This window comes from Hydrotalea sp. AMD (assembly GCF_004100315.1).
Classification (GTDB): domain Bacteria; phylum Bacteroidota; class Bacteroidia; order Chitinophagales; family Chitinophagaceae; genus Hydrotalea; species Hydrotalea flava.
On the sequence record NZ_SCKY01000010.1, the window covers coordinates 1 to 57,671 of the forward strand.

The following is a 57,671-nucleotide window of genomic DNA, read 5'->3' on the forward strand; positions in this document are numbered from 1 at the left end:
CATAGGAATAAATATCAGCCGTATCAAAAAAGTTAATGCCTAAATCCAATGCTTTTTTTATAAAAGGCTTACTGTCGGCTTCATTTAAAGCCCAAGGCCAGCGTTCGTTTGGATGGCCATACGTCATAGTGCCTAAACAAAGTTTTGAAACCTTCATACCGGTGTTGCCAAATCGTACATATTCCATAAATAATGATTTAATGTTTCAATAATAATGGTTGCTTCTATTCATGTACTGCACTTCGTTTTGCAAATATAGATGAGTGGACTTTGTAATGATCTGTGTTTAATTTACACGGAGGAAAAACTGAGGGTAATGTTTAGCAGGGTAATGGCCACAGCAATGTTATTGTTGTATTGCTTCCTTACTGTAAATTATGAAATAAGAACAATCGATACACTAATCTCATCGCTGTTACAACGAACCACCTGATATTAACGTGCAAGGTAAACTAAGCTCGGCGGTATTGGTATCGCCCGACAGGCAGGTCATCATTTTAGAAAAAGCCAGTTTCCCTAAGCGGTAACCGCTGGTTTCTACATAAGTAATGGTTGGATGATAGAGATAAGGGAAGAACCCATTGCTAATAGCAATCACTTTTATTTGTTGCGGAATTTTTAATGCGCTGTTTTGAAGGGCGTTCATAGTGCCCGTTAAAATTTCATCGCTCATACAGAAAACCGCATCGGGTCGGTGCTGTTTAGTTAAATGTTGTGCAGTAAGTTTGGTGGCTTCGTTTCTGTCAAGGGCATGCACAACAGTTACGTCCGTTTGTGGTTGCAGTGCACCGTTAAAAGCATTCAGTCGTTTTTTGGTGATAGACATGGCCGGGTTGCCAAAAATAGCCAATACTTTTTTTGCGGCAGCATTGTTTAGTGCATTGGCTGCCAGTGCAGCAGCGGCAGTATCGGCTACACAAACCCTGTTACAGTTGGCATAATCGGGTACTTTGTCGAAAAAAACCACCGGAATACCCATATCGTACATTTTTTGAAAGGGTTGCATATCTTTTGTATAGGGGGTAATACAGGCAAACACACCGGAAACCCGGTTCTGACGGCAGATTTTAAGATTGGTGGCTTCAACGGAAGGGTCATCGCCCGATTGCAGAATAATGAGTGAATAGCCCTGCTGGCGGCTGTCTTCCTCAATGGCAGCAATAAAAGAATCGTAAAAATAATTAGAGATGGTAGGTACTAATAAGCCAAATAAGTTACTGTTATTGGTACGGAGGTGAATGGCATTGGCATTGGGTTCATAATCTAATGTTTGCGCCAGTTCAACCACTTTGGCTTTGGTTTTTTCAGAAATATCTGGATGATTTTTTAAGGCTCTTGAAACAGTAGAAATACTAACGCCCAATACTTCGGAAATTTTTTTCAGGGTGGTATTTGTCATTTTTTGCCGCTTATATACAGGTTAAAAAATCAGGAAGTTTTCCCCTGCAAACATTTTCGCAAACGTTTGCAAACGGTTTAAGTATAAATTTATTGTTAACGTATGCATCATTTCAGATAATTTAGATGTCACATTTACACATTGTTCTGCAAGGAAATTAACAAAAAGTTTTCTTAAAGACATAAAAGGTGTAAATTTAACACAATAATCTAACTAAACGCTTGCTTTATGAACTTAAAAACGCTTGCCAAAGGTATGTTATACCTATTCTTGGCTTTGTTCTCCACCGCAGCTTTTGCCCAAACCAAAGTAATTACCGGTAAGGTAACCGATTCGAAAGATGGTTCACCTGTTGCCGGTGCTACTGTTGTGGTAAAAGGCACCCAGTACGGAACCCAAACCGGACCGGATGGTACCTTTAAATTAAATGCCCCTGCCGATTCAAAAACATTGGTAATTAGTTCATTGAACTTTGTTACCCAGGAAATTGCTATTACCGGTTCAACCATTAATGTTTCATTAGCGCCTTCTGCCGATCAGTTGGGCGATGTGGTAGTAATTGGTTATGGTACTGCTCGTAAAAATGACCTTACCGGAGCTTTAGCCTCAGTAAAAGCTAAAGACTTTAACCAAGGATTAATAAATTCCCCTGATCAATTATTACAAAACAAGGTTGCCGGTTTGGAGGTGACGCAAAATGGTGGTCAACCTGGTACAGCAACTACAATAAAAATAAGAGGTAATAATTCAATTCGTGCAGGAGGAAATCCCTTATATGTGATAGATGGAGTACCTTTAGATGGACGCTCAGCTAGACCTTCTGTAAATTTAAGTGCCGGAGGCTTTGGAACAACTCCTGATGATAACCCTTTGCTTTTTATAAACCAGAATGATATAGCTCAAATTGACGTATTAAAAGATGCTTCTGCTACGGCCATTTATGGTTCTCGTGGTGCTAATGGTGTAATTATTATTACAACAAAAAAAGCTTCTGCAGGTCCCATGAAAGTAGAAGCAGGTGTTTCTTTTGGAACGAATGCGGGCTACATGAAAAAATATGGTGTTCTAAGTGCAAGTCAATTTAGGCAAGCTTTAACAAAATACAACTTACCAAGTTCACTTGATGGAGGTGCTAATGTAGATGCGCTTAAAGAAATTACTCAAAATACATTAACTTCAAACTATAATGTAGCTTTAAGTGGTGGCAATGATTTAGGAAGGTTCAGAGCTTCTTTCCTGGCTTCAAATGTAAACGGGTTCCTCAAAAATTCAAATTTGCAACGCTATTTGGCAACATTTTCAGGACAATATAAATTTTTAGATAAACGTTTAACTATTGATTTTAATTTAATAACCGGACACGTTACAAACGAAATTCCTTTAATTTCAAATACTGCTGGATCACAAGGTAATATCATTAGCTCTGCTTTGCAATGGAATCCGACAGTTCCATTTACAAGCCCCAATACACCAGGTTTGTATAATAATACTGGCTTAGGTGGTTCAAATGCTAATGGAGGTGGTAATCCTTTAGGACTTTTGAAAGCATACAGTGATGTTTCAAACATTAATACAGTTTTAGGAAATATCTCAGCAAATTATAAAATTGTAAAAAATTTACAGTATAAGTTCATGTATGCTATCAATAATTCTACCGGTAGCAGGTTGAATAATTTTTATGGATTTTTAGCCGGTTACTCAGGACTTTCAGGCATAGGTTTTGGAGCAATTTCAAATGCTCAGTTGACCTCGCAAACATTTACACACACTCTGAGCTATGATGCTAATATAACAAAAAAATTGAAACTGAATGCCGTTGCAGGATATGAATATTGGACAACTAACTATTCCAACAATTCTATTAGCGCAACAGGTTTTAATACAAATTTAGACATCAATAATTTCATAAACATTCCTTATACATCAATTTTGCAGAATGGAAATACACAAAATGTTCCGTCTGTATATGTAGACCCCACTACTGACTTACAATCTTATTTTGTTAGAGCCAGTTTAAATTATGATGATAAATATTTCTTGAACGGAACTTTTCGTGCTGACGGTTCCAGCAAATTCGGTTCTAATAACAAGTATGGCTATTTCCCATCATTTGGAGCCAGATGGTTAGTTAGTAATGAAAAATTTCTGCAAAACAGTAAGTTGATTTCTAATTTAGCATTAAGGGCTTCTTGGGGTATTACCGGTAATCAGGAGTTTCCTGCAGGTGCATCCGGTGAACAATTTAATTTCCGAAGTTATAATGCAGGAGGTTTAGTAAATGTTGCTAATTCGAATTTAAAATGGGAACAAACCAGTCAATATGACTTTGGTTTAGACTATTCCTTATTTAATGGGCGCTTATTTGGTTCTTTTGACTATTATAACAAAAATACCACTAATATATTGTTTCAAAATAATGTAATTCAACCTGGACCTGCGGCTATTTATTACATTAACTTACCAGGTCATAACATGAATACCGGTGTTGAATTTAGTTTAGGTGCTGTTGTATTAGATAAGAAAGATTTTGGCTGGAATATAAACTTTAATATTGCATATAATAAAAACGTAGTTAAAGACTTTTTAGACCCCAACACAAAATTGCCAATTCAAATTTTGACAGGTCAAATTAATGGTCAGGGCGTTTCGGGAACTTTTGGACAAATTATCACCAATAATCAGCCTATTGATGCGTTTTACTTAAAACCCTTTGGTGGATTTGATGCTAATGGCAATCAAATTATAGGAACAAATCCAATCATCGCAGGTGATCCCAATCCACACACCATCTATGGTATCAATACTGATTTAAGGTATAAAAAATTTACTTTAACCATAAATACCGGTGGTGCCGGCGGTTATTTAATCTATAATAATACTGCCACAAGTGTAACGAATATTGCAGGTATTGCTCAGGGTAGAAACATTGATAAAACTGCTTATAATTCTGCTGAAATGACTTCAAGTGGAGTAGGCGCTTCGACTCGCTTCTTAGAAAGTGGTAATTATTTCAAACTTAGAAATGCAACTGTAAATTATCAAATTGGTAATGTAGGGAAATACATTAAAAATGTGAGTGCATTTGTAAGTGGAACCAATCTATTTGTTATTACCAAGTTCACTGGATTTGATCCTGAAGTAAATATTGATAAAAGTTACAATGGTTATCCTTCAAGGTCTATTGAGTATATACCTTATCCAACCCCACGTGTTATTACTTTAGGTTTAAATTTCTCTTTATAAGTAAATTTTAAAATTATAACTATGCTATCTTATAAAAAAATATCAGTGATAGTTCTCCCACTCGTCATCATGATGGTAGGATGTACTAAATTGAATGAAACATTAAACAGCAGTTTATCTCAGTCACAGGCTGCTAATTCTTTAAATGCTCAACTACTTTTAAATGCTGCATATGTTGATTTAATAACTCCTTTTAACGGTCAAGATCAGGTTTTTTCCTTAGAAGAAAATGCTTCAGATGAATCATTAGTTCCTACTCGCGGAGGCGACTGGGATGATAATGGTGTTTGGAGGGTTATTCACAATCACACATGGAATGCAGACCATCAACAGGTTTTAAATGTTTTCAATAGTTTGAATAAACTCAATTTCGACGCGACTAATGTGCTTACGTTCACTACTACAAAACAACAAGCTGCAGAGGCTCGTTTCTTGAGAGCATATTCTTTATATTATTTATTGGATTTATATGGTCAGTATCCTTTTAGAAATCCTGGAGATAATTTATTAAATCCTCCTGTAGTGTTGAGTGGAACCGCAGGTTTAAATTTTATTATTAGTGAATTGAAAACTGTATTACCAGATCTAGCGCCTACTACTAATAATAAAAAAATTGCTACGCAAGATGCTGCAAGAACATTGTTAATGCACTGCTACTTACAAAGAGGAGCAATTGCAAACAGGGCAGCGCCAACATTTGCTGCAACTGATATGGATTCTGTAATTTATTATGGAAACCAAATAATGAGCAATAATATTTATAGTTATGCTGCTGATTATTTTGATAATTTTAAAGCAAATAATGGTAATTCTCCTGAAATTATCTTTGCGTATCCTAATTCTTCCGGTAATGTAGTGAACAGTTCAGGTATTCAGGCACGTTGGATGATGACTTTGCACTATAATTCTTATTCTGCTCAGGCACCCAATGCAGGCTGGAATGGATTTTCTACCATGAGTGATTTTTATAATACTTTTGGTGTGAATGCTTTAGGACCTGTTCCAACAACTTATTCTATGGCTGATTCTTCTTTGGATTCTCGTATTGGATTAAGATACAATTCTAATATTACACCTTATTCAGGAATCAGACCAGGTATGTTGGTAGGTCAGCAATATGATGCAGCAGGTAATCCTGAAAAAGACAGAAAGAATCAACCGTTAGCATTTACGCCAACTATCGCATCGAACATGATTGAAACAGGAAGTAATCTGGAAGTAGCCGGCATTCGTGTAATAAAATATGTGCCTGATTTTACTGATGCAGGCGGTAAATATTACTCTTCTAACTCAGGTAACTGGTTGATATTGATGCGTTACCCCGATGTTGTGTTAATGGTGGCTGAAGCACAAATGCGCAAAGGCAATAATGCACAGGCATTATTGTTGGTAAATCAATTACGTGCTGCCAGAAACGCACCGGCTTTAACTTCAATGAGTTTGGTAAATCCTGCAAATGTGGATGATCCTACTACTTTACTGGCTGAAAGAGGCCGTGAATTGTATTGGGAAAGTTACAGAAGAACCGATTTAATTCGGTTTGGTGTATTCCTGAAAATATGGCAGTATAAACCCAATGATGATCCTAAAAACTTAGTATATCCTGTTCCTACACAAGCATTGGCATCTAACCCTAATTTAAAACAAAACCCCGGTTATTAAACCAGCATTTTTATACAACAATCTAGCAAAAGACCGGTATTACCGGTCTTTTGCTTTTTAATAAGTTTATGATACAATAAATAGATGATTCCTTTAGTATTCCTTTAAAATTCTGTTATATATTGTAGTGTGGTAGATTATCCTTTCATACCCTTTACAGCATTCCATTTTAGTACTTACATTTACGGCAATTGTAAGCACGTTATTGCTTTATGCTTAGCCCTGTGCTTTCGCATCAACTCAATTGAATTATAAACGACAAGAAAACACTTTATGAAATATTTGCTGACATGTTTATCTGTGATTGTTTTAGCCTCCTGTCATCAAAAAAATACACCAACTCTTTTTACACTAATGCCCAATACCGGCATTCATTTTAGAAATGATGTAACCGATGGCCGTTTGGAAAATAGTTTTCTCTTTAGAAATTTTTATAACGGGGGTGGCGTTGCTATTGGTGATATTAATAATGATGGCTTGCCCGATGTTTTTTTCACTTCTAACATGGGTGAAAATAAATTGTATTTGAATGAAGGCAACTTTAAGTTTAAAGATATTACGGCTACTGCAGGCTTCAAACAGGATAGTATGTGGAGTACCGGTGTAGTATTTGTTGATATTAATAACGATGGATGGTTAGATATTTATGTTTGTAACTCCGGCCACATGTCGAATGGAAATCGCCGCAATAAATTGTACATCAATAACCATAACAATACATTTACGGAAGCTGCACACCAATATGGGTTAGACCATAAAGGCTATACTACCCAGGTTTCGTTTTTTGATTATGACATGGATGGCGATTTAGATTGTTTTATTATTGATAACAGCCCCATACCCGTTAACCAACTGGCTTTTAATAATAATCGCGATTTGCCTGATAGCGCCTGGAAAGTAGCTGATTTTTTAAAGGGCGGCGGTAACCATTTATTGCGCAACGATAATGGCCATTTTGTAGATGTTACCCAACAGGCAGGTTTACATAGCAGCTTAATTAGTTTTGGATTGGGCATTTCGATAGGTGATGTAAATGGTGATGGCTATCCCGACATTTATGTATCTAACGATTCTTATGAGCGTGATTACCTCTACATTAATCAACGCAATGGTACTTTTAAAGACGAGTTTGAAGACCGAATTCGCCATACCAGTTTTTCCTCAATGGGCAGCGATTTTGCAGATATTAACAACGATGGGTGTATTGATATTTTTAATACTGATATGCTGCCCGATGATGATTACCGGCTAAAAACAACCGGTGCCTTCGATAATATTGATTTGTTTAGAAGTAAACTGCGTGCCGGCTTTTATTACCAGTATGTAAAAAACTGTTTACAACTGAACGATAAAAATGGAAAATTTTCTGAAATAGCCAATTATGCAGGGGTTCCGGCCTCCGACTGGAGCTGGGGTGCCCTGATGTTTGATATGGACAATGATGGCTATAACGATATTTATGTATGCAACGGTGTAAACAGGGATGTTACCGATCTTGATTTTATTGACTTCTTTGCCAACGACGTGATTCAAAAAATGGTTTTAACCGGCAAAAAAGATAATGTGGATCAGGTGTTACTTAAAATACCACAAACCCCTTTGCCCAACAAAGCCTTTCAAAACCAGCACGATTTGCGATTTTTGGATAAAGCCAATCAATGGGGCTTAGTACAATCCTCTTTTTCTAACGGTGCCGCCTATGGCGATTTGGATAATGACGGCGATTTGGATTTGGTAGTCAACAATGAAAACATGGAGGCCTTTGTGTACAAAAACAATAGCCGCGAAATAAATAAAAACCATTATGTTGGATTTTTATTGAAAGGCACAGCTCAAAACACATTTGCCATTGGCAGTAAAATTGAAGTGTATGCCAACGGCCAAATTATGAGTCGCGATGTATTTCCCAGCCGCGGCTTTCAATCTTCCATGGATTATAAACAAATTATTGGGTTGGGGCAGTTAACGCATATTGATTCTATCCGCATCATCTGGCCAAACCTTGGCATTACTACCTATCCCCATCCTGCAATTGATACGGTTTACCACTATCAACAACCTTCCACCATTACTACTTTCTTCAAAAAAGAAAATATAGCGGTAACCCCTTTGCTCGATTCAGTAAAAAGTGTTTTTGAAAAGCATGTTGAAGATGATAATATTGATTTTAACTATGAAAGAAATATTCCTAAAATGCTTTCCCGCGAAGGGCCTAAAGCTGCAGTGGCCGATGTAGATGGGGATGGTTTGGCCGATGTGTACATAGGGGGTACCGTTGGTCATCCCGGTCAAATTTATTTACAACAACCCAATCGTAGTTTTGTACAAAAGCCTGAACCTGCATTTACACCGTTCAGCGATTTTGAAGACGGCGCCGTTGCGTTTTTAGATTACGACCATGATGGTGATATGGACCTGCTGGTTTGCCCTACCGGAAATACACATCCATCCAATACCCGCCAAATGCAGTTACGTTTGTTTACCAATGATGGAAAAGGAAACTTTACCATTAAAACAGATGCGTTTCCCAATACAGGCATGAACGTATCTGCAGTTGCCGTACATGATTTTAATGGCGATGGTTTTCCCGATATTTTTATTGGAGGAAGAAATGAGCCTCGTAATTATGGAGTTGACCCTCAAAGCTATTTGTTTGTAAATGATGGCAAAGGTCATTTTACAGATATTGCCACCACAAAAAATCCAACTATTGCACATATTGGTATGGTTACGGGCGCACAATGGGCCGATGTATTAGGAACCGGCAAACAACAATTAATTATTGTTGGTGAATGGATGACACCACATATTTTTTCAGTGGAGGGGGATAAGTTTACAGAAGTAAAAACCAACTTGAATAATAAGTATGGTTGGTGGGAAAGCATGGCTGTGGCTGATGTAAATGGCGATGGATTGAATGATTTAATTATTGGAAATATTGGCGAGAATTTTTATTTGCATCCCGACTCTACCAATCCTGTAAAATTATGGGTCAATGATTTTAACCAGAATGGTGTGCAGGATAAAGTGCTCACCAGCACCATCAACGGTAAGGACTTGCCTGTGTTCTTAAAGCGTGATATGGAAGATGAAATTCCTTCATTAAAGAAAAACAATTTAAGGCACCATGAATATGCCTCAAAATCAGTGCAGGAATTGTTTCCGGCATCGATCATTAATTCCTGTATTGTAAAGCAATTCAATTATACGCCATCTGTAATAGCCATCAATAAAGGCAATGGTATTTTTGAACTTCAAAAGCTACCACCGGTGGTGCAATTCTCTTCTGTAAATGCCATTCTTTGTACCGATTTTAATGGCGATGGTAAAACAGACCTTTTGCTGGGAGGGAATGAATTTGGTTTTTTACCTCAATTTGAACGATTAGATGCCAGTTATGGAACCGTGCTGATGAATAGAGGAAATGCCGTATTTAAAATATTGAGCACACAACAATCAGGTGTTGAACTGGAAGGCATGATACGTGATATTGTTGAAATTCCAACCAAAAACCAACCCTATTTTCTGTTTCTTCAAAATGATGCCTATCCGGTGCTGTTTCAATTAAACAATAATTTAAAAGCCGCAAAACCTAAGAAATAAGCAGTATGAAATTTTCATTTATCTACGGCTATTTCATAATTTTAAATTGTAATGCATGTTTAAAAATATTTCATTTCTTTTTTTTCTAGCGGTTATCATCATTGCCTGTCATTTCAATGTAGAAAAGCAACCTTCTACACCACCCATGTTTCGGGTATTAACCGATACACAAACCGGCTTGCATTTTCAGAACCATTTAAAGCCATCACCTAATTTCAATATGTTTAAGTACATGTATTTTTATAACGGTGCTGGCGTTGGTGCAGGCGATTTTAATAATGATGGAAAAATTGATTTGTTTTTTACTGCCAATCAGGGCGATAATAAATTGTATTTAAACAAAGGCGGATTAAAATTTGAAGATGTAACCCAACAAGCCGGTATACCGGAAGATGGAGAATGGTCAACCGGCGTATCGGTGGTTGATATTAACAATGATGGATTGCTGGATATTTATATTTGCCGTGTAGGCCATTATGAAGTGTTAAACGGGCACAATCAACTGCTCATTTGTACCGGCATTGATTCTGCCGGAATTCCACATTATAAAGATGAAGCCAAAGCTTATGGACTGGATTTTTCTGGTTTCAGTACCCAGGCCGTTTTTTTCGATTATGACATGGATGGCGATTTAGATATGTTTCTGCTCAACCACTCTGTGCATCAAAACGGATTATTTGCTCCCCGCAAAAATTTCTTAGGCACTTACGATTCACTTTCCGGTGATAGGATTTACCGCAACAATGGAAATCATACGTTTACTGATGTAACTCGCCAAACAGGTATAAACAGTTCTGCAATTAGTTATGGATTAGGCGTTGTTGTAGCCGATATTAATTTAGATGGATATCCCGATTTGTATGTGGGCAACGATTTCCATGAAAATGATTATTTATACATCAATCAAAAAAATGGGGCTTTTAAAGAAGAAAATAATCAACGCCTCATGCACACCAGCCAGTTTTCAATGGGTGTTGATGTGGCTGATGTAAACAATGATGGATATCCAGAAATCATTTCAATGGATATGTTACCTTTTGATCCCTACATCTTAAAACGTTCGTTGGGTGAAGATGAATACGATATTTTTTATCATAAAATAGAAGTTGGATACAATTACCAATACACCAGAAACAACCTGCAACTCAATCGGCGTAATGGAATGTTTAGTGAAATTGGTTTGTATTCGGGCGTATATGCTACCGACTGGAGCTGGGCTCCTTTGTGGATGGATTTTGATAATGACGGTAAAAAAGATTTATTTATATCTAATGGCATTCCCAAAAGAATGAATGATATGGATTATGTAAACTTTGTTTCGAACGAAGAAATACAAAAAAAGATTAACAGCAATACCATTGCCGATCAGGATATGGCTTTGGTAAATAAATTTCCCGAAATAAAAATTCCCAATAAATTTTATCGCAACAGCGGGCAAATGGTGTTTGTTGATGAACAAAATAACATTCAAAACAACCAGCCTACTTATTCCAACGGTGCTGTGTATGCCGATTTAGACAATGATGGCGATTTAGATGTGGTAGTAAACAATATTGATGAACCCGTGATGGTATATGAAAATACCACCAACAATGGCGCAATAAAAAAATCGTACCTGGAATTGAATTTAAAAGGTCCGGGAAAAAATATACATGCACTGGGTAGTAAAGTTATTGTTTATGCAAATGGCGGCATACGTACATATGAAAAATATCCTACCCGCGGCTTCCAGTCGAGCATGGAAATACCTTTACATATTGGATTAGACAGTACCAAAATAGATTCGGCCTTTTTGATATGGCCCGATAATACGTACCAACGGTTAGGCTTTGCTGAAAAAAATACAACCATTACCCTGCAATATAAAAAAGGATTACCAAAGTTTAACTATGCAAACATTACTGCATTTCATCCAAACACTTCGCGGCCAATGGAAGATATTACCGAAAAAATACATTTGAATTATCTGCACAAAGAAAATCATTTTGTTGAATTTGATCGGGAACCCTTAATTCCGCACATGGTATCAACAGAAGGCCCTGCATTAGCAGTAGCCGATATTAACCATGATGGTTTGCAGGATGTGTTTATTGGTGCATCCAAAACATATAAGCCGGTTGTTTTTTTACAAAAAACCAATGGTACATTCCAACGGTTAAATGAACCGGCATTAAATGCCGACAGTACTTATGAAGATGTGGATGCCACCTGGGTAGATGTGAACAATGACGGTAATGTTGATTTGGTAATTGCATCCGGCGGCAATGAATACTATGGCACAGATGAACGTATGCAGCCCCGTGTATATTTAAATGATGGCAAAGGTAATTTAGCCAGGCTGCCCGATGCTTTTAAAAATATTTATATGACGGCATCGTCAGTTTCACCTTTTGATTTTAACGGTGATGGCTTTGTGGATGTATTTATTGGCGGTAGGGCAGTGCCTTGGAATTATGGACAAACGCCAATTTCCTATTTATTATTGAATGATGGGAAAGGCCATTTTACTGATGTAACCGAAAAATATGCAAAAGGATTAAGCAATATTGGTTTGGTAACCCAAGGTATTTGGTTTGATTTGAATAAAGACGGAAAGAAAGATTTAATTGTAACAACCGAATGGAATGGTATTTATGCTTTTATGAACCAAAACGGGCAGTTTGTAAAAACTACGCTTACTAATAAAAAAGGTTGGTGGAATTTTGTTTTACCGGTTGATATTAATAATGATGGGCAAATAGATTTAATTGCAGGAAACTTAGGCCTGAATAGCCGCTTAAAAGCCACTGAAAAAGAACCCGTTCGCTTGTATGTGAACGACTTTGATGATAATGGGCAGAAAGAACAGGTACTTACCTATTATTTAGAAGGGAAAGAAATTCCGTTTGCGAATAAAGATGAATTACAAAAACAAATACCCATTTTAAAGAAACGATTTTTATATGCAGAAAATTTTGCAAAAGCTACTTTGCCCGAATTATTCACACAAGAAAAATTGAGCAGCGCTACGGTGTTAGAAGCTAATTATTTTTCCAATGCGGTTTTACTTAACAATGGCAATATGCACTTTACGGTACAGGCTTTACCCTGGCAGGCACAATTATCACCTTATAAAACCGGAGTTGTGTTAGATACCGGCACTAATGGGTTACCCAATATTTTTCTGGGTGGCAATTTTTATGATAATAATATTCAGATGGGCAGGTATGATGCCGATTTTGGAACTATTTTAACCAACAATGGACACCAACAATTTACTGCAAGCACTATGAATGGGCTCATCATTAAAGGTCAAATACGACATATATTACCCATTACGATTGGTGGTAGAAATTGCTTTATTCTGGCACGCAATAATGATAGTACAATGGTGATTGGGTTTGAAAAATAGGTGGGTCACAAAGATTTAATGTTAGCCACGAATAACACTAATGTGCACGAATCAGGGGTAACAAAACATTCGTGCATTCGTGGCAACAAAATACTTCAGCTCATTTGTTGCTTTTATCTAAAATACCGGCTGATAAATTTGTGTAACCCATTGTAGGGTATCGGTCTTTGTAGGTGCCTCATTCATGAGTCGGAAAAAAGGAATAGCCATGGCCGTGCGATGATAATCTGTAAAATACTGCATTAATGTTTGATAGGTATGCTGAATATTCCAAGGCCCACCATTTACCTCCGTTACAATAAAGTTTCCTTTTACCATTTGTTTGTATTCAAACTTCCCCTCACTTTCAATGGGTTGGCTAATAGGAATGGCTGCCATTAATTGTATACTGTCTTTATTCCAATGGGTAATATTGTAAATAGGGTGTCCGTTAGGTACTAATACCGATTTGCTCTTTGCAAAATCTGTTAACCGATTAATAATTCCATAAATGTCCTTGGGTGTAGGTTGTTTTTCTAAAATTATTTTTGTTGCAATTAGATAGGTATCATCGTAACCCTGTTGGTGTAATTGAATGCCATATACATTTTCCTTGTTTTCTGCAAAGGCAGTAAAGCGTGCCAGCATTTGTTGCATAGCGGGTTTTAATTGCAGTGCGGTGCGATAACGAATGATTTTTAAAAACGGATTATTGCCTGTGGGTATTTTTACCTGCCAAAGAATATAACTGGAATCTATACCGGAAGGGATAATACTAATTTGCGAATTGTACACCTTTTCGCCAGATGTTAATAAAAGTTTTAAACCTTTATATAATTTCTCGGTTACTGAAAGATGAATATTATCTATTACAAACCCATCTTCCCAATTAGTATCTGCATGGCCGTTATTAGTGTTGCCGTAGTTCCACCATTTTCGCCAATGGCTCGTATCTTGTAATAAACGGGTAACGCCATTTTCATTGGCGTTTATTTTTAAGGTAACACACATGGTGGCTTGCCGTGGAATCAAAATATATACCGTAACCGAAAAAATGATTAAAAGTGTAACAATAATCAGAATCCATTTTTTCATGCAACAACTTATTTAAACGGTTTAATTATAACGCTTGCAAAATAAGCCTAATCAATCATAAAAACCTATTGAATCTATTCAATAACCTTTAAAATAATCTTAACTTTTCTTTTCAGGGCAGTCAATAAAATACATTTCATTGTATTTGCACTGCTGCCTAAATTATGTTAATTTTCACCCGTCGCTTTTTAAAACAGAAAATATGTTCATGAATTGTGCAGTTCAACGTATCGGCATACTGGCTGTCACCATTGTACTGGTTGCCGGCTGTCATCACACTACTACTGCATTGCAACAGCAACCGCTGTTTATGCAACTTTCACCCGATGAAACCGGTATTCGTTTCATCAATCAGGTAAAAGATACCCGTGAAATGAATATTTTCAACTACCATAATTTTTATAATGGTGGCGGTGTAGCAATTGGCGATATTAATAACGATGGAAAGCCCGATATTTTTTTTACCTCAAACCAGGGTGAAAATAAATTGTATTTGAATGAAGGTAATTTTCATTTTAAAGATATTACACAACAATCCGGTATTTCAAGTGTACACAAATGGCATACCGGTGTTACTATGGTAGATATTAATGGTGATGGCTGGTTAGATATTTATGTATGCAATGCCGGCATTATGCCGGGCGATGACAGGGCCAATGAATTATACATTAATCAAAAAGATGACACATTTAAAGAAGAAGCAGCGAAGTATCATTTAAACGATACTGGTGCCTCTACACAGGCTATTTTTTTTGATTATGATCATGATGGCGATTTAGACTGTTTTGTACTCAACAATAATCCTAAATCAATTGAAAGCTTTGGGTATAAAAAAAATGTTCGAAATGTACGGGATACCACTGACGGCGACAGACTATACAGGAACGATAATGGCGCTTTTACCGATGTGAGTGCACAGGCAGGAATTTATGGCAGCGCCATTGGTTATGGTCTGGGCATTGCTGTAGGTGATGTAAATAATGATGGATGGGAAGATATTTATGTATCTAACGATTTTTTTGAAAAAGATTATCTCTACATCAATCAAAAAAATGGAACTTTTAAAGAAGTGAGTAATGCAGCATTGGGCCACATGAGCAATGGCTCCATGGGTTCTGATATGGCCGATATCAATAATGACGGCTATCTCGATATTTTTACCGCCGAAATGTTGCCTGAATCTGATTATCGTTTAAAAACTACCGTTAAGTTTGATGATTACGATGTGCAGAATGCCAAGAATGTATTAGATTTTCATCACCAGTTTACCGGCAATTGTTTACAGCTCAATAATCAGGATGGTACTTTTAGCGAAATTGCACAACTATCAGGAGTTGATGCTACCGGTTGGAGCTGGGGCGCATTGTTATTTGATTTTAATAATGATGGGAAAAAAGATTTATTTGTATCTAACGGTTTGAAACGCGATTTAACCGATCAGGATTTTCTGGCTTATTTTAATAACAATGAAACCATGCGCAAAGTAGCGGAAGGTGCATTTGGTTTGCAGGATATTTTAAACAAAATGCCCTCAGTGCCTATTTCTAATTACGGATTTATGAATAAAGGCCAATTGATGTTCAATAACCAATCACAGGCCTTGGGTTTGGCAACACCTTCGTTTAGTAGTGGGGCTGCTTATGCCGATTTAGATGGGGATGGCGATTTAGATTTAGTAGTGAATAATTTAGATCAACCTGCTTTTATTTATCAAAATACAACTACAGAAAAAAAACATGCTAGGTTTTTAAAAATTCAATGCAAAGGAAATGCACCCAATACCTTTGGCATAGGTGCAAGGGTTACCGTATTTGCAGGGCATCATATACAAATGCAGGAACAAATGCCTACCCGTGGTTTTCAAAGTAGCGTAGAGCCAGTATTGTTATTTGGCTTAGATTCATTACAGCAAGCCGATAGCGTTATTATTGACTGGCCCAATGGTAAACAGGAAACACGTTATACAGTTGCCACTAATCAAACCCTTGTGGTGAAAGAAACGGATGCAACCATAAAAAGGCAATTCCCGCTTCCTGTAAAACCCTGGTACACCAATGTGGCAACAGCTCGTATTCAGGGCGCTATTACACACCGGGAAAATGAATTTGTTGATTTTGATGTGGAACGACTCATGCCCAAAATGCTTTCAACTGAGGGGCCTAAATTAGCTTTGGGTGATATTAATGGCGATGGCTTAACCGATTTTTATATGGGCAGCGCCAGCGGCGATACGGCTAAAATATTCCTGCAACTGCCCAACGGCCATTTTAAACAAATACCCCAACCTGCTTTTATTGCCGATAAATACTTTGAAAATATTGGCGCTGCATTTTTGGATGCAGATGGCGATGGCGATCTGGATTTAGTAGTAGCATCCGGCGGCAATATGGCGCCGGTTGGATCACCTTATCTGTCACCAAGGTTATACTTGAATGATGGCAAAGGTAATTTTACAAAAACTACGAACGGATGGCCATCCCTCTCACTCAATGCATCCTGTGTGGAGGTAAACGATTATAATGGCGATGGTAAACCCGATATTTTTATAGGTGGCAGAAATATTCCCGGAAATTATGGATCACCGGCTTCCAGTGTTTTATTATTGAATAAAGGGAATGGCATATTTGAAGATGTAACAGCTTCAGTTGCACCGGCATTTCGTCAATTGGGTATGGTTACTGATGCAAAATGGACAGATGTGGATGGCGATGGACAAAAAGAATTAATTGTGGTGGGCGATTGGATGCCGGTTACTATTTTTAAATGGAGTAATGGCAAACTAAATAAATGGGAAGAATTACCCCATTCATCCGGCTGGTGGAATTGTATTACTGTAGTCGATATCAACCACGATGGGCATCCTGATTTTATAGCTGGCAACTTTGGCTTAAATTCAAATATCAAGGCCGATGAGCAACATCCTGCACAATTGTATGTGGCCGATTTTGATGGCAATGGGCAACAGGAATGTATGCCCGTTTTTTATAAAACCGACGGTAAGGCCTACCCGTATTATTTAAAAGGGGAGGTAGAATCGCAGATACCTTCCATCAAAAAAAACTTTTTAGCTTATAGTGCTTATGCCGGAAAAACCATGCAGGAATTATTCCCGGCCGAAATTTTACAAAAAGCATTGGTATTAAAAGTAGAACAGGCACAAACCTGTATTTTTTTAAATGATGGCAACGGCAATTTTACCATGCAGCCATTGCCTGTTCGGGCACAATTTTCACCTACATTTGCCATTGTAGTCGATGATTTTAATAAAGATGGTATCACCGACCTATATATTGCCGGTAACTTCTTTGGCTTAAAGCCACAAACCGGCCGCCTCGATGCCAATGAAGGAACCTTGTTTTTAGGCCAACCCAATGGTAGTTTTCAATTTATACATCCGGCACAAACGGGCTTAATTTACCGCGGCGAAGCCAGAGATGCTGCAATACTTCCGCTTGGAAACCATAAAAAAGCCTTATTGGTAACCATTAATAGTGCACCATTGTTGATGTTTGAACGTTAATTCAATTGTCTGTGTATTTTACTGAAAATCATTTTGTATTTTGTATTTTTTTATTTTCTTTACAATTGTTTGGTAATTTAATGAATATTTAATTTTTCATCAAAGATCATACCTACATCTTTTTATAAAACCTGCCATGAGAAGAATGCTGTTGAAACGTGTGCCGGTACGCTATGTATTAATTATTGCATATGGTATTTTATTACTGGGTTTAATGTATGTACAAATAGCCCAATACCGCCAATACCGGCGTTTATCTACTCAGTACAATCAAATTACGGGCAATAGTGTAGAAAAACTATCGCTGCTCATTAACCTGCGCCGGGGTAGTGATTATGTGCAAACCAATGTACTGCATTTGCTGTTAACCAAAGATGCTGAAGAGTTGGCAGCCACTCGAAAAATCATTCAGCAGGAGGTAGAACGCAACGATACCAAGATGCGTGAGTTTGAACAATTGGTTACAGCGCCAGAAGAAAAGCGATGGTTTGATAGTCTGTTGCAATACCGCCGTCAAAATAACGCAGTGCATGTACGATTTATCAACAAAGTCATGGACGATAATTTTAATACTGCAAGGCAGTTTTATTTAGACAGCCTGCACCTTAGTTTCGAAAACATGCAAAGGACCAATTCTCAATTAGCTGCTTTTGTAAAAGATTCGGCCAATCACCAAAAACAAATGCTCAATAATACCATTGCTGCAGACAATACAACAATGCTGGAAGTAGGTGGATTGATTGTGCTGTTGTTGCTGGCTATGGGTATTGCCGTAATAAGAACCCTGCAAAAAATGAAAGAAAGCTATTTTCAATTGGCTGAAAGTGAGGCAAAATATCGCTTTTTGGCCCAGCATACCAATGAAATCATTAATTGTTGTGATGCCTCAGGTAAAATATTATTTGCTAATCAGGCATTTAAAGAAAAGCTGGGTTACGATGATGCTGACATTGCCCGTTTAACCATTCCTGAAATTTTAGATGAGAACAGTTTGCATACTTTTAATCCAGACCTGCGGCCTGAGGTAGATGGTACCATCATCAAAAACATACAGAAAACCTATAAAACCAAATCTGGCCAAAAATTGTATGTAGAAGGCAGTATCATTATTGATTATAAAAATCGTAAATGTGTAGTTGCTGAAGCTTTTTTTAATGATGTAACAGCCAAAAAATTATTGGAACAACAGCTCATTGCTTCAGAAGCCAAATACCGCAGCATTTTTGAATTAAGTCCGCTGCCTATGCTGGCTTATGATGCCAATTCCCATCAAATTTTACAAGTAAACCGGGCAGCCATATTGCATTACGGGTTTACTGAAACGGAATGGTGCGTAAAAAAAATTACAGACATTATTCAGGAAGAATATTTGCCGGATGCATTACAGATTTTAAAGCACATGCAACAATATGCAGCGCCTTATGGAGGATTCATGAAACACATAACCAAAAATGGGCAGGTAATTGAAGTAGAAATACGAGGTGTGCCTTTTGAGTATGAAGGAATACCGGCCAGGCTGGTTACCATGTTAGATGTTACCGAACGCAACCAAATGGAAAACCGTTTATCGAAAGCCATATTGGATACGCAGGAACAGGAACGTTTTCAGATTAGTGCGGAATTGCACGACAATGTAAACCAGATACTAACGGGGGCAGTATTTTCATTGGGGCTGTTGAATAAAACAGAGATGGATAGTAACCGGAAAGAAGCCGTTGAATCAGCACACAAATATATTAGCATGGCTATAGAAGCCATTCGTAAAATATCGCACCGGCTGGCACCACCTTCCTTTAATCTGGTTGATTTTAGTGACAGTATGCAAATGCTGTTGAACAGCATCAATATAGACCGGAAGTACCAGATAGAATTTGCGTACAATATTCCCCTGGAAACAAAAATGAAGGAAGATGTGATGTTAAACATTTACCGCATTTTGCAGGAGCAACTGAACAATATCCATAAATACGCAGCCGCCACCCGCATTGAAGTAAGCCTTAATATAGAAGCAGGCTGGGCAGAATTGTATATTGCTGATAATGGACAGGGTTTTGATATGCATGCCCCCCGCACCGGCATTGGACTGCGGAATATAGAACGTCGTGCCGCCTTATTTTCCGGCTATTGCCACATACAATCATCGCCCGGAAACGGTTGCAGTGTAAAAGTTTTACTGCCGGTTTAAATTATTTAGAAGATTGGTTGTTAGCATAAATCCTTTCTTCCATTTGCCGGTTGGCTAACTTTAATGCATCTATCTGCCCTTTCAGTGCTTCTATTACATGGTCTTTTGTTAATATGATTTCGTCTTTTAAAATGCAGAAGGGGCATTGGTGCAAATGGGTTAAAGATGGGATATTGTTGTGTTGGTGAAATGATTGAATGGGGGTGTTGGTTGGTTTTGATAAATCGGTATTCAATAAATCATATTCAGTAACGCCAAAATAATTGGCAATTTTGTGAAATAATTTTAAATTTGGAAAAGATTTTCCTCTCTCATAGTTGCTCCATGTTGTACGCTCTATGCTCAATTTTTCCTGTATTCCTTCTTGTTTTAGTCCACTTGCCTTTCTAAGATATTCCAGATTAGAGGAAAAATATTTCATTTTTTTTGTGATTTAATTTGGATTTTTAAATACATTTGACTTATATTTGTTTTACATTGTTTTTTTTTAAAATTCATGGCAATTTTAAAAGGATAATCTATTTCCCTTAAAAAACCATCATGCAAAATGCTAAAAAAGCCCCCTCTTTTTTATGGCTTTTAATTGCTGCATACGCAATAGTGTTAGGTGCGCTAATTTTGGTTCAATTGAACCAATATAAGCAAATTGCGAACCTGACAAAGCAATTTAATATAACAGCAGAAAATTCCATAGGTAAGTTATCACTTCTAGTTGATTTACGCAAAGAGACTGACTCCCTACAGGCAAACATGGTGCATTTATTGTTATTAAAAAATGAAATCAATCATAATAGTTTACAACCATTTAAACAAAAGGTTGAAGAATCGTCTCTAATATATCATCTTTTTTTAAAACAATTTAATGGTTCTGGTACAAAGAAAGAACATTACCAATGGTTGGATAGCCTGCAATATGCCTGGGAACAAAATTTTTCATTAATAGAAAAAATAATGTATCGGTTCCAGTATGCGAACCTGTCAGCTGCTATTTCATTGTATACCCAAAAGCAGCATTTTGCTTATGAAAAAATGCAGGATATTATTGCCCGGTTATCTGATGAAGTAAAAACAAAAACAACAGTTCAAAAAGCCGCACTTTCAAATTTGGTGGAAAGAAGAGAGCAAGCGTTTGAATGGGATGGTTTAAAAATTTTGATTTTATTGGCAGTATTAGGATGTATGGTATGGGTTTCTTTTATAAAGAGTAAAAAAATCTATTTTTTATTGGCAGAAAGCCGAAAAAAGTATAAGAAACTGTTGGAGTTTTCGAATGAAATAATCTATAAAATAGATGAAAAGGGCAATATTACTTATGCAAATAAATGCTTTTTGCAGACACTGGGCTATATGAAAGAAGAAATAAATGAACTGCCCTTCAAATCAATTTCCTCAGAAGGATATGCTATTATAGAAGCGCAAAAAAATAATTCAGGTAATGTATCACAAATCATTCTGCCTTTTAACAATGTAAAATTAAAAACCAAAGATGGCCATCCGGTATTTGTAGAAGGAAATATTACTTTATTTTATCAATCGAAACGGCTAATGGGTGGCGAAGCATACTTAAACAATGTAACTGAAAAAGTATTACTAACTGAAAGATTAAAGGTTTCGGAGGAAAAATACCGTAATGTTTTCGAATTAAGCCCACTACCCATGTGGATTTATGATGCAGCAACCCTTTTCTTTATACAGGTAAATGAAGCTGCTGTTCAACATTATGGTTATGCAAAAACAGAATGGCTGCAAATGAAAATATCCGATATTATTTATGCAAGAGATTTACCCGGCATTCAAAAAGTTTTACAAATTATTGAAAAAAAAAATGACGCACTCAACTACACATTGCAAAACCTAAAAAAAAATGGTACTATTACAGATGTTGAGTTAAGGGGCATTGAATTTAATTACGAAGGTAAACCCGCCCGTTTAGTAACGGTATTAGATGTTACGGAACGCAACCAAATGGGAAACCGTTTATCGAAAGCCGTATTAGATACCCAGGAACAAGAACGTTTTCAAATTAGTGCTGAATTGCACGACAATGTAAACCAGATACTAACGGGGGCGGTATTTACATTGGGATTGTTGAGCAAATCGGAATTAGATAGCGGGCAGAAAAAGGCTGTAGAAACAGCGCACAAATATATTAGTATGGCCAATGAAGCCATCCGTAAAATATCGCATCGGCTGGCGCCACCCTCTTTTAATCTGGTTGATTTTAGTGATAGCATACAAATGTTACTGAATAGCATGAATATTGACCGCAAATACCGGATAGAATTTGCTTATAACATAGAGCCAGGTATTAAGATGAAGGAAGATGCCATGCTGAACATATATCGCATATTGCAGGAACAACTGAATAATATTCACAAATATGCTGAGGCTACACTAATAGAGGTTAGTTTAAATGTAGCAAATGATCGTGCAGCATTATATATAGCCGATAATGGTAAAGGGTTTGATATAAAAGCCCCCCGTACCGGCATTGGCCTGCGCAATATAGAACGCCGGGCTGCCTTATTTTCCGGCTATTGCCGCATACAATCATCGCCCGGAAACGGTTGCAGTGTAAAAGTTTTATTGCCGGTTTAGCATCCTCTGGTGTTTGCATTTCAATTAATTGATAACTTGCAGTCTGATGATATCGTACAGCATAAAATATTGGTATGCTGTATCCTCATCCACTATTTTGTTTGCAATTGTCATTGTATGAAATGATTCTTTACAAAATTAAATGCTAAACGTAATAATGAAGGATGCATTTCATGTGCTAAAATCAATAAATGTAAACGCATGAAAAAAATAATTGTATTGCTGCCGGTATATCTATTGTGTGTAACAATCTTTGCACAAACCAATGTTGATTCCTGGAAAATTACAGCCGACTCTATTAACCCTTCTAATTATTACGGCGTTACGGTAGCCAATGGAATGATCGGCATTGTATCTGCAGCCGAACCGTTTAAAGTGAAAGATGTGGTACTGGCCGGTGCTTATGATACTTATGGCCGTGGCATGGTGAGTAATTTTTTACGCAGCTTTAATTTGCTGAATATGCAAATGAGTATTGACGGGCAACAGGTTGATAAAAATAATATCAGCAATATGCACCAGGTATTGGATATGCAGCATGCTAATTTTACCACCAACTTTCAATACGGGGCAAAAGCAGATGTTAGTTATACTTATTATTCTTTAAGACAGTTGCCTTTTACGGTTTTAATGACAGTAACCATTACTGCCAAAGAACCTATTACCATTGGTGCAGCCAGTGTAATGGAGGCGCCGGATGCTTTGAGAGATGTGGAAAATTATTACAATCAAATCGATCGGCCGCATGTGCTCATCAGTTTATTGACTTCTTCTGCCAAAAGTCCTACCGGTAAATTATTGTTGTGTGCATCCAATAGTTTTATGTTCGATGAGCCGCATGGGAAGGAACCATCAATCATTCATGAAATGTGGGATAATAATATGCACCTAATGAAGTTTTCCAAAACATTAAAAGCAGGTGAAACTTATACCTTTAGTATTGTAGGTTCTTCTATTACATCCGCTCATGATGCCGACCCATTGAATGAAGCCCAACGATTAACCATTTTCGCTAAGCTGCAGGGTCGTAAAAGATTAATTGCTTTTCATGATAAAGCCTGGGATGATTTATGGAAAAGCGATATTACTATTACTGGCAATCCGCAGGATCAGCAGGATGTACACAGTATGTTGTATCATCTCTATTCTTTTGTTCGTGAAGGCACCGATTTAAGTCCTTCGCCTATGGGTTTATCCGGTTTAGGTTACAATGGCCATGTGTTTTGGGATGCCGATTTATGGATGTTCCCGGCTATTTTGGTATTACACCCTGAAATGGCTAAAAGCATGATTGAATACCGGTTTCAACGTTTGGCTGCTGCCAAACAAAATGCATTTGAGCATGGTTACAAAGGCGCCATGTTCCCTTGGGAAAGCGCAGCTACCGGTGTAGAAGAAACACCGGTATGGGCTTTGAGTGGTCCTTTTGAACACCATATTACCGCTTGTGTGGGAATTGCCGCCTGGCAATATTATGAAGTAACACAGGATAAGGTTTGGCTGAAAGAAAGGGGGTGGCCGTTATTGAAGGCGGTGGCTGAATTTTGGAGTAGCAGGGTAGAGCGCAATGGCCCCGGCCATTTTGATATTAAAGATGTAGTAGCAGCAGATGAATGGGCCGAGAATGTAGACAATGATGCTTTTACCAATGCTGCCGCCAAAGCGGTATTACAATATGCTACCACAGCAGCAGGTATTGTGGGTGAAAAGGCAGATGATGACTGGGCTTTTGTAGCAAAAAATATTCCAATACTGCATTTTGAAGATGGGGTAACCAAAGAACATGCTACCTATAACGGAGAAGGCATTAAACAGGCTGATGTAAACTTATTGGCCTATCCCTTAAAAGAAATTACAGAACCTGCACAAATCAAAAAAGATTTGGAATATTATTCGGCACGTGTACCCGACGCCGGAACACCAGCCATGACGCAGGGTATATTTGCCTTGCTGTATGCCCGTTTGGGCGATGGTGCAAAAGCCTATCACTGGTTTAAAGATGCGTATATTCCCAATTTAAATCCACCATTTCGGGTAATTGCAGAAACCAAGGGCGGCACCAATCCTTATTTTGCAACCGGTGCCGGTGGCATTATACAAAGTGTGCTCATGGGTTTTGGCGGATTGAATATAACAGAAAAAGGTATCACACAAATTCCTTCCGTATTGCCCAAGCAATGGAAGAAGCTAACTATTACGGGTGTAGGGCCGGAGAAAAAAACTTTTACGGTTCAATAAAAATATCCTATTTTCATCCCTCATTTTTGAATTGAAAAAGATTGCTTCCATAGTATTATTGGGCATGTTGCTGTTTAACTGGGTGGGTTACCGCTTTGTGATGGACTATTTGGAAAACCGCGCCGATATTGCTTTTCAATCACAATTAGACGATAACCAATACAACGAAAAAGACCTAATCAGCATCAAGGTACCGGCCGCTTTGCCTTATGGTGCCAGTTCCCAAAAATTTGATCGGGTAAATGGAGAAATTACGGTAAATGGCATTACTTATGCTTACGTAAAACGCCGTTTTTATCAGGATAGTTTAGAGGTATTGTGTATTCCTAATTTTGCTAAAACCGGCATTAAAAATGCCAGAGATGCTTTTGCAAAGTTGGCAAATGATTTTGTGAACAGCAGTTCTTCTAAAAAAGATGCCGGACACCAAGCCCATACAGTTAAACCTGTAGTACAGGATTATAACCGTCCTTCCTGTTACACCTGTCAACATCCTACTTCTTACACGCTATCTGTTTTTTCTGCCTATCGGCATCAACTCTATCAGTTTATATTGATTAAACAATTAGACAAACCTCCGGAATTATCTGCTGCTACACTTGCATAGTGTGTGCTATTTCTTCTCTTTCATTTTTTTAAAAAGGTGTTTACAAGTTTATTGCATTCAATTGCAACAAATACGCATTGATTGGGATTCAAATTCCCTTTACTGCTGCATTATTTGCAATGGAAAACATATCGTACTGTAAACATGAATAACAACCACACCATTGGTAATAGAAATAACCGGGTGTGTGTAAATATAACTGTCAATAAATTATTGAATGAAAATTGTTGGGTTGTCTGGCACTCAATGCCAAGCAGTCTGCAATACTGTAAAATATGGAATGCATGTCTGTAAGATTATTTGCTTTGGGTTTTTCATTTCTATTGCTAATGGCTTGTTCTAATAACAATGCGTATAAAAAAATCGTACAAAATCCGGAATTGTTTACCCATACTGTTCATGAATTAAATACGGTGGTAATGGGTAATAATTTTGGCCCTGTGGTAGCTTCCAGAAATTATGCCTATGCAGCTATTGCTGCATATGAAGTAATTACTGCCGGTTATCCCAATCAGTATCAGTCGCTTAAAGGGCAGTTGAATGGATTGAATGCGATAGCACAGCCCGATACCACACAGCCTATTGATTATGATTTTGCAGCAGTATTGGCTTATTGCAAAGTGGGTGAAGCGGTTACATTTCCGGAAGGTAGTTTGAAAAGCTATGTGGATAGTTTGGTGCAGTTGGTAAAAAAGAATGGTATGAGTAATGCCGTATATACCGCTACAAAAAATTATGCAGATGCAGTAGCACAATCTATTATAGCATGGAGCAAAAAAGATAATTATGCTGAAACCCGCAGCATGCCTAAGTTTTCGGTGATTGACAGCCCCGGCAGATGGGTACCCACTCCACCCGCTTATGCCCAGGCCATGGAGCCACACTGGAATTTAATAAGACCCATGGTAATGGACAGTGCCGGACAGTTCAGAGCAGAAAAACCTTTGCCCTTTAATGTTACAGACAAAAAAAGCCCCTATTACTTACAGGTAAAAATGATGTTGGACAGTTGTACTACACTTACGCCTGAACAAAAACATATTGCTAATTTTTGGGATGATAATCCGGGCAAGTTGAATGTAAACGGACATGCCATGTTTGTATTTAAAAAGTTTTCGCCTCCGGGCCATTGGATGAGTATTACCGGCATTGCTGCAAAAAAAGCAGGAGCAAATTTTCCTGAAACAGTATATGCTACTGCCAAAACTGCCATCGCTTTGTTTGATGCATTTATACAATGCTGGAATGAAAAATACACTTACAATACCATACGTCCGGAAACAGTCATCAATAAATATTTCGATCCTAACTGGCGCCCCGAATTACAAACGCCGCCGTTCCCGGAATATACCTGTGGGCATTGCACCATTTCTGCATCAGCTGCTGAAGCTTTAACCAGTGTATTTGGCGATAATTTTCCTTATACTGATTCTACTGAATTAGAATTTGGTATTCCCAGCAGAAGTTTTACTTCGTTTCGGCAGGCAGCACAGGAAAATGAAAAAGCCCGTTTTTATGGTGGCTTACATTACTGGTATTCCTGTGGACAGGGGCATAACAGCGGTATTAAAGTTGGCAATCTGGTTGTGGAAAAATTGAAGATGAAAAAATAGCGACGCATCTTTTGTGAAGGTCATCTATTTATGCAAATGGATAACACAAAAAGCCTGATTTGATAGTTGCAACAGGTTGCAAACATCAAATCAATTTAGCAACCACAAACTAACTGAACAAATATGAAAATAACATATAAAAAATTATTTTTTTTCTCGATACTCATGCCATTATTACAAAACATACAGGCACAAACAGAACAAGATGGCATTATGATGGCCAAACAAAACTGGTGTACCGGTTTTGTGTACAATTACAATAGCTGGAACCATTACTGGGAAGGTAGTTTCAAAAGAGACAATGCCAATTTAGGTACTGTTTCTACCCAATCGGTAGCTTTTATGGGCGCTTATGGAATTACTGGTAAGTTAAATGTATTATACAGCTTGCCTTATGTGCGTACACATGCCTCTGCAGGCACTTTGCATGATATGGAAGGATTGCAGGATGCCGGTATCTGGATAAAATGGCAGGCCTGGCAAAAGAAAGTACAACAACAAAAATATACTGTGTTTTTAACCGGCGGCTATTCATTTCCTACCACCAATTATCAGGCAGATTTTTTGCCACTTGCTATTGGTGTAAGAAGTAAAACTGCTTCTCTGCGTTTAATCCTCGATTATCAGAAAAAGAATTTTTTTGTAACCAGTACAGCAGCCTATGCTTACAGAGATAATATATACATCGACAGGACAGCTTATTACACCACTGAAATGCATTACACCAATGAAGTGGCTATGCCTAATATAATGTATGCAGGCATTCGCTTTGGTTATAGAAAAAAAGAAGATTATGCCGAATTTATATTAGTCAATGCAACTACGTTAGGTGGTTTTGATATTAGGAAAAACGATATGCCTTTCCCTAGTAATAAAATGAATACTACCATAGTCGGTATCAATGGGAAATATGCCTTTCCACATTTCCATCGTATTGCACTTACCAGCAGTGTGAGTTACACAGTTACCGGAAGAAATGTAGGACAGGCAACCAATATGGCAGTTGGTATTTTTAAAGTATTTGATTTTGCTTCTGCCAAACAAAAACAAATTAATCACAACCAATCAACCAACTAATTGTATGAAAAAAATTATATTTATATCAATCGTTGCAGTTACAGCCATTGTATTTGCTTGCAACAAAAATGCGCCGGATATTACGGCCAACCTTTCACCCCTACAGCCACAAAATGTAGACCTCAATGCAGGGAGTTGGAAAACTATTTTATTGCCCCGCCCCGATACTTTTGCTGTTGCGGCTCCTAATCCGGTAAGTTCAGCCGATTATAAAGCAGAGTTGAATGAAATTAAGGGATATCAAAAAAATCTCACCTCATCGCAAATGGCTACCATTCAATATTGGGCCGCCGGCGGTGTATTAAGGTGGAATGAATTAATGCGGGGCCTGGTAACCAAATACAATTTGCCCGCCTATCAAAACCCCGATGGCAGCTATCCTATTCCCAATGCCAATAACCCATTTGCCTATCCGCTGTTTCCGTTTGCCAATCCGCCTTATGCAGCACGTGCTTATGCTTATATCAGCGCAGCACAATATGATGCGTTGGTAGCATGCTGGTATTATAAAAAATTATACAATCGTGCAGCACCTTATACCAATGATAGTACTATACAGGCAAAAGTAACTACTTCAACCTTGCCATCCTATCCATCTGAAGCTGCAGTTATGGCCGGGGTAACGGCTGAAATGATGAAGTTGTTATTCCCTACAGAGATTGCCAATATTGAACAAAAAGCAAAGGAACAGGAATTGTCCATGATGATGGCCGGTGCTGCAACACGCAGTGATATTGCTGCCGGTGAAGCATTGGGAAGACAGGTAGCAGAAGTTTTTATTGCACGGGCTAAAGCCGATAATGCCGGCAAAGCCGTAGGCACCTCCACCGACTGGAAAAATTTTGAAACGGTTGCAATGGTTAAAGGTGAGATACCCTGGTATAGCTTAGAATCTCCCAAACGACCACCCATGTTGCCATTGTTTGGAAATGTAATACCATTTTTGTTTCCTGCTGCAACAGTACCCTCTTTTCGTCCGGCTCCTCCACCCGCTACACATGGTCAGGCTGTACAACAGGCTGCTGCAGAAGTGTATGAAAAAATAAAATCACCCACACGTGAAAATATACAGCATGTTCAATTTTGGGCTGACGGGGTTGGTACATTTACACCTCCAGGCCACTGGGATGCCATTGCTGCGCAAGATTTTATTACAAAAAACTTCAGTGAAGTACGTTGGGCTAGAAATTATGCTTTATTAAATATGGCATTAATGGATGCTGCCATTGTATGTTGGGATGTAAAATATTATTATTTTAATCCAAGGCCCACACAAATGAATCCTGCCATTAAAACATTAACAGGCATACCTAATTTTCCATCTTATATCTCCGGCCATTCTACCTTTAGCGGTGCTGCTGCCACTATTTTGGCACATATTGTACCTGAACAGGCCGGCAAATATTGGGCAATGGCCAATCAGGCTTCCATGTCAAGATTAGAAGGAGGTATTCATTATAAAGTGGATTGTGATACCGGATTAGTAGTGGGTAGTAAAGTAGGCAATTATGCTGTTTTGCGTGCAAAACAGGATGGCGCCGAATAAAAATATGTAATGTTTTCGATTAAGTTCATCTAGCGTACCCCTTTGTTTCTACAAGGGGGGATTTTTTAAAAATCAAATTCAATATAAAGCATTTTTTTGAATGTAACACTATTTTTTAAATGTATTCTGATATGAAATTATTACGCGTTGCATTTTTTTGTACACTGTTTTTTCTTTTCAATAATCAACTCTTTGCTCAAGAAAATTTAATGAACAATGATACAATACCCGTAAATGATTTGCAGGAAGTGATTGTAAGCTCAACCCTTCGCGATTCGGTACAATTTCTGCCCGATCTAAAAGGTGTTGCAGTATTTGCAGGTAAAAAAACCAATCTCATCAGACCTAATACAACACAAGCCAATCTGGCTCAAAATATGGTAAGGCAGGTTTTTGCAAAAGTACCCGGATTAACCAGTTGGGATATGGATGGTGCCGGAACACAATTAAACATTGGTGCAAGGGGAACCGATTCGCACCGAAGTATTGAAATGAATATGCGTCAAAATGGGTACGTTACCAATAGCGATATTTTTGGTTATCCTGAAAATCATTATACACTACCCTTAGAAGCCGTGCAGGAAATTCAGTTTGTCCGCGGCTCTGCAGCCTTACAGTATGGCAGTCAGTATGGCGGCATGATGAATTTTATTATCAGGCAAGGCGATAGTACCAAACCCATATCGGTTGAGAGTAATCAAACTGCCGGCAGTAACGGATTTTACAATTCGTACAATGCAGTGGGTGGCACAACCGGTAAAATAAATTATTATGCTTATTATGATAACCGGCATGGCAATGGCTGGCGCCCTTCGCAGGCATTTGATTATCATGCCTACTATGCCAATTTAGAATATCGTTTTAACGATAAAGGCAGTATTGCTTTTCAGTTTTCGCGAATGCGCTATGTACAACAAATTGCAGGCGGTTTAACCGATGCACAGTTTGCACAAAATCCCAGACAATCCTTGCGCAATCGTAATTTTTTTAATCCGGAAATTAATATTCCTGCCATTATTTTTAAATACCGCTTTTCACCCAATACCAAATTGCAGGTTACAGCTAATGTCTTGTTCGGCCAACGCAATAGTGTTCAGTTCATCAACACACCTAATATTGCCGATACCGTGAATAAACAATTGGGTTCATATAATCCCAGACAGGTAGATCGGGATTATTACAGCAGTTTCTCAATAGAAGCCAGATTGTTGCATTCATATAAAATTGGAAACGTAACAAGTACGCTGGCAACCGGTTTCCGTTTGTCTTCAGAAGTTACCAGACGAGATCAGTTAGGTGTGGGCACTACCGGCAGTAATTTTGATTTGTCGTTAATAGCACCTTATGGTAACATGTTGCGGTTTCATACCAATAATGCGGCAGCATTTGCAGAAAATATTTTTCAAATTACACCGCGGTTTTCTGTTATACCCGGTTTTCGGTATGAATTGATTCAATCTGATTATACGGGTGTTATCAATCATGCCGCAACAGCTGTGTCATACAATGGCAATCGTTCTTTTCCGTTGTTTGGAACCGGTTTGCAATTTCAAAGTACAAAATCCACGCAGGTCTACGCTAATATATCGCAGGAATACCGGCCATACCTCTATTCGCAAATAACACCGGCCGACAGGGTAGATGTGATTGATCCTAATTTAAAAGATAGTAAAGGCTATGATATCAGTATAGGCTACAGAGGAACAATTAAAAATATATTGCATTTTGATGTGGATGTATTTCGGGTATATTATGGCAACAGAGTGGGACTAATTACAAAAAATGATGCGAACCATAATCCCTTTTTGTATACTACCAATATTGGTAATGCGGTTGCTAAAGGCATAGAAGCCTATGGTGAAATATCCTTAGCCGCTTTGTGGAAGAGAAATAATAAACAAAAAGATATTCGTTTATTTAATTCATTAGCCTATACCCATGCCCGTTATATCAGTGGTGAATCAAATGCCAACGGCAATAATGTGAATTTAACAGGCAATACGGTAGAGCATGTGCCACAATGGGTAAATAAAACCGGCCTGTCGTTATTGTTACATCAGTTCACTACTACAATGCAATATAGTTATACAGATAAATCGTACAACGATGCTTTAAATACGGTTAACAGTGCCAATGGTGTTACAGGTGTAATTCCTTCCTTCGGTTTGTGGGATTGGACAATAGGGTATGCATTTTTGAAACATTACCAGATAACCGGTGGAATTAATAATCTGTTGAATTTGAATTATTTCAGTCAGCGTATCACTTTTTATCCGGGCCCCGGCATATTACCGGCTGATGGAAGAACTTTTTTTATTTCTTTTTCTGTTAAAATGTAAAATTTTTTTATGCAACAACAAACTGTATCTTCTGCTACTTATTCTAATGTAAAAATTCCGGCTGTTAAGATTTTTAATACAATTATCTGGTTTAACCGACTGGCTTTATCCATTGTATTTATTTGGTTTGGTTATTTAAAAATTATACAGGTATCGCCGGCGGAAGCGTTGGTGCAACATTTACACAGCATTACAGTAGTAAGATTTATTCCAATTAATATTTTTTTAATACTATTGGGTAGTGTGGAAGTGGCAGTAGGTATTTTATGGTTGTTTCCTAAATTAACCAAACTGGCATTTGTATGTTTTGGTTTACACATGTTTACTACTTTTCTGCCATTGATTTATTTGCCTGCGGATACCTGGCAACATGCCTTTGTGTTAACACTTACCGGGCAATACATTGTTAAAAATATTGTATTGATAGCCAGTGCCATTACCATTTGGTATGCAAGAATCAGCCGCTAAAACCTTTTGTGGCTGAGACTATAATTGAAAGCAGCTATTATTTTTCTTCATAAGGTTCTAATAAAAACATACCATATGGGGGTAGTATTAAATATTCATAATCTGCACCAACGGTGTACACTTGCTGATTGAGATGATTGAATAATTGTTTTGGAATATGGCCATGTTCTTTAAATGTATACCAAGTTAAGTAGGACGCTTTGTTACTGTAATTAAACAATGCGTAAACACGTTGATTACCATAAGCCCGCATAAAACCGGCAACATGAATATTGTGTGGGGTTAACCAGATGATGTTACTATAATCACTTAAAATGGGCAACTGTTTTCGTAACTGCAGCAACTGTTGTGTTTGTGTAAAGATGCTGTTTTCAATGGTGCCGGTTGTATTTCTTTTTTTGTTTTTATCCCAGTCAATCAATGGCCGGTGCATCCATCTGTTGTCATAACTTTTGCCCGGATCATGCAGATAGCTGTAATCATTGGTATAGCCCACTTCATCTCCATAAAACAACATGGGCAATCCACCCAGAAAAAAAGTTTGTGCCTGCATCATCAAAATTTTGGCAATTGATTCTTCAATAGCTGCTGCATTCTGATTGGCCTGTGCAGCTTCTAAACCGCACAACGATGCCAATGAACCGCTGATTCGTGCATCCTGTGTTTTAGGATTCACTGAAAATAAAGCACCACGTGCCGGTGATCCTTCTATATTACCTGAATAATAATTTTTTAAATATCGGCGGTGTTCGTATGGATTAAAACCTGCTTTACGAATACTGTTGTCTTCATACCCCAGTCCAATATCATCGTGGCAACGAGTATACGTTATCCACGATGTGCCAAATGGTTTTTTTACCAAATCTTCCTGTGCTGCCAGCATTACCCGAACATCCTGTGTGGCCAATGCATCCCATTGCAAAGCCATTTGCGTGGCATTGTAGGCAAAATCACATTCATGTGCAATGAATAATCCTGTTCCAAAATATTGCATAATTTTTTTAGGTGCAACAATGGCTTCTCCCAGTAATGCCATGCCAGGGGTGGCTACTTCCACACAACATTTTATCAGTTGCAGCAAGGCATGTGCCTGTGGTAAATTTTGACAGGTAGTGCCAATTTCTTTCCAGATGAATGCAGGCGCATCAATGCGTAAAATATCTACACCCAAATTGGCATAAAAAAATATATTGTCTAACATCACCATAAACACTTCGGGGTTTCTATAATTCAAATCCCATTGGTATTGATGGAAAACAGTCATTACCCATTTGTTGCATTCAGGCACATAAGTAAAATTTCCGGGTGCTGATTCGGGAAAAATTTCCGGCATAGATGCATCATACTGATCGGGTATATGCCGATCGTTGAACATGTAATAAAAATGCTGATATTTTTCATCTCCTTGTTTTGCCTTTTCTGCCCATTCGTGTTTGTGAGAAGTATGATTCAAAACAATATCGAGCATTACATACATTTCCTGTTTCTGCATTTTTTGCTGTAACTGTTGCAAATCTTTCAAAGTACCAAAACGTTCATCTACCTTTCTGAAATTAGATACGGCATATCCGCCATCACTTTCATGCAGCGGACTTTCGAACAATGGCATCAGGTGCAGCACATTCACGCCTAATTCAGTAAAATAATCTAATTTGTTTTGCAAGTTTTGCAAGTTGCCGCAAAATCGGTCCACATATAAACTCATTCCTGCCAATTGATTACTTAAAAACCAATGCTCCTGTTGTAATTTTTTGGTATCTCTTTCCAGAAAGGGTTGGGGGCGTTGTTGATAAGTGGTGATGATTAACTGCATCAACTGCTGCCAAATGATATCGCATTGTGGATGTTGTGCATATAACTGCAGATACAATGATTCTATAGCCGTTGCATTGGCAATAAAACGTGCAAAAAATGCACTGTCTTTTTTCGAAATATCTAATGATTGTTGCTGCAGTAGTTCAACAATCTTATTGTGTAAATTTTTTTGATACACTGCCGGTTTAATTTATAGGATGTAAAAATTTAAGCTTTAAAAATATCACTATTCAAATGTTTAAATGCCTCCATCGCGCCCATGTAGGCACAGGTTCTGGCACCTGCCTTATTGGCGTTGATAACAATTTCCTGCCAGTTGTTGATGTTTAGTTGCATCATCTTGTTTTTTTCTACACAACTTAACTGGTATAATACAGCGCCAACAAATGCATCGCCTGCACCGGTGGTATCCACCACTTCAACGGGTATGCTGGGTATGGTAATTTGTTGTTTTTGATAGCACAATAACGTACCCTCTTTGCCTAAAGTAATACAGAATACTGCATTTGAAAAATTAGCCAGCCAATTTGCCGCATCGGCAACAGAACTGCAGCCCGATAATAACATGGCTTCTTCATCGCTCACCTTAAAAAAATCGCTTTCTTGTAAAAAGTACAACGATTGATGAATAAAATTTTGTTGTTGGTGCGCAAAAAGCAAATGCCGGTAATTGGGGTCAAAACTTACAAAACAATTTTTTGCTTTGGCTTCTTTTAAAAGGGTGCGGTAAGTTTCTTGTAAGGGGCCCGGTAAAAATGCAGTGGCAGATCCAAAGTGCACAATGCCGGTATCGTTAGTAAGCATTCCATGGGTTTCCTGTTGCATCAAATAGCCATCCGCACCGCGGTTAAAAACAAAGTCACGCTCACCATCTTCTTTTAATGAAACAAATGCAAAAGTGGTAAAATGCTCGTTGCTGGTTTGCATCCATTGGGTATCTACACCAAAATCCTGCATCGTATGTATCAATTGATGCCCAAAGGGATCATTACCTACTTTGGCCGCTAATTGTATCCTGCCGCCAAGCGCTGCAATGGCTGCTGCCACATTGGTAGGTGCGCCGCCTGTTTTTTTCAGAAAATGTTCACTGGTTTCCAATGATTTTCCTTTATCGGTACAAATCATGTCTATCAACGCTTCGCCTATACAAATAATGGTATGCATAATTTTATTTTTATGTGTTCAGCTTTTGTTTTTCATGGCATCGCCTCTTGTGTCACTCACTGCATCGTTCTGAACAATGATGCGCTGTTTAATGTCCTCCACCCGATGCAGCGGGTATCAGTTTGTCGTTATCCATCTTTTCTCTTTTTATCAATGTAGTGGCTACAGCAGCCAGCAATAATAATATTCCCGCAAAGGCTATAGCGTTAGTGGGTTTATCAGACAGTAACCAGTGGTACACAAATCCAAATGTGGTAGTTTGTAAAATCATGGGTATTACAATCATCATATTAATAATGCCCATGTACACCCCATAACGTTCTTTCGGTATACTGCCCACTACCATAATGTAAGGTACCCCCATCATACTGGCCCAGGCAATACCAAAGCCAATCATGGGTACAAACAATAATTCTTTTTGTACAATATGTGGAAATATAAGCAGACCAATTCCTGCCATGAGTAAGCAAAGAATATGCACATACTTAGCACTTATTTTTTTGGCAAGCCACACCAGGCCAAATGCAGAAACAAAAGTAACAATATTGTAAAAGCCGTTTACTTTTCCGGCCCAAACAACGGCTTGTTCATATAATTCGGCATTACCATCGGGCGTAGTGTGAAAAACCGATTGGGCAATGCTTAACGATACAAATTGCCAATAGCAAAACATGGCATACCATTGAAATAAATAGACTAATGCCAGTAACCACATAATGCGGGGCATATCACCAATAGCCAAAAATATTTCTTTCATGGAAGCAAAAAATCCTGATTTTTTTGCCCGCAGTTCAGCCAATTCTTCTGCTGTGGGCGGAATTTCAGGGGTGGTACTGACCGACCATACCACGCTTACAATTGAGCAAATAGCACCCACAAAAAAAGAGCCAAATACCCAGTAAGGAATACCTGAACGTCCATCGCTGGTGGTGCTTTCACCGGTAATGATGTTTTTAAAAAATCCAAGGGAGAGATTGGCTAAGGTAATACCCAGACCTGTAAAGAAACTTTGGGTTAAAAATCCCATAGCTCTTTGTTTTTCGGTTAGTTTATCGGCTATAAAAGCACGGTAAGGCTCCATAGCCGTATTATTCGCAGCATCTAAAATCCACAATAAACCGGCGGCCATCCACAAACTGCGGCTAAAGGGAAAAGCAAACAGGGTTAAACTGCAAAAAATAGCACCAATTAAAAAAAATGGTTTGCGCCTTCCCCAGCGCGGATGCCAGGTTCTGTCGCTAATTGCACCAATTAATGGTTGAATCAGTAATCCGGTCATGGGACCGGCTAAATTTAATAGCGGTAATTCTTCAGGCCGGGCATGTAAAAACGTGTACAACGGATTTATGGCAGTCTGCTGTAAGCCAAAGCTGTACTGGATTCCAAAGAATCCTACATTCATATTAATGATTTGCCAGAAACTGAGTTTTGGTTTCGTAAAGGCCATGTATTTGGTTTAATCGTTAGCAGTTGTTACCTGTAATACTTTTTACCAAAAGCTTACAAAAAACAAATGGTATTAAAGATAAGAAACACCAAGTTCCAAGTATGATTTATGTAAAGGCGCAATCGTTTGCTGTTTACATTTTGTAAAAGGCCAATTTTTACTGCTTATCCTCAATTATTTCAACTTTATCGGAAAAAATAGTTAAAAAAATTTTTCTATTGTGTAAAAAGTACACAAATTTGTATGGCATTGTGTATAAATAACACATTGCTGCAAACGTTTGCAGTACAACTTGAACCATATGAAACGATTTCTACTTGCTATTTTGTTGATTTTAACAGGTATAACAGTCGATGCGCAATTATTAAGATGGTCGCCTGCTTTTATTCAGGATACCAGTGCTTCTATTACCATTACCTGCGATGCAACCAAAGGAAACAAGGGATTATTGAATTACACACCTGCTACAGATGTATATGTACATATTGGTGTAATTACTTCTGCAAGCACATCATCATCAGACTGGAAATATGTACCCTTTACCTGGGGCACCACCAACCCTGCTGCCAATGCGCCAGCTGCCGGTACCAATTTGTGGCGGTATACCATTGCCGGTGGTTTACGATCATTTTTTAATATCACCAATCCTTCCGAAAAGATTCTAAAAATTGCCATTCTTTTTCGAAATGGCAATGGCAGTATTAAACAAACCAATGCCGATGGTTCGGATATGTATATCCCGGTGTATGATAATGGATTGTATGCAAGAATTGATACACCCTTAAAACAACCTACTTATATACCCATCATTGAGCCGGTTACAAAAAATATGGGTGATGTGTTGAATATCAATGCAAAAGCCAGCCAGCCCTCACGCCTTACCATTTATTATAACGGTACTGCCATTGCGTACGATAGTGCCGTTACACAACTATCTGCAGCACCCACTATTGCAGCAGCAGGCACACAAACCATGATTGCAGAAGCATATAGCGGAAGTGCATTTTCGAGAGATACAGTAAGTTTTTTAGTTTCCGGCGGAACCAATTTTGCTCCATTGCCGGCCGGTGTTACCGATGGTATTAACTATGAACCCGGCGATACTTCTGCTACTTTGGTGTTATATGCGCCTAAGAAAACTAAAATTATTGTACTGGGTGATTTTAATAACTGGGCTCCCTCTTTAAATTACCAGATGAATGAAACCCCCGACAGCCTGCGCTTTTGGATTCGGTTAACCGGTTTAACGCCCGGTGTAGAATATGCTTATCAGTATCAGATAGATGGTAGCTTAACTGTGGCCGATTACAATGCAGAAAAAATATTGGATAAAAATGTAGATCCACAAATACCCTCAACTACTTACCCTAATTTAAAACCATTCCCTGCCAATGCAGTGGGTTCAATTGTAAGTGTATTGCAAACAGCAAAGCCTGCCTACAACTGGCAAGTTACCAATTTCTTCCGCCCTGATAAGCGCAACTTGCTGATATATGAATTGCTGATTCGCGATTTCACAGCTACACAAAATTGGAAAGGATTACAGGATACGTTAAGCTATTTAAAACGCCTCGGTGTGAATGCCATTGAAGTAATGCCCTTCAATAACTTTGAAGGATACAGCAGTTGGGGCTACAACCCTAATTTTTACTTTGCGCCCGATAAAGTGTATGGCACTGAAACAGCAGTGAAACAATTTATAGATGCCTGTCATCAGCAAGGCATTGCCGTTATAATGGATATGGTAATGAATCATTCATTCGGTTCTTCACCAATGGTGCAAATGTATTGGGACCCGGTAAAAAATATTCCTGCTGCCAATAATCCATGGTTCAATCAGTATCCTACCCATGCATATAATGTTGGGTATCAGTTCAATCACCAAAGTCAGGCTACCATTGATTTTAGAAACCGCGTCATAACCTACTGGCTTACTAAATATAAAATTGACGGGTTTAGATGGGATTTGGCTAAAGGCTTTACCCAAAAAAATACCTGCGATGCTTTTGGCAACAATTGTAATGTAGCTGCATGGGGCAATTATGATACAGCCAGGGTAGCCACTTGGAAAAATATTTATGATAAAATTCAATCTGTTTCACAAGGGGCTTATTGCATATTAGAAATGTTTGCAGATAATTCGGAAGAGCAGGTAGAAGCCAATTATGGCATGATGATTTGGGGAAATTTAAACAGCAATTTTAATCAGGCTACCATGGGTTACAGCAACCCTTCCTGGGATGTAAGTTATGGTGTGTACACCAATCGGGGTTACAACCAACCCAACCTTATTACTTATATGGAAAGCCATGACGAAGAAAGGCTGATGTATAAAAATGAACAATATGGTAATAGCAATGGTAGTTATGCCATAAAAGATACTGCTACCGGTTTAAAACGCAATGCCATGGCTACTGCTTTATGGGCCATGATTCCCGGTCCTAAAATGTTGTGGCAATTTGGTGAGTTGGGTTATGACTATAGTATTAACACTTGTCCTAATGGAACTGTAGATGCTACCGGTGGATGCCGTACTGATCCTAAACCGCTGCGTTGGGATTATTACAGCAACCCCAATCGGTTGGCATTGTATAATGTATATGCCCAACTGCTTAAACTAAGAACCAATCCGGTTTACAGTTCAACATTTACAGCGCCAAAAAATATCAGTTATAATTTAGGTAATGCTTTTAAACAGTTAATCGTTACCGGCGATTCATTAAGCGTTGTATTTGTGGGTAATTTTGATGTAAATCAGCAATCCACCTCCGTTACCTTCCCTTCTGCGGGTACTTGGTACAGTTATTTATCTTCAAAAACCATTACCGCATCGGGCGGTGCCGATAACATTACATTGCAACCGGGTGAATATTATGTATACACCAATAAGAATGTAAACAATACTGTAGTAACGGCCGTAACACCGGTGAATAATCCGTTAGAAAACATGCAATTGCAGATATCACCTAATCCTGCTAATGCAGCAGCTATGGTGAAGTTTCAGGTACCGGCAAGCGGTGTGGTACGATTAGATGTGTATAATATAGACGGGCAATATATGGCCAATATATGGAATGGGTTTAAACCCAAAGGCATGCAAACAATTTCTTTGTATGCCAATGGGTTTAGCAGTGCAGGTTTGCCAAATGGAGTTTATTTTTTAGTGATGGAACAAAACGGACAAAGAAAAGTGCAACAATTTTTATTAGCGAAATAAATCAACTTTTTTACTTCTTAAAAAACAGAAAACATACAACTATGAATTTAAAACGACTGCTTGTTGCTGTTACGCTGGCCCTGTTTGCTTTTAGTGTGCCTGCGTTAGCCCAAAACAAGGAGGTTACCGGGAAAGTAACCGATGTAAAAGATGGTAGTCCGTTAGCCGGTGTAACTGTTGCCATAAAAGGCACGCAGATTGCTACCGCAACCGATGCCAATGGTTTATTTAAATTAAAAGTACCAGCTGATGCCAAAACGCTTACCATTTCAAGCATTGGTTTTGCAACACGTGAGGTACCTGTTGAAGCAGGTGAAATGAGCATTGGTTTATCGGCCATTAGCACTTCATTAAATGAGGTAGTAGTAATTGGTTATGGTACCAGCCGTAAAAAAGATTTAACCGGTTCGGTCATCAATCTTACGGCAAAGGATTTTAACAAAGGTAGCATTACCACTCCTGAACAATTAATTATGGGTAAAGCAGCCGGTGTACAAATTACTTCGAATGGTGGTGCGCCCGGTGCAGGTAGTACCATACGTATACGCGGTGGGGCTTCATTAAATGCCAGTAACGATCCTTTAATTGTGATTGACGGTGTGCCCTTGTCGAATAACCAAATTTCTGGACAAGCTAATCCGCTTTCTTTAATTAATCCCGATGATATTGCCAGTTTTACTGTGCTGAAAGATGCCTCTGCTACCGCTATTTATGGGGCCCGTGGTTCAAATGGTGTTATCATTATTACTACCAAAACCGGCTCAACAGGTAAACCTAAATTCAGCTTTACATCACAACTATCGGTATATACGCCCACTAAAGAAGTGCCGGTATTAACTCCTACACAGTTTCGTGCATACGTAAATGCCAATGGTAATGCTACACAAAAAGCATTAATGGGTAATGCCAATACCGATTGGCAAAAAGAAATATACCATACTGCTTTGGGCCAAAATAATGAGCTAAGTATGTCGGGCTCTTTGAAAAATATGCCCTACAGAATTTCAGCGGGCTTTTTAAATCAGGATGGTATTTTGAAAACCGATAACTTAAAAAGAACATCTTTAAGTATAAACTTAAATCCGCATTTGTTTGATAATCATTTAAATATTCAATTAAGTGTATTAGGTACTTACAGCCAAAGCCGTTTTGCGAACCAGGGTGCTATTGGTGCTGCTGTTAATTTCGATCCAACACAACCGGTATACTCCGGCAGCAATCGTTTTGGCGGATATTGGGAGTGGTTAGATCCTACTTCCATCAGCGGATTAAAAGGCCTTGCGCCTCGTAACCCATTGGGCTTGTTAATGATGCGGGAAGATAAAAGCACCGTGCAAAGAAGTATTGGTAGTGCCCAGTTCGATTATAAAGTACACTTCCTGCCCGACTTACATGCTAAATTGAATTTGAGTTATGATATTTCTCAGGGTGAAGGAACCATTTATGTACCCGATAGTGCTGCCGCCAGCTACAAACGCTTTGTAGATGGCAATGGTAATTACCATAGTGGTGTGAATGACCACTACAAACAAACCAATTCCAATACCTTTTTACAGTTTTATTTGAATTATGTAAAAGATTTAAAATCAATACGTAGCCGCATTGACGTAATGGGTGGTTATGAATACAACGATTATTTAACTACCAATTATTATTATGCCGATTATTCTGCTAACGGCGTAAAAGCACCTAATTCAGATCCTACTTATCCCTTCGATAAACCCGAGAATACCATCCTTTCCTATTTCGGCCGTTTGAATTATACTTATGCCGATAAATATTTATTAACAGCTACTTTCCGTCGCGATGGTTCTTCTCGCTTTAGTCCCAATAACCGTTGGGGTAATTTCCCATCTGTAGCCGTTGCGTGGAAAATTAATCAGGAAAATTTTCTGAAAAATGTAAATGCATTGTCTGATTTAAAATTACGAGCCAGCTATGGTATCACAGGCCAGCAGGATGGTATTGGTAACTACGATTATATTTCTTATTATGGTTTAAGTAATGCAACCGCGCAATACGATTTTGGGGGAACGTATTACCAAATGTTCCGCCCCGGTGGTTATTATGCCAATCGTAAATGGGAGCAAACCGCCACCAGTAATATTGCTTTAGATTATGGCTTTCTCAACAATCGTATTACTGGTAGCATTGAGTATTATTATAGAAAAACAACCAACTTGTTAAACCTGATTAACCAACCTGCAGGTACCAATTTCTCTAACCAAATTGTGGCTAATGTGGGCGATATGGAAAATAAAGGTTTGGAATTTACCATTAATGCCACACCGGTTCGTACCAAAGATTTAGAGTGGAATGTAGGTTTTAATATTACTTACAATACCAATAAAATTACCAAATTAACCATTTCTAATGATCCCAATTATCCGGGTAACTTATACGGTGGTATTTCAGGCGGAACCGGAAATACCATCTTAATTAACTCAGTTGGTTATCCGCGTGGTTCATTTTATGTGTATAAACAGATTTATGATAAATCAGGCAAACCCATTGAAAATTTATTTGCCGATTTAAACAGAGATGGTATTATTACCGCCAGCGATTTATACCGTTATAAATATGCCGATCCTCGTGTATTCTTAGGGTTTAATACTAATTTAAATTACAAAAAATGGAATGGGGGTTTTTCTATGCGTGCCAACCTGGGTAACTACTTATACAACAACGTAGCATCCAGCACCGGTACCATGAAGAATATTTTGAATCCTTTAGGTTATTTGAGTAATGGTTCATCTGATGTATTAAATACCAACTTTACTGGCAATGGCACCAACTATTACTTGTCTGATTATTATGTACAGAATGCCTCTTTCTTAAGAATGGATAATATTTTCATAGGCTACAATTTCGGGAAAGTGTTTAAAAATACAGTGGGCTTGCGTTTAGGCGCCAGTGTTCAGAATGTGTTTGTGATTACAGATTACAAAGGTGCTGACCCTGAAATAAATTATCAAGGTACCTATCCTCAAACTTATAGCGGTATTGATAATAGCCTTTATATCAGGCCCAGAACATTTGTATTGAACCTGAATTTAGATTTTTAATCAATATTCCATTTGCTACAATTATAAAAAATAAGATATGAAAAATAATTTGCTTAAAATAACAATGGTGGCTACACTGGCAGCAGGATTCATGATTTCCTGTACCAAGAAGTTAGACCTAACCCCCACCAATGGTATTACCGCCAATCAGGTGTTTAGTACCAAACAGGGGTATATAGAAGCTGCTGCAAAAGTATATGGCAGTTTTGCATTAACCGGAAATCAGGGTCCGGCCGGTAGTGGCGATATTCAGGGAATTGATGAAGGTACTTCAGATTTCTTTCGCCTGTACTGGAATGCACAGGAGTTAAGTACTGATGAAGCCGTTGTGGCCTGGGGCGATCCGGGTTTACAAGATTTTCATTTAATGAACTGGACTGCCAATAACCCCATGCTGCAGGGTTTGTATTATCGTTCCTTTTATCAAATAACATTATGTAACAATTTCATCAATCAGGCTTCTGATGCTAATCTGGCGGCCAGGGGCATTACCGGAACCAATGCAGATAATATTCGCAGCTTTAGAACAGAGGCACGTTTTTTAAGAGCTTATCAATACAGTGTGCTGATGGATTTATTTGGTAATCCACCATTTGCAACGGAAAAGGATGCCATTGGTTCATTCCTGCCCAAACAAATTAAACGTGCCGATTTATTCAACTATGTTGAATCTGAATTAAAAGCCTGTGATTCCAGCTTGCCGGCACCAAAAGCTAATCAGTATGGCAGGGCCGATAAAGCTGCAGCAGAAGCTTTATTAGCACGTATTTATTTGAATGCACAGGTGTATACCGGAACTGCTCGATATACCGATGCAATTACCTACGCTTCTAAAGTAATTAATGAAGGCTATAGTTTAATGCCCGATTATCGTTGGTTAATGCGTGCAGATAATAATTTAAATACCAACGAATTTATTTTTACCATTAACTACGATGGGCTAAAAACCCAAAACTATGGTGGTTCTACCTTCCTTTGCCACGGTTCATTAGGCGGCAGCATGAATGCCGGCGATTATGGATTGGATGCGGCCTGGGCCGGTATGCGAACCACTAAAAGTTTAGTGAATTTATTTCCTGACCCCAACGGCAATGCCGACCAACGTGCTGAATTTTATACCAGCGGACAAAATCTGGAAATCAATTCACTCACCACTTTTACCGATGGATATGCCGTTCAAAAATTCATCAATAAAACAAGGCCTACCACACCTAATGTATTAACATCGGGCAATAATGGCTCTAATCCCACATTTGCCGATGTTGATATTCCCTTATTCCGCCTGCCTGAAATGTATTTAATTTATGCAGAAGCGGTTTTACGTGGGGGTACAGGTGGCAGCGTTTCACAGGCATTAACCTATATCAATCAATTGCGCACCCGTGCTTATGGTGGCAGCACTGCAGGAAATATTGGAACAGCGGATTTAACACTCGATTTTATTTTAGCAGAACGTTCTCGTGAATTGTATTGGGAAGGATTTAGAAGAACCGATTTAATTCGCTATGGCAAGTTCACAACATCAGCTTATTTATGGCCTTGGAAAGGTGGCGTGCCTACCGGAACATCTGTAGGCAATTACAGAAACCTGTATCCATTGCCGTCTTCAGATGTATCTTCTAATACCAACTTAACGCAAAATCCGGGCTATTAATTTTCAGACTGCCGGCCTTCCACAAAATGTCGGCAGCTGTATTAAAATAAATAAATTTATACAGCGAATATTTGAAATAAAACAGCAGATTCTTTATAAACAAACATTTTAAAATATACACAAATGAAAACATTACTTGCCAAACTCCTCATCTTCGGTGTAGCCATGGCATTGTTCGCATCTTGTAAAAAAGATGATGCCATCGATACCTTTCAGGGTGGCACTGCTCCGGTGTTAACTGCATCGGTAACAGGTAACATTCCGTTGAGTTATGCTACTGCCAACAATACGGCACTGACATTGAACTGGACTAATCCCAACTATATGTTCACATCAGGCATTAGTTCTCAAAATGTATCTTATTTAATTGAAATAGATACCACAGGTTCTAATTTTACCAATCCTAATCGTCAAACAGTATCCGTTAGTCCCGATTTAAGCATCACATTTACCCAAAGCCAGTTTAACGATTATTTGTTGAACCAGTTGGGACTTGCCCCTGGCGTACAGCACAATATTGAAATAAGGGTAACCGCTTCCATCAACTCAGTAAAAGCAACCAACTTGCTCTCAAATGTTTTGAAATTTACTGCTACACCCTATGCCATTCCTCCTAAAGTGCAGCCACCTGCATCTGGTCAGTTATTTTTAATTGGTGGCGATCCTAAATTAAATTCCTGGGGCAATCCGGTACCAACACCGCAGTTGCAGTTTAAACAAGTAACACCAACATTATATACTATTACGGTGCAAATGAGTGGAGGTGATAATACTACATCTGCTAATCAATATTTGTTTATACCGGTAAATGGTGACTGGTCGCCTAAATATGCCACAAAAGCATCATTAAGTCCAACAGAAACCGGTGGTGGTTTTGGTTATGATTTAAGTGATAATTTTCCCGGCCCCACTGCTCCGGGTACGTATACCATTACCGTTGATTTTCAAAAAGGGAAATATACAGTTGTTAAACAATAACATACGTTCAACTTACTGAACAGGTTTACTAAACAACAATTGATAATAAGAAAAAATAAATATATGAAACCAATTTTTAAACTCAGCTTTCTTGCTTTACTTCTTGCAGTAATTTTTACTGCCTGCGATAAGGTGGGAAGCTTGCCTACTTATAAGCCTGGCACTGTGGTAACATTAAGTGCATCAGCTACTAGTATTGCGCCTGCCATGGCCGATTCCGATAAAGTAGTGCTTACACTGAACTGGACAAATCCCAATTATTCCGTTGATACTTCTAATGTGAAGTTTATTGTTGAAATAGACTCATCCGGCAGAAATTTTGCCAAAGAAGTTACCCGTGTGGTGAATGTTACCCGCAGCTATTCTTTTACAGCAAAAGATTTGAATAATATTTTGCTGGGCTTTGGCTTTGCTTACAACACCAAATACCCCATTGATTTTAGAATTACTTCCTCTTATGCCAATAACAATGAGCAACTGAAATCAAATGTAGTTACGATTAACTTTACAACATATAAAGTTCCACCCAAAGTAACGCCACCTGCTTCTAAAACACTTTTTTTAGTAGGCAGTGCCACAGCAGGGGCATGGAGCAATCCGGTACCATTACCTGCACAACAATTCAAAATGCTCGATTCTGTAACCTATCAGGGTAATTTTTATCTGAATGGTGGCGCTGAATACCTTTTGTTGCCTGTAAATGGCGACTGGAGCAATAAATATTCCGTAGCCGATAAAACTGTTCCCGGGTTAAGCGCCGGTGGTAGTTTTGGTGCCAACCTAAGCGATAATATTCCCGGCCCGGCCAATACCGGTATTTATACCATTACGGTCGATTTTCAGCATGGCACTTTTACTGTAGTATCTGCACAGAAATTTGGTTTGCTATGGGTTCCCGGCGATTATCAGGGCTGGAATCCGGCTACAGCGCCTAACCTCGGTTCTCCTAAAAACGATGGTAATTACGATGGTTACATCAACATTCCTTCCGGAGGTTCCTATCAGTTTAAATTCACAACCGCACCCAATTGGAATAATGTATTGGGCGATGGTGGCGGAGGCACCTTAAGTCCGAGCGGAGGTAACCTTAGTGTTCCGGCCGGCGGTTACTACCATATTGTAGCCAATACTAATAACAATACCTGGTCAGCTACAGCAACTACCTGGAGTGTAATTGGTAGTTTTAGTGCCAGTGGCTGGAGCAATGATATTAATTTAACGTATGATGCAGGATCCAATACCTGGTCAGGTACCATTACTGCAACTGCAGGCGATCAGTTTAAGTTCCGCGCCAATCACGATTGGGGCTTAAATTATGGCGATACCGGTGCCGATGGTAGTTTAGACCCTGGTGGCGATAACATTAACCTTACTGCAGGTACACATAAAATTATTTTGTACTTAACCGGTGCGGGTTATTATACTTACACCATTCAATAATTTTTTCTTATTCTTTTTTTTAAGCCGGGTACACTACTGCCCGGCTTTTTTATGCCTGTGCTTGGCTGCTGTTTTTACCGGTATCAGGTAAACAATTCATCAGTCATTGATACATTACAATTAAACATTGCTTACTTTGCAAACACTAAAAAGGTATTATGTTATATTCAATGACCGGTTATGGAAGAACAGAACAAAGTATTGGTGATAAAACATTTATTGTAGAACTCCGCTCCCTGAACGGCAAACAATTCGATTTGCGATTGCAGATGCCTGCCATGTTAAAACCTTTTGAGTTCGATATTCGCAGTATGTTAAGCGAATCGCTGGAAAGAGGAAGTATAGAATGTATCATCAATCTAAAACAAAATGGCGGTGCAAAACCCGTAACCATTAATACCGATTTGTTAAAAGCTTACTATACCTCAGTTGTGCAAATAGCACATGAACTGAATGCAGAGGCCGATCACCTGCTGGCGGCTGTTTTAAGATTACCCGAAGTGGTGGTGAATACTACCGAAGTAATGACTGACGAGGAATGGGTAAGCTTTAAAAAAATATTGGACACCGCCCTGCAACAATTAAAACAACATCGTTTACAGGAAGGTAAGTCTATTGAAAAAGATTTATTGCTGCGCCTGCAGAATATTGAAGCACAGCAAAAACAAATTGCAGCTTTAGAACCTTTACGCCGCGAAAAAATTAGAGAAAACATTGTAAAACTTTTGGAGGAATGGGTAGGAAAAGATAATTATGATTCCAACCGTTTGGAGCAGGAGCTGATTTATTATATTGAAAAAATTGATATTAGCGAAGAACAGGTACGCCTCCAAAATCATTGCCATTATTTTCGGTCGATCATTGAAGGCCGCGAAAGCAGTAAAGGCAAAAAACTCTCTTTTATTTTGCAGGAATTTGGCAGAGAAATTAATACCACCGGCTCAAAAGCCAATGATGCCGCTATCCAAAAATGTGTGGTGTTAATGAAAGATGAATTAGAAAAAGCAAAAGAACAAGTATTAAACGTTTTATAAGCAACAAAGTTATTTTTTAATACTATTCAATTTACACAGCAATAGCTGTGGGTTGTTTCGCAACAAAATATACCTTAGCCCATGAAGCGACGCTACTTTTTTATGTTGATGGTAGTACTGGTAATGGCCGCATGTACCACTCTCAATGTGTTCGAAAAAACGATTCCTTTCCCCAATCATACCTGGAGCAGTATTGATACGCCTTCTTTTCAATTTAATATTACCGATACCAATGCCTTCTATAATTTGTATGTAGTATTCAGACATGAAGATGCCTATCGGTATAAAAATATTTGGCTGAACATTACCGTTCATGATCCCGATTCCACTTACAGCTTTAACAGAGAGTTTACCCTTGCCAATAGCATGGGCTGGCTGGGTATAGCAATGGATGATATTATAGACCATAGAATGGCTTTTAATGCCTTGCCCGCTAAACTAAAAAAAGGGCAATATACGTTTACCCTGCAACAATTAATGCGGGAAGACCCCCTGCAACATGTGTTGAATGCCGGCCTTAGAATTGAAAAAGTGACGCCATGAAGCTAACCTTTAAGCACCGGTTAATGATAGTAAGCACGGTTTACTGGGTATTACTACTCTATATCTTATCTGCTTTACTATGGTGGTTTATTGCACTCAATCACCAAAATGATGCCATGATTACTTTGAAATTGCAGGAAGTTGAAACAGGAACGCCCAATTACTTAAATAAAGTAGCCGATATATTGCAGGAAAAACAACGCAAAACCGCTCAATACATAGGCGAGGGGCTTACTTTTTTAGCAGTCATCATGATTGGTGCTGCTTATGTATATCGTGCTACACGCCGGCAAATTAAGCTTTCGCAACAACAGCAAAATTTTATGATGGCGGTAACCCACGAATTAAAAACACCCATTGCCGTTGCACAATTGAATTTAGAAACCCTGCAAAAAAGAAAATTAGAACCTGCCGTTCAGGAAAAATTATTAAGTAATACCCTGCAGGAAACCAATCGGTTAAATACCCTTTGCAATAATATTTTATTCACGGCACAGTTAGAAAGTGGCCAATATACCACCAGCCCACAAAAATTAAACCTGTCTGCCTTAGCCGATGCCTGTGTAAAAGAGGCAGTCAACCGTTTCCCGGGGCGTACCATTCTGCAACAAATTTCCGAAAATGCCTACGTAATGGGAGAACCGTTATTGTTACAAATGCTCATCAATAATTTAATTGAAAATGCATTGAAATATTCACCTAAAGCAGCACCGGTTGTGTTACAGTTAACGATGCAGGCACCGCATGTTGTTGTAGAAGTAATAGATGTGGGAACCGGTATTGCTGCCGATGAAAAGAAAAAAATATTCCGCAAATTTTACAGAACAGGCAATGAAAATGTACGCAGCACAAAGGGTACCGGGTTAGGTTTATATCTCTGTAAAAAAATTGCGCAACAACACCGGGCAACCATACAGGCATTGGATAATTTACCCAATGGTAGTATTTTTAAAGTAATTTTCCCTTTGGTAGAAGTAGTATAGCATTTAAAAGTTGATAACCCGTTAAAACACAATCAATGGCCGCAAAAGCAAGTATTTTATTGGCAGATGATGAAGAAAACCTACACGAAGCTTTAAAACTGAATTTAGAGTTAGAAGGCTATGTTGTAACATCTGCCTACAATGGCAGCGATGCTTTAAAAGCCATTGCCAATGAGTATTTCGATTTAATTATTTTAGATGTGATGATGCCTGAAGTAGATGGTATTAGCGTTGCAGAAACCGTTCGGGTAAACAACAATGAAGTGCCCATTTTAATGTTAAGTGCTAAAAATACGGGGGCAGACCGTGTACTGGGTTTAAAAAAAGGGGCCGATGATTATTTAACCAAGCCCTTTAATTTAGAAGAGCTATTGATACGAATAGAAAAGCTGATTGAGAAAAATAAAAAAATACAGGTTAAAGAAACCATTGGCGATCTATATGAATTTGGCAACAATAAAATTGATTTTAAAGCACAGGAAGCCATTACCAGTACCGGTATTAAAGTAGATTTGAGTAAGAAGGAAGCCATGCTGCTGAAATTACTGATTGAAAATAAAGGCGAAGTGGTATCCCGGGAAAAAATTTTACAGGTAGTTTGGGGTTACAATGTATATCCAACCACCCGTACCATTGATAATTTTATTCTGAACTTTCGAAAATATTTTGAAGCAGATAGTAAGAACCCCCAATACTTTCAATCGGTAAGGGGCTCAGGCTATAAGTTTACGCCGGAGGAATAAATAAAATTTTTAACTGCTCGGCAATATCATATCGGGTAGTATTAGCCACCTTCGCATACAGTGCCCGGTTACATGCGGCAATTAATTCCTGTAAAGCCTCTTTCCTTCTAATATCTACTTCTCTTTGTTCTTCTGTCAACGCCATTGATTTTACGGCTTTAAAAAAGGCGATATCGTCGGGTATGGTCAGTAATTCATACACATTGCCCGTATCTATAGGTTCAGCCGGTAATGCAATAGGTGTATCTGTTTGCATGCTATTAGCCTCATCGGTTGCAATGCTTAGTGGTTTAGCTATGGCAACTGTAGCGGCATGCAGTACGGCCGCTTTCTTTTGCCAGCCATAAACAATCCACCATCCAATGGCTACTAGTAGTCCTATGCCGGGAATAATCCATATATAGGTGGCATTGGTATTACCGGCTGTGTACAAATCAGGATTAATAAAGTTTTTTAGAGCAGGCCCTACCTGTATAGGTATACTGTCTGTTTGTAGTGTGGTGTATGCTCCGGTTTCTGTATCATAAAAATGATAAGTAATAACCGGTATAACGGTAGTGCATTGTTGTTTACAGGTAAAAGGTATCGTAAATATTTTAGTGCCTTCAGCAGGAAATACTAATTTATTCACATCATTTTCTTCTTTAATTGTAAAATGACTGGTGTTTTTGGGCCAGCTAATCACAGGTGGCGTAACCGATGAAAAATTTCCGCTACCCATCATTTCAATCATTAATTTATTTACATCACCGGCTGTATCTGTATTTTTATCTACCCGTGCACGAATGGTAAAATGACCAATAGCCCCGGTAAATTCTTTGGGCTTATTACGCAAAGGTAAATCCGTTACCATAATTTGCATGGGGGCATTACTACATAAACTGCTGTATTCAAACGAATTGCTTACTGCATTGTTTTTTAACGTATAAAAGGTTACTGTATTTTCAACAGTAACCGCATTCAATGTAATAGTTCCGGTGGTTAATGGTATTAGTTGTACTTTTCTAATAATGAAAGTATTGTATCGTTTGCCCTTCCATTGTTTTGTTTCTGAACGCAAATCCTGTGTAGTCATTTCATACACCGTGCATCCATTAAATGCCGGTTGCTGAATGAGTTTGGCCGAAGTTCGTAGCCGGGAATAAAGGGTATAGGTTACCAAAATAGGCTCGCCTACTACACATTTGCTTTTACTGGCTTCTACCCGAACAAAAATATTCTCTTTCGTTTTTTGCGCTGCATCTTCACCCGGAAATAAAATGGCATTGCGTTCTATACCGGTAGTTTCCTCTTCTTCATCGGGTTCAAAAAAACCTCCCGGCATTTGCACACCGGCTTGTGGCGAATGATCGGCAGGTATTTGCTGTTGTACCGTAATGGCAAGCGGCTTGCAATGTAAAGTAGTGTTGTTGATCTGTAAACCGGCTGCAGGTACAACCAATTTACCGGTTTTTTTAGGTTGTAGTAAGTATACAAAATTACTTTCTGCATGATACTTTCCGTTGGCATATACCTGTTGGGTTTGAAAGTCGGGCCCCGAAATAATATTCCAATTTTTAAAATCAGGTGCTTCCCAATTTTGCATTTCTGCTAAACCGGCATAAGTATAGCTTACCTGCAGTGTTTCTTTTAATCCGATTGTGGTATAGGTGGTATTAATTTGAAAGTTGCTTTGTGCAAATACAGAAACACCGGGCTGTGTCAATAAACCAACGAGTAAATAATATTTTAACAAATGAACCATAGGTACTAAACAAAAATAAAGCCTTACAGCCATGCTTTCAGTAAAATCTGGTTAATATGCGGTTAAAACATATTGCGCAATGATGTATGTTTGTTGAAAATAGTTTAGAATGAATTTTGAAAGTACGGTTGAATTTTTAGAACCGCTGCCTATTGATGCAATAGCCAATGAACAAATGTATCTGGAGTCGCATATAGGGGGGCAAATTGATATGCATATAGCCGATGCACCTTTTCCCAATATTGAAGAAGCCGATGTGGTATTGGTGGGTTGTAATGATATGCGTGGTGCCGGTATTCATAGCCATACATCAGGTACCGATGCTATTCGCGAAGCATTTTATCAATTGTTTTACTGGCACAAAGAAATAAAAATTGCCGACCTCGGTAATGTAAAACGAGGCGCTACTCTATCCGATTCGTATGCAGCATTAAAAACAGTAGTGCTTGAGTTAATGGCTAAAGGAAAAAGAGTAATGGTAATTGGCGGTTCACACGATCAAACACTGGCTTTGTACCAGGCTTTTGCTGATGCACAAAAAATTATAGAAGCAGTTTGTGTTGATTCGGTGATTGATTTAAATATGGATAGCCCTGCACCTGCTGATCATTTTTTAATACAAATGTTAACTTCAGAGCCCAATTATTTAAGACACTACAATCATATCGGGTTCCAGAGTTATTTAACGCATCCCAATATGTTGCAAACCATCGATAAATTAAGATTCGATTGTGTACGGGTGGGCAAGGTAAAAGAAAATATGGAAGAAGTAGAACCCTCTATTCGCAATGCGCATTTATTCAGCTTTGATATTTCGGCCATTCAGCATGCACATGCACCGGCCAACCGCTTAACACCAAACGGATTTACCGGCGAAGAGGCTTGTAAATTAATGCAGTTTGCCGGTATGAGCCATACCGTACAGGCCATGGGTATTTTTGGATATAATGCTGATAACGATGTACATAACCTCACTGCCAAACAAATTGCACACATGTTGTGGTATATGATGGATGGTATGCTGAAAAGCAAACAGGAAGCTCGTTTCGAAGAAAAGGAACATTTTAATTCTTTTCATTTGGCATTTGCAGAATTTGATACTGTTTTCATGCAAAGCAAAAAAACAGGCAGATGGTGGATGCAAACTTTTGATGGTAAATTTATTCCCTGCAGTAAAATGGATTATATCATTGCCTGCACCGATGAAATACCCGAACGTTGGTTACGTTATGCTGAACGCTTATAAAATTTGATTATGAAAATGATGGATGCACTGCTCCAAAAGCTTCAATCTTATCTTGCGGTTGCTATTGCAGTAATTTGTTTTACTTCCTGTATCACACATAAAAAAATACAGGCTGCACCGCCAAATGCTGCTACTGTTATCAACAATATAACAGTAGCAAAAAAAGCAGATGCATTAGACAGTCTGTTAGAGAACCCTGCCATTAAAGGTGCACAGGTGGGTATTTGTGTAGCAGATGCAGATAGCAGTAATTACCTGTTTCAATATCAGTCTGATAAATATTTTATACCCGCCAGTAACATGAAATTATTAACCTGTTATGCGGCCATGCAATATTTAGGGGATAGCTTAACAGCTTTACGTTATGTGGACAAAGGAAATGATACCATTGAGGTAGAACCCAATGGCGATCCTACTTTCTTAATTTCTGATTTTGCTAACCAGCCGGTATATCAGTTTCTAAAGCAACAAAAAAATATTTTGATAACCACCACTAATTGGAAAGACAATGCTTTAGGTGCCGGATGGGCATGGGATGATTATTCAGAAGATTATATGGCCGAACGCTCAGCCATGCCTGTTTATGGCAATGTGGCTACGTTTACCTATGGAAAAGTAGAACCTGCTTATTTTCAAGATAAGGTCAGTAATCCCAATCATATCCGTTCTCGTTTCTATGCTATTAAAAGAAACCTGGGTAGTAATCACTTTGAAATGATTCCTTCGGGAAGAGAAATGCACAGTGTACAAGTGCCTTTTTTTACGGCTCAAACCGGTTTATTGGCACAGTTGTTAACCGATACCCTGCATGTGCCGGTAACCGAAAGTAATTTTACACTGAACCGCCTGCCCGATGTGCAACGCATCTATTCCCAACCCACCGATTCACTGCTGAAAATAATGATGCACAGAAGCGATAATTTTTTTGCGGAACAGAGTTTATTAATGGTGAGCAATGAATTGCTGAGCGAAATGAATGACAGAAAAATCATTAACAGGTTATTGGAAACTGATTTTGCTGCCTTACCCCAAAAACCCAAATGGGTGGATGGCAGCGGATTAAGTCGCTATAATTTAATTACTCCCGCCGATTTGATTGCTGTTTTATTGAAAATGAAAAACAGTTTTGGTATGCCACGCATTACTGCCATTTTACCCGCCGCCAATGCGGGTACGTTAAGTGGGTATTACCAACCATTTTCCGGTAATTTATTTGCCAAAACAGGTACTCTCAGCAACCATGTAGCTATTAGCGGTTATGTAACTACGGCATCCGGTAAACCCATTGTATTTTCAGTATTGGTAAATAACCATGTAAGCAGTGCCACTGCGGTTAGAAGAGCTGTTGAAAATTACCTTACGGCTTTTATTCGCTCCCATTAAAAAAAGAGAGGTATCCATTTTTTGTCGGGATACTTTTTGCAGAATACACCCCACACACAAAAAATTTTGAAATACGAAGTATTCACGAACACCATTGGAAATAATACTGACGTGAGTAAATTAAAATTATTTGTATCCGTAAAAATATTTTTTCTGCGATGCACAGTAACCTTTATCTGGCGAATGATGGACTGATTCCTTACCCATTTTATTTCTTTGTTCTCTACTAAGTTTGCAAATTTCTAATGGCATTGAATCTATAGCAAACACATCAGCTTGTTTATTAGGCCTTGCTGCCATTAACTTTCGCGTCTACTCTGTTTTCTCAAATAAAAACTTTCTGCGGTCATTGTATTGTCTTCTGCCAATGATATTTTCAAATTCAACTGCATACTCCGATGTAAGTTTTGAAAACAAATAATGCTCACTATCAATACTTAAACATTCCGCAGTAAAACTTAATGCCATTACTTCTATATCCGAAAATCTTGGCACTACTCCACGCCTTTTAAAGTTCCCTTTTTCATTTACAGCTTCCCCTAAAATATCTTTTAGAACCTCAACTATTTTATCGAAATTTGTTTTGATGTTGTGCATGTTGAATAAGTAGGTTTAGTCACTTCCTTAGACAACTGCATGACATCTTTTAACGCTTCATCTAAAAATTTAATTCCGCCAACAGATTAATTTATTATTCATATTTTAATACAATTAGCATATTTCAAGATAGTTTGCTTGTTTATTGTTTTTTCTATTTTAACCCTAAACAACACAGGTAGTTGCGAGTATTGCTGAATGAAAATTTCTGTTTGTGGCGTATGTTCACCGTTAAATACAATACCAAGAACAGGGATATTTCTGCGTCTTAATTCCTGAATGGTTAGCAATGTATGATTGATGCTTCCTAAATAATTTCTTGAAACTAAAACAACGCTAACGCCCAAATGCGATATCAAATCGGCAATTAAACATTGGTTGTTAAGCGGCACCATCAAGCCTCCGGCACCTTCAATGATTATATGATTTTCTGTTTCCGGAAGATTAAAATCTTCCAAATTAATAGTTACTCTGTCAATTTCAGATGCTGCGTGTGGCGATAAAGGTTGTGAAAGTTTGTATATCTCAGGATGGTAAACTGTATCAGGATTATTTACTAAACTCTTAACTTTCATAGTGTCGGTATTTTGTAAATCACCCGACTGCACAGGTTTCCAATAATCTGCCTTTAATGCCTGCGTAAGAATAGCCGAAACAATTGTTTTACCAACATTAGTGTCGATACCTGTTACAAATATTCTTTTCATATTTATCTTATTTTTTCAAATTTTAATCTTTTGCCTTTTATATCACCTGTAATGTTTCCATTTTCATACACTAAGTTTCCGTTAACAAATGTGTGTGTGATTCTGCTCTTGAAAATTTGTCCTGATAAAGGCGACCATTTGCATTTATACAGAAGGTTTTGAGTAGTTACTTCCCATTGATTATTTATATCAAGTAAAACCAAATCGGCATAATATCCTTCTCTGATATAGCCCCTTTCTTTTATCCGGTAAATTTCGACAACATGGTGACTTGTTTTTTCAACTAGCTTCTCTATACTTATTTTCCCTTGATGATAAAGTTCAAGCATAACCGGCAAAGCGTGCTGAACTAAAGGACATCCGGAGAGGGACTGAAAATAATTGCCGGCTTTCTCCTCTATTGTGTGTGGTGCATGGTCTGTGGCAATAATATCCAACTTGTTATCTAATAAAGATTGCAGCAGTCCATTTTTATCGGCTTCTGTTTTAATGGAAGGATTCCATTTTATTTTGGATCCCATTTTTTCATAATCCTTATCAGAAAACCAGAGATGATGAACGCATGCTTCTGCTGTAATTCGCTTATCCCGGATTGAGATTTTATTATTAAAAAGATTCGCTTCTGCTAAAGTTGAGATATGAAGAAGATGGAGACGATTGTTATGTTTACCTGCAATACACAATACTCTTTCAGTAGCTCTTAAACAAGCCTCCTCATTTCTTATCAGAGGGTGACAATTAAAAGGTATGTTGTCACCATATTTTTTCCAATATATTTCAGTATTCCTTTTAATGATATTGTCATCTTCACAATGCAAGGCAACTAAAGTATTTGTTCGTGAAAAAAGTTTTTCAAGGAAGTCCGGGTAATTAGCCAGAATCCCTTCATCATTATTAAAATAAAGTCCGTCATCTGTAATTCCGCAAACATTTTCCGTATCTGTTTTTAATGCTTCTTCTATATTATTTTTATTAATGCCCATAAAAAAAGAATAGTTGGCAAGCGATTTTTGCGAAGCGATGCTGTATTTTTCTTCCAGCAATTCCAGTGTAAGCGTATTCGGGATGGTATTGGGCATATCCATAAAAGAGGTAATGCCTCCTGCAACAGCGGCTTTAGATTCGGATGAAATATCTCCTTTGTGAGTAAGTCCCGGTTCCCTGAAATGAACCTGGTCATCAATTACACCTGGAATTAAATACAGCCCTTCGGCATTAATTTCCTGATAACCGGCTTTTAGTTTCATATCAATTTCAGATACAATTTTTTCAATTCTATCGTTTAAAATCAACACATCAGCTACAAATATTTTTCCTTCATTTACTACAGAAGCATTGCGTATAAGTG

The 57,671-nt window shown here is 38.3% G+C and carries 36 protein-coding genes (1 of these 36 running past the window's edge); 25 read left to right on the forward strand and 11 right to left on the reverse strand.

What is annotated here, in order from left to right:
- Window positions 1–187: aldo/keto reductase (locus tag EO766_RS08745; protein ID WP_287100885.1), on the reverse strand; the 187-nt coding region annotated here is incomplete at its 3' end.
- 228 nt (window positions 188–415) lie between these two features.
- Window positions 416–1,399: a LacI family DNA-binding transcriptional regulator gene (locus EO766_RS08750; RefSeq protein ID WP_287100886.1), complete on the reverse strand. Its 984-nt coding sequence runs from the start codon at window positions 1,397–1,399 to the stop codon at window positions 416–418.
- A gap of 255 nt (window positions 1,400–1,654) precedes the next feature.
- Here EO766_RS08750 and EO766_RS08755 point away from each other — a divergent pair, with 255 nt between their 5' ends.
- The 4 genes from EO766_RS08755 (at window position 1,655) to EO766_RS08770 (ending at window position 13,298) form a co-directional block, all read left to right on the forward strand.
- Complete coding sequence (locus EO766_RS08755) at window positions 1,655–4,642, forward strand: SusC/RagA family TonB-linked outer membrane protein (protein WP_287100887.1); 2,988 nt, start codon at window positions 1,655–1,657, stop codon at window positions 4,640–4,642.
- Window positions 4,643–4,687: 45 nt separating this feature from the next.
- A complete protein-coding gene (locus EO766_RS08760; protein ID WP_287100889.1) occupies window positions 4,688–6,304 on the forward strand; it encodes a RagB/SusD family nutrient uptake outer membrane protein in 1,617 nt (538 codons plus the stop codon).
- A 273-nt stretch (window positions 6,305–6,577) separates the two neighbouring features.
- On the forward strand, window positions 6,578–9,907 hold the full coding sequence (locus tag EO766_RS08765; RefSeq protein ID WP_287100891.1) for an FG-GAP-like repeat-containing protein: 3,330 nt from the start codon (window positions 6,578–6,580) through the stop codon (window positions 9,905–9,907).
- A 55-nt stretch (window positions 9,908–9,962) separates the two neighbouring features.
- A complete protein-coding gene (locus EO766_RS08770) occupies window positions 9,963–13,298 on the forward strand; it encodes a VCBS repeat-containing protein (RefSeq protein WP_074420123.1) in 3,336 nt (1,111 codons plus the stop codon).
- 117 nt (window positions 13,299–13,415) lie between these two features.
- Here the strand turns inward: EO766_RS08770 and EO766_RS08775 are convergent, their stop codons facing one another.
- The gene (locus tag EO766_RS08775; RefSeq protein ID WP_074420124.1) at window positions 13,416–14,372 is read right to left on the reverse strand and encodes a GyrI-like domain-containing protein; all 957 of its coding nucleotides are present in this window, start codon (window positions 14,370–14,372) and stop codon (window positions 13,416–13,418) included.
- Between the two features lie 208 nt (window positions 14,373–14,580).
- Between EO766_RS08775 and EO766_RS08780 the strand changes: the two genes are divergently transcribed.
- On the forward strand, window positions 14,581–17,892 hold the full coding sequence (locus EO766_RS08780; RefSeq protein WP_074420125.1) for a VCBS repeat-containing protein: 3,312 nt from the start codon (window positions 14,581–14,583) through the stop codon (window positions 17,890–17,892).
- A 136-nt stretch (window positions 17,893–18,028) separates the two neighbouring features.
- The gene (locus EO766_RS08785; RefSeq protein WP_081301296.1) at window positions 18,029–20,077 is read left to right on the forward strand and encodes a PAS domain S-box protein; all 2,049 of its coding nucleotides are present in this window, start codon (window positions 18,029–18,031) and stop codon (window positions 20,075–20,077) included.
- A gap of 1 nt (window position 20,078) precedes the next feature.
- On the opposite strand, the gene EO766_RS08790 is transcribed toward EO766_RS08785, so the two are convergent.
- Window positions 20,079–20,498, reverse strand: a complete 420-nt coding sequence (locus EO766_RS08790; protein WP_074420127.1) for a helix-turn-helix domain-containing protein — start codon at window positions 20,496–20,498, stop codon at window positions 20,079–20,081.
- Between the two features lie 119 nt (window positions 20,499–20,617).
- Here EO766_RS08790 and EO766_RS08795 point away from each other — a divergent pair, with 119 nt between their 5' ends.
- The 8 genes from EO766_RS08795 to EO766_RS08830 all read left to right on the forward strand — a co-directional run bounded on the left by EO766_RS08795 (window position 20,618) and on the right by EO766_RS08830 (window position 32,563).
- A complete protein-coding gene (locus EO766_RS08795; protein ID WP_074420128.1) occupies window positions 20,618–22,675 on the forward strand; it encodes a PAS domain-containing sensor histidine kinase in 2,058 nt (685 codons plus the stop codon).
- 201 nt (window positions 22,676–22,876) lie between these two features.
- Complete coding sequence (locus EO766_RS08800; protein WP_074420129.1) at window positions 22,877–24,913, forward strand: kojibiose hydrolase; 2,037 nt, start codon at window positions 22,877–22,879, stop codon at window positions 24,911–24,913.
- Between the two features lie 31 nt (window positions 24,914–24,944).
- A complete protein-coding gene (locus EO766_RS08805; protein ID WP_074420130.1) occupies window positions 24,945–25,520 on the forward strand; it encodes a hypothetical protein in 576 nt (191 codons plus the stop codon).
- Between the two features lie 284 nt (window positions 25,521–25,804).
- On the forward strand, window positions 25,805–27,133 hold the full coding sequence (locus EO766_RS08810; RefSeq protein WP_074417506.1) for a vanadium-dependent haloperoxidase: 1,329 nt from the start codon (window positions 25,805–25,807) through the stop codon (window positions 27,131–27,133).
- Window positions 27,134–27,256: 123 nt separating this feature from the next.
- Window positions 27,257–28,210, forward strand: coding sequence for a hypothetical protein (locus EO766_RS08815; RefSeq protein ID WP_143439398.1), 954 nt, complete (start codon window positions 27,257–27,259; stop codon window positions 28,208–28,210).
- A 4-nt stretch (window positions 28,211–28,214) separates the two neighbouring features.
- A complete protein-coding gene (locus tag EO766_RS08820) occupies window positions 28,215–29,756 on the forward strand; it encodes a vanadium-dependent haloperoxidase (protein ID WP_074417541.1) in 1,542 nt (513 codons plus the stop codon).
- A 131-nt stretch (window positions 29,757–29,887) separates the two neighbouring features.
- A complete protein-coding gene (locus tag EO766_RS08825) occupies window positions 29,888–32,095 on the forward strand; it encodes a TonB-dependent receptor family protein (RefSeq protein ID WP_074417542.1) in 2,208 nt (735 codons plus the stop codon).
- Window positions 32,096–32,104: 9 nt separating this feature from the next.
- Window positions 32,105–32,563 carry a hypothetical protein gene (locus tag EO766_RS08830; protein WP_218058105.1) on the forward strand — a complete coding sequence of 153 codons (459 nt, stop codon included), beginning with the start codon at window positions 32,105–32,107 and terminating at the stop codon, window positions 32,561–32,563.
- Window positions 32,564–32,600: 37 nt separating this feature from the next.
- Here EO766_RS08830 and EO766_RS08835 read toward each other — a convergent pair whose 3' ends face one another.
- From EO766_RS08835 to EO766_RS08845, 3 genes are all read right to left on the reverse strand, one after another.
- Window positions 32,601–34,556, reverse strand: a complete 1,956-nt coding sequence (locus EO766_RS08835; RefSeq protein WP_074417508.1) for an alpha-amylase family glycosyl hydrolase — start codon at window positions 34,554–34,556, stop codon at window positions 32,601–32,603.
- 29 nt (window positions 34,557–34,585) lie between these two features.
- A complete protein-coding gene (locus EO766_RS08840) occupies window positions 34,586–35,542 on the reverse strand; it encodes a carbohydrate kinase family protein (RefSeq protein WP_074417509.1) in 957 nt (318 codons plus the stop codon).
- Window positions 35,543–35,630: 88 nt separating this feature from the next.
- On the reverse strand, window positions 35,631–36,989 hold the full coding sequence (locus EO766_RS08845; RefSeq protein ID WP_074417510.1) for an MFS transporter: 1,359 nt from the start codon (window positions 36,987–36,989) through the stop codon (window positions 35,631–35,633).
- A gap of 301 nt (window positions 36,990–37,290) precedes the next feature.
- On the opposite strand from EO766_RS08845, the gene EO766_RS08850 reads away from it, so the two are divergent.
- From EO766_RS08850 to EO766_RS08890, 9 genes are all read left to right on the forward strand, one after another.
- Window positions 37,291–40,206 (forward strand): alpha-amylase family glycosyl hydrolase, encoded by a 2,916-nt coding sequence (locus EO766_RS08850; RefSeq protein WP_074420501.1) that lies wholly within the window; start codon window positions 37,291–37,293, stop codon window positions 40,204–40,206.
- Between the two features lie 41 nt (window positions 40,207–40,247).
- Window positions 40,248–43,271: a SusC/RagA family TonB-linked outer membrane protein gene (locus EO766_RS08855; protein WP_287100898.1), complete on the forward strand. Its 3,024-nt coding sequence runs from the start codon at window positions 40,248–40,250 to the stop codon at window positions 43,269–43,271.
- A 37-nt stretch (window positions 43,272–43,308) separates the two neighbouring features.
- Window positions 43,309–44,925: a RagB/SusD family nutrient uptake outer membrane protein gene (locus EO766_RS08860; protein ID WP_287100900.1), complete on the forward strand. Its 1,617-nt coding sequence runs from the start codon at window positions 43,309–43,311 to the stop codon at window positions 44,923–44,925.
- Window positions 44,926–45,048: 123 nt separating this feature from the next.
- The gene (locus EO766_RS08865) at window positions 45,049–45,903 is read left to right on the forward strand and encodes a SusE domain-containing protein (RefSeq protein ID WP_074417514.1); all 855 of its coding nucleotides are present in this window, start codon (window positions 45,049–45,051) and stop codon (window positions 45,901–45,903) included.
- Between the two features lie 63 nt (window positions 45,904–45,966).
- Window positions 45,967–47,343, forward strand: coding sequence for a SusE domain-containing protein (locus tag EO766_RS08870; RefSeq protein WP_218331723.1), 1,377 nt, complete (start codon window positions 45,967–45,969; stop codon window positions 47,341–47,343).
- A gap of 158 nt (window positions 47,344–47,501) precedes the next feature.
- The gene (locus EO766_RS08875) at window positions 47,502–48,377 is read left to right on the forward strand and encodes a YicC/YloC family endoribonuclease (protein WP_074417516.1); all 876 of its coding nucleotides are present in this window, start codon (window positions 47,502–47,504) and stop codon (window positions 48,375–48,377) included.
- Window positions 48,378–48,458: 81 nt separating this feature from the next.
- Window positions 48,459–48,920: a gliding motility lipoprotein GldH gene (locus EO766_RS08880; protein ID WP_074417517.1), complete on the forward strand. Its 462-nt coding sequence runs from the start codon at window positions 48,459–48,461 to the stop codon at window positions 48,918–48,920.
- On the forward strand, window positions 48,917–49,903 hold the full coding sequence (locus tag EO766_RS08885) for a sensor histidine kinase (protein WP_074417518.1): 987 nt from the start codon (window positions 48,917–48,919) through the stop codon (window positions 49,901–49,903). Before EO766_RS08880 ends, EO766_RS08885 begins: the two co-directional genes overlap by 4 nt.
- Window positions 49,904–49,938: 35 nt before the next feature.
- Window positions 49,939–50,646 carry a response regulator transcription factor gene (locus tag EO766_RS08890; RefSeq protein WP_074417519.1) on the forward strand — a complete coding sequence of 236 codons (708 nt, stop codon included), beginning with the start codon at window positions 49,939–49,941 and terminating at the stop codon, window positions 50,644–50,646.
- On the opposite strand, the gene EO766_RS08895 is transcribed toward EO766_RS08890, so the two are convergent.
- Window positions 50,630–52,390, reverse strand: a complete 1,761-nt coding sequence (locus tag EO766_RS08895; RefSeq protein ID WP_287100905.1) for a BatD family protein — start codon at window positions 52,388–52,390, stop codon at window positions 50,630–50,632. The two genes, EO766_RS08890 and EO766_RS08895, sit on opposite strands and share 17 nt — an antisense overlap.
- Before the next feature lie 109 nt (window positions 52,391–52,499).
- Here EO766_RS08895 and EO766_RS08900 point away from each other — a divergent pair, with 109 nt between their 5' ends.
- Window positions 52,500–53,636, forward strand: a complete 1,137-nt coding sequence (locus EO766_RS08900) for a formimidoylglutamase (protein WP_218331713.1) — start codon at window positions 52,500–52,502, stop codon at window positions 53,634–53,636.
- A gap of 9 nt (window positions 53,637–53,645) precedes the next feature.
- Entirely contained in the window at window positions 53,646–55,019 is a 1,374-nt protein-coding gene (locus tag EO766_RS08905) for a D-alanyl-D-alanine carboxypeptidase/D-alanyl-D-alanine-endopeptidase (protein WP_218331711.1), read from the forward strand.
- Between the two features lie 312 nt (window positions 55,020–55,331).
- Here EO766_RS08905 and EO766_RS08910 read toward each other — a convergent pair whose 3' ends face one another.
- From EO766_RS08910 to EO766_RS08920, 3 genes are all read right to left on the reverse strand, one after another.
- Window positions 55,332–55,616 carry a hypothetical protein gene (locus EO766_RS08910; protein ID WP_218331709.1) on the reverse strand — a complete coding sequence of 95 codons (285 nt, stop codon included), beginning with the start codon at window positions 55,614–55,616 and terminating at the stop codon, window positions 55,332–55,334.
- Window positions 55,617–55,714: 98 nt separating this feature from the next.
- Window positions 55,715–56,323: a dethiobiotin synthase gene (gene bioD / locus EO766_RS08915; protein WP_218331707.1), complete on the reverse strand. Its 609-nt coding sequence runs from the start codon at window positions 56,321–56,323 to the stop codon at window positions 55,715–55,717.
- Window positions 56,324–56,325: 2 nt separating this feature from the next.
- A protein-coding gene (locus EO766_RS08920; protein ID WP_287100909.1) for a dihydroorotase crosses the window boundary here: on the reverse strand, window positions 56,326–57,671 show its 3' portion. It continues 7 nt past the right edge of the window; only the last 1,346 of its 1,353 coding nucleotides appear in the window; its start codon lies beyond the right edge, outside the window — the gene reads right to left on this strand; it ends in the stop codon at window positions 56,326–56,328.

Coding starts and splice junctions, on each gene's coding strand:
- EO766_RS08795 (WP_074420128.1), top strand. CDS start 20,618: ATGCAAAATGCTAAAAAAGCCCCCTCTTTTTTATGGCTTTTAATTGCT.
- EO766_RS08865 (WP_074417514.1), top strand. CDS start 45,049: ATGAAAACATTACTTGCCAAACTCCTCATCTTCGGTGTAGCCATGGCA.
- EO766_RS08770 (WP_074420123.1), top strand. CDS start 9,963: ATGTTTAAAAATATTTCATTTCTTTTTTTTCTAGCGGTTATCATCATT.
- EO766_RS08855 (WP_287100898.1), top strand. CDS start 40,248: ATGAATTTAAAACGACTGCTTGTTGCTGTTACGCTGGCCCTGTTTGCT.
- EO766_RS08870 (WP_218331723.1), top strand. CDS start 45,967: ATGAAACCAATTTTTAAACTCAGCTTTCTTGCTTTACTTCTTGCAGTA.
- EO766_RS08775 (WP_074420124.1), bottom strand. CDS start 14,372: ATGAAAAAATGGATTCTGATTATTGTTACACTTTTAATCATTTTTTCG.
- EO766_RS08785 (WP_081301296.1), top strand. CDS start 18,029: ATGAGAAGAATGCTGTTGAAACGTGTGCCGGTACGCTATGTATTAATT.
- EO766_RS08830 (WP_218058105.1), top strand. CDS start 32,105: ATGCAACAACAAACTGTATCTTCTGCTACTTATTCTAATGTAAAAATT.
- EO766_RS08815 (WP_143439398.1), top strand. CDS start 27,257: ATGAAAATAACATATAAAAAATTATTTTTTTTCTCGATACTCATGCCA.
- EO766_RS08810 (WP_074417506.1), top strand. CDS start 25,805: ATGTCTGTAAGATTATTTGCTTTGGGTTTTTCATTTCTATTGCTAATG.
- EO766_RS08910 (WP_218331709.1), bottom strand. CDS start 55,616: ATGCACAACATCAAAACAAATTTCGATAAAATAGTTGAGGTTCTAAAA.
- EO766_RS08825 (WP_074417542.1), top strand. CDS start 29,888: ATGAAATTATTACGCGTTGCATTTTTTTGTACACTGTTTTTTCTTTTC.
- EO766_RS08850 (WP_074420501.1), top strand. CDS start 37,291: ATGAAACGATTTCTACTTGCTATTTTGTTGATTTTAACAGGTATAACA.
- EO766_RS08885 (WP_074417518.1), top strand. CDS start 48,917: ATGAAGCTAACCTTTAAGCACCGGTTAATGATAGTAAGCACGGTTTAC.
- EO766_RS08780 (WP_074420125.1), top strand. CDS start 14,581: ATGAATTGTGCAGTTCAACGTATCGGCATACTGGCTGTCACCATTGTA.
- EO766_RS08820 (WP_074417541.1), top strand. CDS start 28,215: ATGAAAAAAATTATATTTATATCAATCGTTGCAGTTACAGCCATTGTA.
- EO766_RS08860 (WP_287100900.1), top strand. CDS start 43,309: ATGAAAAATAATTTGCTTAAAATAACAATGGTGGCTACACTGGCAGCA.
- EO766_RS08790 (WP_074420127.1), bottom strand. CDS start 20,498: ATGAAATATTTTTCCTCTAATCTGGAATATCTTAGAAAGGCAAGTGGA.
- EO766_RS08765 (WP_287100891.1), top strand. CDS start 6,578: ATGAAATATTTGCTGACATGTTTATCTGTGATTGTTTTAGCCTCCTGT.
- EO766_RS08890 (WP_074417519.1), top strand. CDS start 49,939: ATGGCCGCAAAAGCAAGTATTTTATTGGCAGATGATGAAGAAAACCTA.
- EO766_RS08755 (WP_287100887.1), top strand. CDS start 1,655: ATGTTATACCTATTCTTGGCTTTGTTCTCCACCGCAGCTTTTGCCCAA.
- bioD (WP_218331707.1), bottom strand. CDS start 56,323: ATGAAAAGAATATTTGTAACAGGTATCGACACTAATGTTGGTAAAACA.
- EO766_RS08875 (WP_074417516.1), top strand. CDS start 47,502: ATGTTATATTCAATGACCGGTTATGGAAGAACAGAACAAAGTATTGGT.
- EO766_RS08845 (WP_074417510.1), bottom strand. CDS start 36,989: ATGGCCTTTACGAAACCAAAACTCAGTTTCTGGCAAATCATTAATATG.
- EO766_RS08895 (WP_287100905.1), bottom strand. CDS start 52,390: ATGGTTCATTTGTTAAAATATTATTTACTCGTTGGTTTATTGACACAG.
- EO766_RS08900 (WP_218331713.1), top strand. CDS start 52,500: ATGAATTTTGAAAGTACGGTTGAATTTTTAGAACCGCTGCCTATTGAT.
- EO766_RS08905 (WP_218331711.1), top strand. CDS start 53,646: ATGAAAATGATGGATGCACTGCTCCAAAAGCTTCAATCTTATCTTGCG.
- EO766_RS08880 (WP_074417517.1), top strand. CDS start 48,459: ATGAAGCGACGCTACTTTTTTATGTTGATGGTAGTACTGGTAATGGCC.
- EO766_RS08840 (WP_074417509.1), bottom strand. CDS start 35,542: ATGCATACCATTATTTGTATAGGCGAAGCGTTGATAGACATGATTTGT.
- EO766_RS08800 (WP_074420129.1), top strand. CDS start 22,877: ATGAAAAAAATAATTGTATTGCTGCCGGTATATCTATTGTGTGTAACA.
- EO766_RS08750 (WP_287100886.1), bottom strand. CDS start 1,399: ATGACAAATACCACCCTGAAAAAAATTTCCGAAGTATTGGGCGTTAGT.